The organism is Chryseobacterium kimseyorum (genome assembly GCF_025971945.1).
Lineage (GTDB): Bacteria > Bacteroidota > Bacteroidia > Flavobacteriales > Weeksellaceae > Chryseobacterium > Chryseobacterium kimseyorum.
Map to the genome: position 1 here is coordinate 1 of NZ_JAPDHW010000021.1, position 49371 is coordinate 49371.

The window sequence follows — 49371 nt, forward strand, 5'->3', positions numbered from 1 at the left end:
CCATTACTCCGCTAATAGAATATAACAGCATGTACATCACAAAATTGAGAATATATACATTATTATAGACCAGCGCTTTGTTTTTAAAATATAAAAATATAGTCATTAAGATCATTACTATAAAATAAATCTTATGAAAAGTACTTACTCCATACTCAGTAGATTCTTCATATTGCGTCAATTTATCCGATAAGTTTAGAAATGGAAGATTGATTAAAATAAAAAAAAGCGGAAACATTATTACAGATCCAATCAACACTTTTTTACTCACCTTATCTACACGGAAAAGAGAAAATAAAACAGCCGGTACACTACTAAGATGCGCAAGAAAACTCAAATAACCCAATTTGAAGATTTTTTTCCTATGCAAAAAATAATAAAGAACTCCTACAAGAATATAAGCTGGTGAGTTTCGAACAGTAGTATAGGCAAACAAAAAGTAGTAAAGAGAGAAAAGTAAGACTTTTGAAAAGGTTTGGATATCTTTTAATCTTATTATCCATATAAAAAAAATTGTTGAAATAATAAAATTTATAATATAGTAGAAGTTGAGAGAACCTGCTGTATCACCAACCATATTTTTTATCGATAATACCACAATAAAAAAGTAGGGTTCTGAAAACAAACTCCCAAAAGACAATTCTGATAATTCACCAGTATCAACAAAACGTAGATATGTATTATAATCCGCATTTTCTATCAAAGGTGTGAAAGATCTAATACATATTGACAGAAAAACAAAAATAAAAATTACAATGTAATTAATCTTATTATTTCTCACCGTTATGCAAGATACATAGTATAGTATAAAAAGTAATATCAGTAAAATGATCATTCTTTAATAAATGTATTTCTTTTTATTTTTTACCTTTACAAAATCAACAATAGCATTAAAAATGTTTTTTGCTGTTTTTTTTCTATTAGAAGAATACAAGATGTAGCCAGGTATTCTATAAAATATTTTGAAAAAATGTATTATTCTCCATTTCAATGGAATATAATCCCGGCAAAGGATTATAAGTTGATTTCTGATAATGTGATAGTGTCTTATAACATTATCGTGTATAGGCTTTTTCACACTCAATATACCTACTAAATTATCGCCCAGATTGTGATGTAAAATTGATTGATTAGAAACAAATATCTTATAACCAATACTTTTCGCTCTAAAACACCATTCATAATCGATGTAGTCTATAAAAAAAGTTTCATCCATCATCCCTACTTTCTCAATGGTATTACGCGGAATTAGACAGCCAGAAGTAATTACTACATCCACCTCAGTACTAAAGGATGTTTCTTGATTTCCTGCTTCAACTTTTTTATAATCATGCACAAGTCCACCAATGGCGCCTACACGCTCTACTTGCGACAGATTTTTGTAGCATGCTATGATATTATTGAAGAAATTGTCAGAAGGTAAAGAATCCTGATCGAACAAAACAACTCCCTCGGCATTTCCATTTATCATTTCTTTCAATCCTATATTCAAAGATTTTGAAAGACCAATATTCCTGTTATTATTTATAATTACTACCCTCGGAATTATTGAAATTTTTTTTAATACCAAAGCATCACAAGAGTTCACAATAACGTAGCAACAATTTGTTTTAGAAGATATAATCTCTATATTTTTCATAACAAATTGCTCATCTGGATTGTACAAAACTATTACTGAATCTAAAATCATTATATCTTTCTTATTAGTGAATAATATATTCTTATCAAGTAGTACTTGAAAGTTCCGTGTCCATTGATCGACTTTAAAAACTTAATGTGATTAGCGTAATAATTTAACGATACTTGAAAATTTAAGATTCTATCTACAAAATATTTAAAATTTACATTTCTCGCACCTACTTCATTACTATTGTGTTGTCTGTAATAAATTAAAGGCCTGTTTATATTAATTACTTTCCCTCCATTCATTAAGACATTAAGAGTGATCCACCAATCATGCATTGGTATATTTTCTGGAAAATCAACGCTTATATCTCTCGCTTTTCTGTTGAATCCCATGGTACAGCCGGTAACAAAATTAAATACTTGAATAAACATCTTGTTATTAATTACATTAGGCTTTATCCCAGATGACTTCCAAAAAGATTCGTTTACAACATTCAGATTTTGATCAACAACATACAAATCAGAATGTACAATGAACGGTTTTTTTGTGTCTATTTGACTTTCACGTCTTAAAACAGTCAAGCTAGTTTCCAATTTATCACGCAGCCACACATCATCATGGTCGCAGAAAAAGTAAAAATCAGATTCAATAATTTTCACCAACTGCATAAAGCTTTTAGCAGCTCCTAAATTTTCACAGTCGTCTTTTATTAAAACAATTCTAGAATCTGAAGCTGAATATCCACTAATAATATCGATTGTATCATCTGTGGAGCCATCATCCCTGATGAACAATTTCCAGTCCTGATACGTTTGATTTATTAAAGAGTCCAGCTGATCTTTTAAAAACTTAGAACTATTGTAAGTAGCTAATAAAATTGAAACATTATTATTAAAATCCATAATCTAAAAAATTTCCTTAAAACAACTAAATTATTGTTTATGTTTCAAATTTTTGATAAAATTTGTTTTTGTTGCAATAGATATCAAACCCAAAAAATTATTTTCTTAAATTTTCATAACTTTAAAGAATTCATTCTATAAAATGATAAAGTTTTCGATAAAAAATTAATACGATAGTATTCTGCATTAATAATTCTCCTTTATATTTACTTATTTTTATAATAGAGAGCTAATTTCATTATCTCCTTTGACAAGGGCATACTTGAGATTGTCAGTAAAATTTTATCTTTATAAGATCTTTCAATATCCGGAATGTATCGAGAGGCATTTCGTATTTCTTCTTTATTACCTAAAGCAACTATAATAGGCAAAATTGATGAATAATGTTTTTTTAACACTTTTAATGTAAAATTTTCATCCAATTGATAAAGGTTCACGTAATCTAGTTGAATTTGGAGAACACCTTTTGAAACTTCATACAGTTTTTGTAAAGATTTAGAATGCGAAGCACTTTCATTCAAATATCTGTAAACAGTAGTTGTATCTTCCAACACATGAACTTTAGTTTTTGCAAATATATCTAATAGCCAAGGAAAAGTTCCATCTACATATTTTTCATTGAATTTAGGAAGATATTCACGTCTCAACAACCATGTACAAGGGGCCATGTATCCCGCTGCGAGTAGAAACTGTTCAAAATTAGTATAGATCGGAAACCTATCTGGTTTATTTTTAAAAAGCGACTTTTCAATTTTGTTTGTAGCTTCGTATAAAATATTAAAATCAGTTGCTACCAAACCAATTTCTGTGTTTTTCTCTAAAAAATCAACCTGCTTTTGGAGCTTCAATGAATCAATCCAATAATCGTCGCCTTCACATAAAGCGATATAGTCACCAGAAGCTTTGGACAGTGTATCAAAAAAATTCGGCAGCATACCCCAATTTTTTTCTCTTAAAATATAATTAATTGAAATATTGTCGGGAAATATATTTTTGAGTAAACCTTGTATCTTATCATCAGTTTGATCTGGTGAGTGATCATTAGCTATTAAAATTTCAACATTGAAATTACATTTCTGCAATAAAATTCCATTTATAGCTTGCTCAATAAATTTTTCATGAGCGTAGGTAATCATAACGACACTTACTTTAATTTTATTCATTTTTAATTCTCCTTAACGATTTTAGCAGGTTATTTCTAAAACAATGATCTAATATATATTTTGGTAACCAGATTGAAGAAAATACTAATACCAAACCTATGTATTTATTTAAAATTTTATTTTGCGAGTAAAACTTTATGTTTTTTAAGAAAGGATGAAATCGTTTTTTTTAAATAATGCACAAATTTAAGCATTTTATTACCAAAAGGAATTTTACAGCATGTAAATAAAAATTTATTTTTAAGAGTTCTTTCTGATCGGGGAATATACATTGATGCATTCCTTATCTCTCTTTTATCGTCCAACAGAATAACTATAAATAAAATAGAAGAATAATATTTTTTTAAAACTTTTATTTTGAAACTTTGCGGTAATTCATAATCTTTAATAAAATCCAGTTGAATATCTAAAATTCCCTTTGAAATTTCGTAGAGCTTTTTTAGAGAATTAGAATGAGAAGCACTTTCATCTAGTAATCTGTAAACTGCCGTTGTATCTTTTAAAACATGCACTTTACTTTTCAGAAAAATACCCAATAACCAAGGAAAAGTACCATCAACATATTCTTTTTTGTATCGTGGTAGATATTCTTTTCTCAGCAGCCATGTGCAGGGTGCCATAAAACCAGCAGCTAGTAAAAACTGTTGAAAATCTGTATATATTGGAAATTTATCTGGTTTATTTTTAAAAAGCGACTCTTCTATTTTACCAGTAGACTCGTACAAGATATTAAAATCTGTTGCTACTAAACCAAATTCTAAATTTTTCTCTAAAAAATCTACCTGCTTTTGAAGTTTATAAGGATCAGTCCAATAATCATCTCCTTCACAAAGAGCCATATATTTTCCACTTACCTGATTAGTTGCCCACAAAAGATTAGAATTCATTCCTCTATTTTGTAGATGTCTAGTGTAATTTACAATGTGTTTCTCTGGATGAGTATCGATAATTTTTCTTACTATATTTTCAGTATTATCGAATGAACAATCATCAGCTATGATAAGTTCAATATTAAAATCACACTTTTGAGATAAAACCCCATTTACAGCTTGTTCAATAAATTTTTCATGACCATATGTTATTATTACAATGCTTACTTTAACATCATTCATTTTAGATCTGCTTAATAATTCTTGCTGGTATTCCGACAGCTACACAGTTATCTGGAATATCTTTATTTACTAATGTTCCTGCACCTATGATAACATTTCTTCCTATCTTTATCTTAGGAAAAACTGTAGAATTAGAGCCTATTTGAGTAAAAGCTCCAATATGACATCCTCCCAACAAGGTAACTCCAGGCGATAATTCAACAAAATCTCCGACCACACAATCATGCGTAATCGTCACATTATAGTAGACGATACAGCCTGTACCAACCGAAGTGCTATTTGAAAATACAGCAGAGTCTAGAATATTACTGCCATCCCCAATTTTCACGTCATAAGATCCCAAAATAGCTTTAGCGCTAATAGTTGACTTAAAGTCGCCTCCCCAAGATAAGAATTTCTCATAGAGCATAGATCTAAGTTTTGGGTTACCAATACCAATTGTAAAATCAAAACCATATTGCCCAAAAAAATTCAGAACCTGATCTTTACTTTTTAAAATAGGGAATCGATTATAAAGCAAATCACCTATTTCTGGAGTAACATCATCATAAAATGCAAGTCCTTCTAATGCATTCTGCTGGTGAAATATTTCTAGAATTTCTTTTGCAAAACCTTTTGCTCCGACTATGATCATCCCTAGTTATTTTGAATTCTTAAAAGAAATCTACAAATTAAATCTACTTCTTCAATTGACAAATCAGGATAGAAAGGAAGACACATAACACATTTAGCAATATCATCAGTTATGGGGAAGTATTGTTTTTCTAAGTATGGTAGAGTTGTAGCTAAAGATGGATAAAAATATCGTCTTGTAAAAATTTCGTGACTTTTTAAAAAATTCATTGCTTTAAGCATTGACTCTTCATTTTCAAAAATAATTGGATAGTAAGCATAATTATTTGCAGAATCGTCATGCCATAGTGGCTTTCTAACATTTAAATTTTTTAACTTATCATCGAAACGGTCGTTGATAGCTTTTCTTTTTTCAAGAATTTTATCAATATATTCTAAATTTAACAAGCCCATAGCAGCATGAAATTCTGAATTTTTTCCATTGATACCTAATTCAGCGAATGCTTCTGGACCATCAAACCCAAAGTTACGCATATATGCCAACTTTTTTAAAATTGTCGCATCTTTAGTAATTACCAATCCTCCTTCTATTGAATGGTAAAGTTTAGTCGCGTGTAAACTACATATAGAAATATCCCCATATTCAAAAATTGACTTCCCATTTATTCTTACACCAAAAGCATGAGCACCATCATAGATAACTTTGAGATTGTGCTTACTAGCAATTTTTTCAATTTCTACTACATCACAAGGATTGCCATATACGTGCGTCGCTAAAATCGCAGTTGTTTTCTCGGTAATACTATCTTCAATTTTAGAAGCGTCAATATTGAGGGAATTTTCATCAATATCTACAAAAACCGGCTTACAACCCTCCCAAACGATGCTACTTGTTGTAGCAACAAATGAAAACGGTGTGGTTATTATCTCGCCTTTTAAATCTAACGCCTTAATTGCCATTTGTAAGGCAACTGTTCCATTCGTAACAAAAAGAAGATGGCTGAGACCTAGATATTCTTTAAGTTTAATTTCTAAATCATTAGCCAATGGTCCCATATTGGTCAACCATTGACGTTGCCAGATTCCCGTCAAATATTTTTGATATTCCTCGCTAGGAGGAAGGAAAGGTTTAGTTACTGGTATCATTTTTTTTGTATAAGATTTTTGATATCATTAATTGTTTCAAACTTAAAAAGCCATGCAGATCCAAAGTAAGAGATTGTACCTACTGAACCTCCAACCATGAGTTGAATTAATAGATTGTAGTCAGTGAGAAAGTAATTTGAAAAGTATATGGTTACTCCCATTGGTATAGTGAATAAAAATATTGGAAAAATATCTTTTAACTGTTCGAACGTATTATAATTAAGCATTCGTCCTGCAAAATGTGTATTAATCATAAGCGCCAAAATTGAAAATATTAATTGACCCCATAACAATGCATAAAAACCAAAAAAGAATGAAGTTGCCAATATTAGTGCTAAGAGAATCTTTTTAATTATTTCCAGTGTCAAAAACAAATCACTTCTCCCTTTTACTTGCAAAACTAATAAGTTATATAGGTGAATTGGATATAAAATCCCTGTAAAGCATATAATTTGAAAAATTGGAACCACCGGTAACCAATTATTTCCAAATAGTAATACAATGAGTGGTTCGGCTAAAAATGCCATTATTACAATAACTGGAGTAATAATAAACAAAACCATTTGCATAATTTGTTTATATGCTTTTTTAAATCTAGGAATATCATTTTGTACCTGAGCAAATAAAGGGAAAACTACCCGGTTTAAAGCAGCGGAAACGTTTCCGACAGGAAGCATCATCAGGCTGTTCGCACGAGTATAGTATCCTACCTGAGCTGCAGAATAAAAACGACCAATCACGATTTGATAAATATTAGTAAAAATAATATCCAGTACAGATGAAAGTGTTAGTTTATACCCATAATGAAAATGCGTATGAAATTTTTTACTGCTAAATATAAGCGTAGGGTACCAAGAAGAACTAAACCACAAAAACAAACTCGTCAGTAATGCATTCATAAGTGCCGTACCCACTAAACTCCAAACTCCGTAATCATGATAAGCCATTAACAATCCTAATAGACTGCTCAATATTATTGCAGGAAGAGAAATCATCGCCTGTTTTTTGAATTTCAAATCTCTTGTCAAGATTGTATTTTGCACAGCACCAAAAGCAGCAAATATAAAGGTTATACCATATACTCTTGTCAGATTAGTAAGTGCAGGCTGATGGTAAAAGTTAGCAATCAACGGAGCAGAAAAGAACAGTATTAAGTACATAAGAATACTTCCTGCAAAATTAAAATAGAAAACAGTAGAATAATCATCCTGATTCAGATCTTTTGATCTAATCAAAGAACTCGTCAAGCCTCCGTCAAAAAGAGCTGTCCCAATTCCCATAAAAATAGTAATCATTCCAATCAAACCAAATTCTTCCGGAAGTATCAATCTTGTTAAGACAAGTGACACCATAAATGTAATGAATTGACTACCAAATTGTTGAGAGTAAGTCCAAATCATTCCAGAAACGGCTTGTTTTTTTAGTGACATAAATATATTTTATTAAAGCTTAGCCTTATATTTTTCTATTGGCAAGACGTAAGAGATACTTACCATATTCATTTTTACTCAGAGGCGTTGCTAATTCTATCAATTTATATTTAGAAATATATCCCATTTCAAAAGCGATTTCTTCCAAACAGGCTACCTTTAAGCCCTGTCTTTTTTCAATGGTTTGAATAAAATTCGAAGCTTCAAGAAGAGATTCATGTGTACCGGTGTCTAACCACGCGTAACCACGTCCCATTAACTCAACTTTCAAATTATTCTGCTTAAGATATTCTTGATTTACTGTTGTAATCTCCAATTCGCCCCTTTCGCTAGGCTCGATTCTTTTTGCCACTTCAACCACTGAGTTTGGATAAAAATATAAACCTACAACGGCATAATTGCTTTTAGGGTCAGTAGGCTTTTCTTCAAGAGAAATTACATTCCCTGATTTATCAAATTCTGCAACGCCGTAGCGTTCCGGATCTTGGACGTAATAACCAAAAACTGTTGCTTTATTTTCAATTTCAACATTTTTAACTGCTGTTTTTAATAATTCTGTCAGACCGTGTCCATGAAAGATATTATCACCAAGAATAAGACACGCACTGTCTGATCCAATAAAATCTTCTCCGATAATAAACGCTTGTGCTAGACCATCTGGACTGGGTTGCTCGGCATATTCCAATTTGATACCAAGATCACTTCCATCTCCTAAGAGATTTTTAAAGTTAGGGAGATCATGTGGAGTTGATATGATAAGAATCTCATTGATACCCGCAAGCATTAATGCTGATAGAGGGTAATAAATCATCGGTTTATCATAAACTGCCATCATTTGTTTTGACACTGATTTTGTCAATGGATACAAACGAGTACCTGATCCGCCTGCAAGAATAATTCCTTTCATTTTATTGTAATTTTTGAGTTAAGTAGTAGTTTTTTCCTTGTTCAACATCTCAATTAAGCTGGACTTCCAATCCGGAACTACGACCTCAAATTGTTTTTTGATCTTAGTTTTATCTAAAAGCGAAAATTTAGGCCTTTTCGCAGGTGTTGGATACTGAACAGTTGGTATTGCATTAATGTTACAATCTAGTTTTTTTAATCTCTTTATTTCAACGGCAAAGTCATACCATGAGATTTTTCCTTCATTACTGTAATGATAGATGCCATTTTCCCACTTTTGAGAGTGGATAATATCTAAAATTACCTGTGCTAAATCTCTTGCATATGTGGGAGAACCCACTTGATCACTTATGACATTGATTTCATCGCGTTCACACATCAATCTGATCATCGTTTTAACAAAATTAGCCCCAAAACTGGAATATACCCAAGCAGTACGTATTACAACGGCATCAGCACCTGATTGAGTTATTGCTATTTCTCCTCGCAACTTGCTTAAACCATAAAAATTAACTGGATCTGTTGGCTGCTCCTCTGTAAGAGGTTCTTCCTGATTACCATCAAAAACGTAGTCAGTGGAAATATGTATAAGTTTTGCCTGATTTCTCAAAGTCCATTCAGCCATAACTGCCACGGACAGATGATTAATAGTATCCACTAATTCAACTTCCGACTCGGCTAAATCTACTGCTGTGTATGCACCAGCACTAATGATAACTTGTGGCTTTTCAAAATCTAAAACCTTTCTTACTTCTTCCAAATTATCTAAAGGCATTAAGTCTTTATCAACGAAAATAAAACTATCATTAGGATAAGCATCGCTTAAAACTTTTATTTCAGAACCAAGCTGACCATTTGCCCCTGTTACTAATATCTTCATAACTTTTCAAAAACAGTTTTAAAACTTAAAGCCTCTTCATCTTTCTGAGATAATAAAAGTTTTTCTCTAGATAGGAACCAGTCTATATTTAAAGTTTCATCCAGAGGGTTGACACCACATTCTGACTCTTTGTTGTAAAAGTTGTCACATTTATAAAAGAAAATAGCCGTTTCACTTAAAACTACAAACCCATGTAAAAATCCTCTAGGGATAAATAACTGTAAGTTATTTTCTTCAGACAGTTCAACAGCTATATATTGACCGAAGGTTTCAGATCCAGGACGTACATCCACGGCGACATCCAATACCTTTCCCTCAATTACACGTACCAACTTTGCTTGAGCATGCTCGCCAGCCTGCGCATGTAAACCCCTTAGGACACCAAATGAAGAAAATGACTGATTATCCTGCACAAAATCTACTTTTGCTCCAATAAGGTTATTAAAAGTCTTCGTATTAAAACTTTCAAAGAAATATCCTCTACTATCTCCAAATTTACTAGGTTCTAGAATAAAACATCCTTTTAATTTAGTCTCAGTTGCTTTCATTAGTCTTTATATTGTGTTTCGTAGTATTTCTGATAATTACCTGAAGTAACGTTGTCTAACCATTCTTTATTTTCTAAGAACCAATCAATTGTTTTTGATAATCCCTGTTCAAAAGTTACTGTGGGCTTCCACCCCAATTCCTTATTTATTTTATTCGCATCGATAGCATATCTGAGGTCATGTCCTGGACGATCTTTCACAAATGTGATCAGCTGCTCGGAAGTTCCAACTTCTTTGCCTAACTTCTCATCCATTTGTGTACACAGTTCTTTTACCAAATCGATATTCTGCCATTCATTGAAACCTCCTACATTGTAACAGTCGCCATTTTTTCCTTCATGGAAAACCAAGTCAATCGCTTTCGCATGGTCAATGACAAATAACCAGTCTCTGGTAAATTTTCCATCTCCATAAATTGGCAGGGGTTTATTATTAATAATATTATGAATACATAATGGAATTAATTTTTCCGGAAAATGATTCGGCCCATAATTATTAGAACAATTTGTGATTACCATCGGCAAACCGTAGGTATCAGCATAAGCTCTTACAAAATGATCTGAAGAGGCTTTTGAAGCAGAATATGGTGAGTGAGGATCGTAAGAAGTTTCTTCAGTAAAGAAACCCTCTTCTCCTAATGTACCGAAAACTTCATCCGTGGAAACATGATGAAATCGTTTTCCATCAAAGTTATTCTTCCAAATTTTATTTGCTGCATTCAGGAGATTTACTGTACCTATCACATTGGTCATTACAAATTCTAAAGGATTTGTAATAGAGCGGTCAACATGCGACTCTGCAGCTAAATGAATAACTCCGTCTGGTAAATGTTCTTCAAATATTTCTAGAATTTGTTTCTCATTGACAATATCAGCCTTTATAAAATGATAGTTTGAATGATTTTCAATATCTTTCAAATTCTCTAAATTACCTGCATAGGTAAGTGCATCAAGATTGATTATTTTTATTTCAGGATATTTCAGAACAAATTCTCGGACTACGTGTGAGCCAATAAATCCAGCTCCCCCTGTTATTAAGATAGTTTTCATATTTTTAAAATTCAAATTGAAGATTGATTATTTTTTAATGCAAACAAATTATTTAATAGATGTCACAATTGGATTCTGTCAATGATATTTCTTTCAAAAGTGCAAAAATACTAAGTTTCCTATAGTCCAAATATTAAATATAATTAACTAAAGTCTTTGATCCACTGATTCTTTATCTAAAACACCCTTCACATCATAAATTACACCGTTATCTTTAAGATACTCATTTAGAGTAAAATCAGTGTACTCGTTGTGTGCTACCGTAAGAATGATTGCATCAAATTTGTTTTTGAGAGCCTCAGATAATATTTTATTATTTACACTCGAATAACATGGTATTCCATACTCTTTCAAAACCTCCGGAGAATCAGCACATGGATCATACGTTATTACTTCAGCACCGTAATCCTTCAAATTAGTAATCACATCAATCGCTTTAGAATTTCTAATATCTGGACAATTTTCTTTAAAAGTAATTCCTAAGTTTAAAATTTGGGCCCCTTTAATTTTAATATCATTTTTGATCATTAACTTTACGACCTGTGAGGCCACAAAAGCTCCCATAGAATCATTCAATCTTCTGGCAGCCAATATTAATTCAGAATAATATCCAATCTCCTGTGCTTTTTGAGCTAAATAGAAGGGATCTACGCCAATACAATGACCACCGACCAAGCCCGGCTTAAACTTTAAAAAGTTCCACTTTGTTCCAGCAGCTTCCAAAACATCATGGGTGTCAATGTCCATTAAGGAAAATATTTTTGCCAATTCATTCATAAAGGCAATGTTAAGATCCCGCTGTGAGTTTTCAATGACTTTTGATGCTTCTGCTACCTTTATCGTTGGAGCCAAATGAGTTCCTGCAGTAATTACAGACTTATATAAATTATCAACAATTTTTCCTATTTCAGGAGTAGAACCGGAGGTGACTTTCAAAATTTTTTCTACGGTATGCTCTTTATCTCCTGGATTAATTCTTTCAGGAGAATATCCCACATAAAAATCTATATTAAATTTTAATCCTGACACTTTCTCTAGAACAGGAACACATTCCTCTTCAGTGACTCCCGGATAAACAGTTGATTCATAAATAACAATATCATTTTTCTTTAATACATTGCCGACCGTTTCACTCGATCTATACAGTGGAGTCAAATCAGGTCTGTTATGCTTATCAATAGGCGTAGGAACTGTGACAATAAAAATATTTGCGTTCCTAATATCTTCATCACTTGATGAGCAGTACAACCCCAACTTATCAGCTACTGAAAGTGGATTTTCGTTAATCTGTACTGATTTCAATAAATCCTTAGAAATTTCCTGAGTAGAATCTTTTCCTGCATTCAATTCCTCAATCCGTTTCTGATTGACATCAAAACCGACTACTGCGTATTTAGTCGCAAAAAGTCTGGCCAGCGGTAAACCCACATAACCAAGACCGATGACTGCAATTTTATCTTGTCTACTCATGTATATTTGCACTTCAATTTCAATAATGAAATTTAGTTACACTATTATTTTCTAAAAACTTTTTGCAAAAAGGATTTCTTCTGATCCGCTGCATAACCGTAACCATATTTGTAGCCATACCCATACCCACTGTTCATCTTACTAACATCATTCAGTACCAATCCGACATTTTTAATTTTCTTATCTTTGATTTGCTTATTGATAAATTCAATCAATTCTTTTTCAGTATAACCGGATCTTGTCACATAAACAGTTGCATCAGCAACATCTGAAATTAAGAATGAATCAGTTACCAACATTAGTGGTGCTGTATCTAAAATGATATAATCGTATAATGGTTTTAAACTTTCAATTAATTCCTGGTACCTTCCATTAGACAATAACTCTGTAGGGTTTGGAGTAATGACACCTGAATAAATTACATCACAATAAGGATTGAATGATGTTGGGTGTATAATCTCAGAAGCTGTCATCTCATCGTCATACATAAATTCTGATAGTCCCACCAACCCCCTTCTGCTTTCATTATATCTTTGTAATTGTGGATTACGAATGTCAGAACCAATAATGACTACTTTTTTACGAGGTGTAGCTAATGTCAATGCCAAATTTACAGAGGTGAAAGTTTTACCTTCTCCCTTTACCGTTGATGTTACGAAAATCACATGTCCCTCTTTATTTTTAGGGAGCATGAAATTGATATTGGTAATCAATATTCTAAATGCTTCAGCGAGAGGAGAAAGATCATTTAACTGTACAATTTCAGGATCACCTTTTTCCAACGACGGCAATTCGCCAATAACAGTCGCCCCCTGAGCTAATTTTTCTAGATCTTGCTTTGATTTTATTTTATTATTAAAAAGTTCCAACAGATAAATAATTGCAAAAGGAATTAAAAGACCGATAATCAATGCTGCCAAATAAATAATTAGTTTTTTTGGTGACACTATATCAGTAGTCAATGCGTCATCTACCACCCTTGCTTTTGGAGCAGCAATAGCTAGTGAGATAGCAGCTTCTTCTCTTCTTTGTAATAGCAAAAGATAGAGCTGTTCTTTAATATTCTGCTGTCTTTCTATACTTCTGAACATCTTTTCCTGAACTGGAATCTTAGAAATTCTCCCGGCTAATCTATTTTGTTCATATTGAGTATTATTTTTACTAATCTGCAGCGCAGACCTACTTTTCTGCAAACTTTGCAAGACCGAACTTCTAATACTAGTAATCTGTTTGGTCACATCCTGTACTAAAGGATTCGAGTTGGTAGCATTCTGCAATAGTCTAGCCCTTTCCAATACAAGTTGATTATACATTGCAATATTTGAATTCGAATCCGAATCGGTAAGACCAACATTTAGAGGTAAAACTTCATAACTACCTTGTCTATTGTTAAGATTACCAATTAAACCATTGATCAATTCTAACTGTGATTCAGTAGCAATTTGTTGCTGACGTATATTCGAAGCTGTTTCTAGTGAGAGCCCTGCTTCAGTTTCAATGTCCGCTATATTATTCTGTACTTTAAAGTTTTGTTTCTGTGACTCGACCTTTCCGAGTTCATCACCAATAAGATTGATTCTCTCATCAATGAATGCTGCAGTCTTTTGCGCTTCTGAATTTTTATCTAAAATAGCTTCCCGATTATAATTTACCGCAAGTCTGTTTAAGATATCTTCACTTTTCTCAGCAGAAGGATGATTAAGACTTAACTTTACTACTGTTGAATTTTTTTCTACGAGACTCACCTTCAGTCCTGATAGTAAACTACGCGCTCTATTCATTGACGACATAAATTCTAATCTATACCGAATAGATTTATTATTATCAGAAATAAGTTTGGTATCTTGCTGAAACATTACCACGCCAAAAGGTAAAGACAGTGCCTTGTTGAAAGTAGTTATGATCGGATTTTTGAAACTTTCAGATTCTAATGTAATTAGTTTACCCTTAATGGTTACAAAAACATCTTTAGCAGGATAAATTCCTTTGTGCTTTTCAGTAATTATTCTAACAGTGAAAGGAGATTTCTCTTTATAGAGCTCCGTATCTTTCAATTTTCCATTAGAATATATAGTGGTTTCAAGTCCCAATTCCTTAACAACAGAAATCATTAACTTTTTTGATTTAAAAATTTCGATCTCGTTATCTACAGAATTAGTACCCATACCTCCAACACCACCAATTTCAGAAAGCACCGACATTTCAGGCATTCCTGACGACGACTTTTGCACTTCTTTAATTAATAAAGTAGATTCTGTATTGTAAACAGAACTCGTATAACGAAGGAAAAACCACGCTGCAACTAAAGCTACAATGATCCCCACAATAAACCAATACCATCTGTGCTGGTAAGGTTTTAGTATTTCTCTTACATTGAAACTCTGTTCCAAAGCCTCATCTTGTTTTTGATTATAATCCACTATGAAAAAAGATTATGTCTATTAAATTTAGTTTTTAGTTAATGCTATAACACTGAAGACTAGTGAAGCAACCACTGATGCAACAGAAATATATAGACCTGTATTTGGATCCACTCTAGATGATCGTTCCCTAATGGTATTTGGCTGCACGTATACCATATCATTTTGTTTCAGATAATAATAAGGAGAATTGATAAATTGTGCGCTTGTGATATCTACTCTCTGCTGAGTAAATTTTCCATCAACATTTCTAACAATTAAAATATTATTACGCAGTCCGTATGTTGTCAAATCACCTGCTAATCCTAATGTTTGTAGCAGGGTAGCATTTCCGTCAGGTATTACATAAGTACCCGGTCTTGTCACTTCTCCCAAAACAGAAACTTTAAAGTTGATCAATTTCACATCTACTATAGGGCTCTTTACATAAGAAGAAATTAAATCTGCCAATTTAATTTTAAAGGTCTCAATATTCTCGTCTTTTGTATTAATCATACCAATTTGTGGAAAGTCAATATTTCCATTGGTATCTACCACGTATGTTGGTCCAGATGTAGGAATAGGTTGTAACTGAGAATTACCACTTGGAACAGAATACTGTGCGACCGTAGCAGTCGAAGAATAATTTTGATTAAAGGGTTTTACAACATCTAAATCTTTTGCTGATACTGTGATTACTAACTGATCTCCAGGCTGTAGTGTGCTTCTACTATTTTTCACAGAATTATCTAAAGATAAATTCTCAATATCTTTCAGATAAGTCATCTCTTGTCTAGATGCACACGAAAGCATCGTAAAGCTTAGAGCTCCGTATATATAGTATTTTTTAATATTCATTCTTTATAAATTTTTCACAAAAATAGGACTATTATTCGCTAAACAAAATTTGTTTCTTTTATATTCTTTTTTTTAAAAATTTAATTTTAAAAAATCAGCTTATATATTATTTTCTTTTTCTAAAGTTAAATTTTCGACGCCATTCAATTGTTTTTTATCCAGGCTTTCATACTCAGAATTGTTGCTGATAAATTCAGGAACAATTTTTTTCAGCAAAGTCACCACCTGTACTTTATCACGCTTCACCGCTGACTTAATAATCTGTCGGAATAAAACTTCAATTTCTTCAAAATTAACGGTAGGATCTTTCGAAATCATAATTTTTTCATGGTGAGTAGGAACTGTAGTAGCATCATTGCTTAACAATTCCTCATATAATTTTTCACCAGGACGCAATCCGATAAACTTAATTTTAATATCGACATCCGGCGTAAAACCAGACAATTTAATCATTCTTTTGGCTAAATCTAAAATCTTCACAGGATCTCCCATATCAAAAACATAGATCTCACCTCCAGCTCCCATCGTTCCAGCCTGCAGTACTAATTCACAAGCTTCGGGTATAGTCATGAAATATCTGATGATATCTGGATGGGTGATCGTAATCGGGCCCCCTTTTTCGATTTGTTTTTTGAAATGAGGAATAACCGAGCCATTAGACCCTAATACATTTCCAAAACGTGTGGTTATAAACTTAGTCACGTTGCCTTCAGAATTTTGCAATGACTGTACGAATAATTCGGCGGTTCTTTTCGAAGCTCCCATTACATTGGTAGGATTCACTGCTTTATCAGTAGAAACCATCACAAAACGGTTGACCTTATACTTTTTAGAAAGCAAAGCCACATTCTTTGTTCCCAATACATTAACAAAAATCGCTTCATGCGGATTTTCTTCAATTAAGGGAACATGTTTGTAGGCTGCAGCATGATACACCATTGAAAACTGATAAATCTCGAATATTTTTTCGAGTCTGTAGCTATTGGAAATATCTGCCAAAACAAATTTAAAATTCTGCTCCGGAAACTTTTCTAATAACTCCAGTTCCAATTCATACAGAGGCGATTCTGCCTGATCCAAAACAACGATCAGAGAAGGATTAAATTGCGCTACCTGACGTACAATTTCACTTCCTATTGAGCCAGCACCTCCAGTAACCAAAACGGTTTTTTCTGCATGTCTGACGATAACGTCTTTATTTTCTATTTTAATAGGTCTTCGGTTCAGTAAATCTTCAATCTGTAGCTGACGAATCCCTCCCACCAGGTCAGAATCACGCATTTTACTCAAGGTAGGCGCTTTCAGAACCTTTAATCCATGATCTAACGCTAAAGTCATCCACTCTTCAAGTTCATGCTTGGTCATAATCTCTTTAATGATCAAAACAGCATCAAACCTTCCGACCAGTTCGGTATTTTTGAAGAAACGGTCACTATTGTAAATTTTTTGTCCGAGTAGTAATGCTTTATGAGAATCTGAACGTTTTGTAAGAAAACCTTCCAGACGATAAGGGTAATTTGGATTATGCAGAATTGCTCTCGCTAAAGAAACAGAAGCATCACTGACCCCTACTACTGCAATTCTAATTTTAGAGGCAGAGCCTTTAATATCAATTAAAATATTAAAAAACTGCTTGGTAACCATTCTGAAAAAAAACATAATGGAAACTGATATAAAAAAATACAGAAATAGATTAGGATAAAGATATAAGGACTTGCCTAACCAAAACTCGGTCCCATAATTCAATAAAAGTAAAGACACCAATGTACTACCAGAGGACAGAAGTATCTTGAAGAAATCAAAAAAAGTAGAATGCCTGATAACTCCAGCGTATGTTTTGAATATAAACATAAAAACAATATTGATCGCAATCAATAAAATTCTTTTTTCCGTAAGATATTCAGGAAAATTAACTCTTACGTGAAGTTTTGAAAGTAGAAGATAAGACAGTAATATTGAAAAAAGAATAATAAAGACATCAATAAGAATGACCAACCATCGCGGTATGTATCGTAGCTCCGTGAGTTTCAAAATATTATCGCCATTGTACAGCGCAGTAAAAGCGTCATTCAGCTTTTTCATTCAGCATTGAGTGTTTTATTATATTGGGCAAAGATAATCATATTATTTTGATAAAAAATGACTAAATACATATATTGCATTATTCTGGACACTGTGAATATAAATTAATACTACGTTACCCTCACAATATCTTTAGCTGATTATCATTATACAGCCTGCAAATATACGTTTTTATCCAATAAAATTAAATAGGAATTCCACAATCGTCTAAGATATTTTAAAAAAAAAATTTAAGTCACTGATGTTTAATCATTTTCCCTCAATTATGATAAAATGTTTAGTATGCTAATTACTTCAACAATTTTGATTTTAAATATCTTGATTTTCTTGAAAAACAAACTTACTTGATTAATTAAAACTCTGAACGAAACGATGATAATGAAAGTTATTTTAGGACACTAATTCACATTTTATTTTCCTGTACAAAACTAAAACTTTTGCCACAGATTAACAGTTATAAAAATGTTAACTCTCTATTACCTGTAGGATCACCTCATATTCAAACCCCCTACTCCTAAGATAGGTAATGGTCTTTGATCTTTTCTGATAGTCTTTCAATCCTTTCAGTTTAGATTCATAATTTTCGTATAATCTTTTGACAGTTTTCAGGTAATCATCCTCGTGAATTTCGTCATAACAGCGGTTGATTAACTTTTCTGTAATACCTTTCTGCTTAAGATGTATCTTGATTTTGGTTTTACCCCAATGTTTAATATTAAATTTCCCTCGAATATAACTTCTGGTGAAACGCTCCTCATTCAGATAATTTTCTTTCATCAAATACAGAAGAATCTCCTCCTTTGCCTCAGGAATTAAGACAAACTCTCTCATCTTCTGCTCCACCTCTGCATGGCAACGGTCTTGGTAAACACAGTAGTTAACCAATTTCTGTTTCGTTTCTTCAAAAGTAAAAAGTTTTTTTTCCGGCTGCATTCTTTATGATTGATGATTGATGATTGATGATTGATGACGAAATTAATACTTATTAAAAAGAGGCACAAAATAATTTTGCACCTCTATATATATTTCTATTTTCTTTACTTAAAGCCATTAGCTAGGTGCCAATTGCCAGAAAAATATTAATAATTGAATAAGGCTTTACCTTCCATTAATTCATTTACTTTCTTTTTCACAGAAGAAATAACCTCTTCATTTTTGATATTATCAACTACCTCAGAAACCAATCCTGCGATGGTTTCCATATCGTTTTCTTTTAATCCTCTTGTGGTAATTGCAGCAGTTCCGAATCTGATACCTGAAGTTGTAAATGGAGATTTATCATCAAAAGGAACCATATTCTTGTTACAGGTAATATCTGCTTTTACTAAAGCTTTCTCGGTTTCTTTTCCGTTTACGCCTTTGTTTCTAAGATCAACCAACATCAGGTGATTGTCTGTTCCGCCGCTTACAATATCAAATCCGTTGCTGATCATGGCCTTTGATAAAGCCTGAGCATTTGCCTGTACTTGCTTAGCATACGTTAAAAACTGATCATCAATTGCCTCAGCAAAAGCTACCGCTTTACCTGCAATAACGTGCTCCAATGGACCTCCCTGAATTCCTGGGAATACAGCTCCGTCAAGAACCTGACTCATCTGCTTGATTTCTCCTTTTGGAGTTTTGTGACCATAAGTATTTTCAAAATCTTTACCCATCATGATCATTCCACCTCTTGGACCTCTTAACGTCTTGTGAGTCGTCGTTGTTACAACGTGGCAATGTTCGAATGGATTATTTAAAAGACCTTTTGCCACCAAACCTGCCGGGTGTGCAATATCTGCCCAAAGTGTAGCACCAATTTCGTCTGCAACCTCCCTGAATTTTGCGTAATCTAAATCTCTTGAGTATGCCGAGAAACCTGCAATTAGCATTTTTGGTTTTTCTCTCAATGCCACCTCTCTCATTTGGTCATAATCAATAAGACCGGTTTCCTGCTGAACACCGTAAGAAACAACATCGTACTGAATTCCGGAAAAATTCACTGCAGAACCGTGGGTAAGGTGACCTCCCATTGACAAATCCATCCCCATGATTTTATCTCCGGGTTTTAAAACTGCCAGATAAATTGCCGCATTCGCCTGAGAACCGGAATGTGGCTGAACGTTTACATAATCAACACCAAAAAGCTGCTTTGCTCTTTCGATTGCCAATGTTTCAACCTCATCTACTACTTCACAACCTCCGTAATATCTTTTTCCGGGATATCCTTCTGCATATTTGTTTGTCAACACACTTCCCATCGCTTTCATCACGTTTTCAGAAACAAAGTTTTCTGAAGCAATAAGTTCTAATCCGTGGGATTGTCTTTCTCTTTCTTTTTCGATAAGGTCAAAAATAATGTCCATTTACTTTTAGATTTTTAGATTTTGAATGCCAAAATTACGGAATTTTAGAGAATTATTGGTTATCAATCAAGTCATTAATTTACAATTGATAAATCATCCCTTGTTTCCTCAGTAATATTTCAGATTTTCAGTTCGTTCAATGTAGAGACGCTGTTTTCATAAAATTCGTTAAGATTAGTTACGATGGAGTTTGAGGAATAAATTTTGAATAATTTTAAAAACTATATTAATAAAAATATATATTTGAATAAATCTTATTAAAGGAAAAAACAGTCAGAGTTATGGGAAAGAAAAAATACAAAAAACAATTGCTAAAATCTTTAAAATCTCTTGGTGAATCTGAATATTTAATCCTTAAAAGTATGACCAATCTTATGATACAGCGTGAATTGAAGAAAAACAATATCACATTCAAAGACGGTGACACATTTAGCTTCAAGGATAATATTTTTGATTACAGCGAAGATAAAAATGTAAGATCTTTAGCCAAACTTCGACGTCATATGTTGAAAACAATGAACAAATTGGTAGTAAAGAATAAGTTTAAAGACAAAGAAATTAAGTTTTTGAGTTAATATTTACTGTTCATCATTACACAAAATAAAAGAGTCCTGACATTGGTAAAGTGTACGGACTCTTTTTATGTTTTCAAACAACTTCTAAACATTATTTTCCTTCAGCGACATTCATCAGTTCAAAACAAAGCTGATCAATATTTCCCATTTTGGGATTGAAAGCCGAAACATTTGATAAAATAATAACTGCATTTTTATTTTCAGTATTAAAAGCTAAGGATGAAGAATACCCTCCGGTTCCACCGTTATGCCACAAAAACTCTTCGTTATTTTTGCTTTTTAAAATATGCCATCCCAACCCGATTTTCATCTTTTCATTAATCGTAAAACTTGGTTTTCTTGTTAATGCCAATACTACGTTTTTAGGATTGAACTGAGCCTGTACAAATTTTGACAAGTCTTCCGTGGTCGATAAAATTCCGCCGCCGCCAAATAAAGCATCAAAATCCCAATTAGGAACTTCTTTTCCATCTGTGTTGAGTCCGGAAACCAATTGATCTCTCAGGTTTTGTGAACTCGTATAAGAATTTTTCATTTTATACTGATCGAAGATTCTTTTCTGAAGTAATTTCTGAAATGTCGTTTTCTGACTCAGACCCAATGTGTAACCCAATAAACCTGCACCCAAATTAGAATATTCATATTTTTGAGGATTATTTTCTAATTTCAAATTGTTTTTAAGATAGCTCTCAATATCACTTTTACTGTAATTTTTGTACGGATTTTCTTCGTTTGATGTATTCAAATTATCTGGTAAGCGCGGCAAACCGGAAGTATGATTGGCTAAACTTTCAAATTTGAGTTTTATATTATCTTTCAATGTAAAAGCATAATAAGAATTAATATTATCGTTTAAATTAATCTTTTTATCCTCGACCAATGAAGCCAAAACCGTTGCAGTAAAAGCTTTCGTAAGAGAACCTATTTCAAAAACTTTATTTTGATTTGAAACGCTTTTTACAGAATCATTTCGTTTGATAATTCCATAAAAACTGGTTTTTCCATTTTCAATAAAAGCTATCGAAATCTGAGTATTATTCGGGAAATCTTTAACCTTTAGGAATATATTTTCACTAATTTTTTCAGGAAAGTTTTTTAATGCATTTATCGTTGTGCTATTTGTATCAGCTTTATTTGCTTTTGGCTCTTCAAAAGGTTTTACAAAAAATCCGTTGATTTTATTTTTGTCATCTAAAGAAATATTCACCGACAAAACAGCTCTCTCAAATTTGGTTTTGTAATTAGCATACGTTTGCTGATTATTGACAAATTCTTTACTTTCAATGGCACCAACCTGCTGTTTTAATCCTGATAAAAACTGTTTTGTATCTTCAAGAGGCAATGCTTTTTGCATTTCGGGGGAGAAACTATTAAAAATGTTTTCGTATTTCCCGGAATTAAAATCATTCTGAAAAACGTCGAATGCAGTTTTGTAGTTATTTGACTGAGCAAAACACAAAGTAGCCATCAGACTGAGCATCAAAAAAGACAATATCTTCTTCATATCATTTCGCTGAATTTAAATTAAATTCTTTCTAAATTTATTTCTTCGCTTTTTCTTTCAACTCTTCTTTGTCTTTATCTGAAGGATTCCAAACTTTAACATCTGCGTTATTATCTATTCCTGAAAGAATCTGAACGTTAATTCCGTCGCTTGCGCCCAATTTTACATACGTTTTCTTGAATTTTCCGTCTTTTTGTTTCACCTCAACAAAAGGAACATCCTTACCGTTTTTCTTTTCGTACTGCACTAAAGATTCATCCAAAAGCAATGCATTTTTCTGAGAGCTCATTACAATTTCTCCATTTGCTGAAAATCCGGCTCTGATGTATTCGTTATTTGGATTTTTCACATCACCCTCAACCGGGAATTTAATTGTTCCATTGGTATCTTTTCCTTTTGGAGCAATCATTGTCAATGTACCGGGAAAAGATTTATTCTGTAAAGCTCCGATAACTATTTTCATGTCCATTCCCTGCTTCAGTTTTCCGGCTTGAGCTTCATCAATTTCACCCTGGAAAATTAATGAATTCAAATCTGCAATTGAACAAATAGTTGTTCCGGCGTTGAATGAATTCGCTTCAATTACCTGACTTCCCACTTTTACGGGAACTTCAAGAACTGTTCCTGCAGCTTTTGAACGAATTTGTGTTGTTGCCAAACCCTGCAATTCAGGAATAGCACCGGTTTTCACGATCTGTAAAGATTTTTGTGCAGTTACCAATTGCTGATTGGCATTTTTCAATGTTTGCTGCTGTGTATATAATTGCTGTTGAGCCGTCAAATATTCCTGCTTAGAAATTACACCTTGTTTGTACAGTTTTTCTGACATTGCAAATTGAGTCTGCGCATTGGAAACATTCATTTTTGCATTGCTTATTTGCAGCTGTGAATTCTGAACATTTTGTGTTGCATTATTTACTTCCGCAATGTTTGGTATAATTCTTACCGTCGCAATCAATTGTCCTGCTTCTACTCGGTCACCTTCATCAACCAAAATTTTATCAATAATTCCTGCAATATTGGGCTTAATCTCGATTTCTTCCTTTGGAACAATTTTTCCGGTAGCCATCACTTTATCGTCCATATTCTGAACCGTCGGTTTTCTGGTCAGGAAAGCTTCACTTTCTGTAGAATTTGATTTTACAAGATAACTGATCCCAGAGATCAATGCGATCGCAAATATGAGTCCTAAAACAATGTAAATGGCTTTCTTCCAGGTGAACTTCTTTTTCATATAATAGTTTATTTTTTTTAAATTATAATTAAGAGTGTGAGGTAAAAATAAATTGATTTTTAAATCACTCGCTTCTTAAAGCTTCAATAGGTCTAATCTTTACTGCGCGCTGAGCAGGAATCATCCCGATAATTAATCCCAATAAAATCATGATTCCCATCGCTGCAAAAACTTCAGAGTAATTGACTGTCGGATTATAAAATGGAAATTTGTCCTGATTTTTGGTTAAAATATCAATGATCATCAACAGCATAATTCCGAATATAAACCCAAGTAATCCTGATGCCAGCGTAATTACTACACTTTCCAACAAAATCTGATTTCGCACTTCTGATGGTTTTGCTCCCAATGCTCGTCTGATTCCTATTTCTTTAGTTCGTTCTGTTACCGTGATGAGAAGTATATTTGAAATGGCAATAACTCCGGCAATAATAGTCAGCGTCCCCACAATAATGGTCAGAAGCTGCATTCCCGTTAAAAATCCGGTTACTTTTTCAAACATTTTACCTAAATTAAAGGTTCCGAATGCGTTGGTATCTTCGGGAGAGACATTGTTTTTCTTTTTAAGTTCTGCTTTGGCGAGATCTTCCACAACAGCGAGATCGGCATCGGGCTTACTTACCACTGCAAAGAAATCTACTTTATCACCGTCATTAAACATCTTGGTAAAGGTTGACAGTGGTATAAATGCCGTCGTATCATTATTGTTGGGGCCACCTGCCTGCGCAACCTTATACACACCGATGACATTAAAAAATAATCCTTTAATATTGATCGATTTCCCAATTGGATTTTCATTTTTCTTAGCATCAAAAAAGTTTTTATAAATTGCTTCTCCGATGACTACGACACTTTTATTTGAAGTGACGTCTGCATCATTCAGATATCGCCCAAAAATCAGCTTTTTCTCAGAAATTTTATTTCCAACAGGATAATCTCCTGTAAGGGTATATACCGCAGTTTTTCCGTTTCTGCTCATCTGCTCACCGGCATTTCCAAAGCTTCCTCTAGAGTTCTGAGGCGAGATATAATCGATCTGAGGAATTCTTCTCTGCAATAATTCCATATCAGGTAAATGAAGACTTACTTCTCTACCTTTTGGAAAACCATTATACGGAATAGATGTAGTCTGTGCCCACATAAAGATTGAGTTTGTAGCAAGACCGGAAAACAGTTTGTCAAAACCATTCTCCATTCCTTTTGCAGCTCCGAGAAGACTTACAAATAGAAACATTCCCCAACCTACCCCAATCATGGTAAGAAACGTACGGAGTTTATTATTCTTCAGTGAATAATAAATTTCCTGCCAGGTATCTTTTTTAAATAAAATGTTCATTTTTAAAATGTCAGTTTTTTCCTTTATAAAAGTGAATTTGCTTCGCTGTGAATTTTGCTTTGCAAGTCAATTATTTTTATCCTTTTTCTGAATTTTAATATTAATTATGAAATTCAAATTGAAAAAATTTATAATTAACCATTCACTTTTCGCTATTCTGTTCTCAAAGCTTCGATAGGTCTAATTCTTGAAGCTCTGTATGCCGGAATAAATCCTGCAATCAATCCTGAAATAACAAGACTGATGAATGCTGCCAAGATCAATCCCCATCCTACACTCGGATCTTTAATAAAATATTTTTCTAAGCTGTCTCCTATTAATTCTAAAGTCAAAACTCCTATTCCCACCCCGACAAAACCGGAAATTACGGTAATGACGATACTTTCCTGCATAATCAGCGCAACAATACTTCGGGGCTTGGCTCCAATAGCTTTTCTTACTCCTATTTCCTTAGTACGCTCTTTTACGATGTACACCATGATATTACTGATCCCAATAATTCCGGCGAGCAGTGTACCCATTCCGATAAATCCTACAATAATCGTTATAACAAACAGAAAAGTAAAAGAATCCTGCAATCCTTCTGCGCGGTTATTTACTCCTACTGCATTCTGATCATCAGGAGACACTTTCTTTCTGGCTCTCAGTTCTTTCTCAAGTTCTTTCCCGTATTTAATTGCCTGATCGGGCTGCATTTTTTCGTCATAAGCTATAAATACAGTGCTTATCGTATCAGATCCTTTTTTAACCTGCTGAAGTGTAGAAATCGGCACACTGATCATCCGCTCATCCCAGTCTCCTCCATCATCACTAAATACACCAATCACTTTGAAAATACTGCCGTTGATTTCCAAGTCTTTTCCTATCGGATCACCATTTTTAATCAGATCACGCTGTACCATCCTTCCAATCACGGCAACATAGTGATCATTTTCTATGTCCCTTTTGGAAATAAATCTCCCGTTCATCAGTTTTCTGTTTTCAATAAAAGCCTCCTCATCATTAGCCCCGGAGATCTGATAACTCCCACTTTCTTTACCGTATTTCACTAAAAAATTTGTGGAATATCTTGGAGTTGAATACTGCACTTTTTCCGGCTGAGAGTTGATCAGCGCCTCATAATCGGAGTTGTTGAGCGTTACCTGTCTATCCGCCTGAAGTCCGCCGTATGCAATATTGGTACGACCTGTAAAAATCGTAATTAAGTTTTGTGCATCTCTTGTAAAACCTTCCTGAAAAGCATTTTGCAAACCATTTCCAATACCGAAAAGCACAATAAAAATGTACAGTCCCAGAGCTACCGTAAATCCCGAAAGCACCGTCCGCAATACATTACTGCGAATAGAACTGAATATTTCCTGCCAACGATCTAGATCAAACATATATTTGTTTTTTACTTTGTAAAAAAAGTGAATTTGCTTCGCAGTGAATTTTTGCTTGCAAGTCAATTATTTTCAATGTCAATTTTATTTTTTTGAGTCTAATATAAATTTAAATTCTTTCAAATTCAATGCGGAGCAAAATTGACCACTCACCATTGACTACTTTAACATTCCACTTAAAAGAATAAATGTCGTTTTTAATTTGTTACCTGCTTTTTGTAAATCTTCTAAAATAAGATATTCTGATTCTAAAATAAGATCAAAACAAGAATCTAACTCTATAACAGAGCCTCTTGCGATTTCAAAATATCTCTTTCTTTCGTTTTCAGATTTTCTTGAGCAACCTTCGGTAATATTTAAAACGACTGACGTAGAAGCTCTTCGGATCTGATCCGTTAAATTATATTTTTCTTCTATCGGAAGTATTTTCAATATTGCGTAGCATTCAAATCGTAATTCTCTTGCTGACTTATAAACGTCAAGTTTATAGTGATTAAGATTTAAAAACATTTTTTCTCTTTTTAAACATCATTTCTGTTCATTTTTAAAAATATTTCACATCAAAAATTCACTTGCGAAGCAAAATTCACGATTCACAGCTCACCTTTAAAGCACAATCTGCTTTATAAACTCATCACTTTCAATAATTCCGTCGCGGAGGATGACGTTTCTTTTGGTTTGTGCAGCAACGTCTGGCTCGTGAGTTACCACAATGATGGTTTTTCCTTCGTTGTTGATATCCTGAAGGAGCTTCATAATATCATGAGTGGTTTTAGAATCCAATGCTCCTGTCGGCTCATCAGCTAAAACTACTTTAGGGTCGGTAATTAATGCTCTTGCAATGGCAACTCTTTGTTTTTGTCCACCCGAAAGTTCGTTGGGAAGGTGGGTTGCCCACTGTGCCAAACCTACTTTCTCAAGGTATTCCATTGCTCTTTGGTTACGCTCTTTTCGCGGTACATTTTGATAGTATAAAGGAAGCGCAACGTTATCTAAAGCTGTTTTATAGCCAATCAAATTAAAAGACTGAAAAACAAAACCCAGAAATTTAGAGCGGTATTCGGCAGCTTTTACTTCATTCAGGTGTTCAATGGGAATTCCGTCGAGGTCGTAGATACCGCTGTCTTTTTCGTCCAAAATCCCGATAATGTTTAACAAAGTAGATTTCCCAGAGCCCGAACTTCCCATAATGGAGACAAATTCACCCTCTTCAATATTTAGGTTAATACCTTTGAGAACGTGCAGTTTACTCTTGCCCGTATCGTATGATTTATGTAGATCCTGAATTACTAACATTAAGTGATTGCTGTTTTTATTTCCAATGAGTAGATTATATTTTCTTTTTGTTACAAATTTTATAAAATCTTTACAAAAATCATTGTTTAAGATTTAAATATTTGATAATCATTAATTTATGAAAAAGTGTTTAATGCAATTTCTTACAGGACTTAAGTTTATAGCTGTTAAGTAACTCTAAACCAATATCAGAAGGTGTTTCATGTAATTGTGGAAAACTTTTAAGGTTAAAAGACAGCCAATTAGTCTTTACCCCTTTTTAAATCAGTTCTTTTTTTCGAACTTTGTGCTTCGCACGGTACGAGAGATGAGCGAACAAAACGGCTGATAAGTTGTGAATATAAACATCAACCAATCAGAAAGTTATACATCTCCTGAGTTTTATACACGGTGATCATTTTTTTTAAATTTTAAAGACATTACAATTCGATATGGGAATTTTTGATAAAAGAGTAAGCTATAAGCCATTTGAGTATCCTGAAGTTCTTCAGTTTACAGAAGCGATCAACAAATCTTTCTGGGTACACTCGGAAGTAGATTTCACGGCAGATGTTCAGGATTTTCAGTCGCAGCTGGAGCCACACGAAAAAAATGCGGTAAAAAATGCACTTTTGGCGATTGCTCAGATCGAAGTTTCGGTAAAGTCGTTTTGGGGTAATCTTTACAACCACCTTCCAAAGCCTGAATTGAACGGTTTGGGAGCGACGTTTGCAGAATGTGAATTCCGTCATTCAGAAGCGTACTCGCGTTTGCTTGAGGTGTTGGGTTACAATGAAGAGTTTCTTCATGTAGTGGAAGTTCCTGCCCTGAAAAAGAGAATTCAGTTTTTATCTAATGTTCTGAAACATGCCAACTCTGCAACTCCGAAAGAGTATGTTTCATCTCTGCTTCTATTCAGTATTCTGATTGAGAATGTGTCTTTATTCTCGCAGTTTGCGATTATTTTATCGTTCACAAGATTTAAAGGTTTCATGAAAAATGTTTCCAATATTATTGCGTGGACGTCGATTGATGAGCAGATTCATGCAAACGGCGGAATTTACCTGATCAACAAAATCCGTGAAGAGCAGCCGGATCTTTTAACTGATTCTGATATTGAAGATATTTATACTTTGGTAGACCAGTCGATCGAGTTAGAAGGAGAAATTCTTGACTGGATCTTTGAAATGGGCGAACTGGATAAATTCTCTAAACAGGATTTGATTAACTTTATGAAATACCGTGTTGACGAAAGTTTAACCAAAATCAACATGGAAAAACGTTATAATACTACTGCAGAACAGTACAGCCCGATGAAATGGTTTGAAGAGGAAGTTTTCGCCAATTCAATGGATGATTTCTTCGCAAAAAGACCGGTGGATTATACGAAGCATGATAAGAGTATTACTGCGAATGATCTTTTCTAGATTTAAGGTTTAAAATTTAAGATTTAAGATTATTTGGGCGCCAATTTCCGCCTTCCACTCCCGCTTTTTGTTTTTTTACCCTCTAACTCCCTAAAGGGAGAACCAAAAAAAACAAAAGAGCTCCGTTCAAGTCGGGCTGCAAAAGACGTGAGTGGTGAAAAGATAGTATTAGCGATGTCATGCTGAGCCTGTCGAAGCATCTTCGTAAACATGAAATTGCTTTGTTCCTTGCAATGACAAAATAAAATAAATGAGGATAAAAACCTAACGGGTTTTGAAAACCCGTTAGGTTTGGTTGGGATTGCTTAACGGATTTTCGGAAAAGGCTGTTCCTCGCAATGACAAAAAAATGAAAATATGATTAATGTAATCGTAACTTATACTGTAAAACCTGAATTTGTTTCTGAAAACAAAAGCAATATTCAGAAGTTTTTGAATGACTTTAAAACTTTGGATCAGGCAAAATTTGAGTATAAAGTTTTTGTGAAAGAAGACGGTGTTACATTTGTTCATTTTTCAAATTATGAAAACGAAGAAGTGCAGAATGAGGTTTTAAACATTCCGTCCTTCAAAGAATTTTAAAGATTAAGAGACGAAAGCGGACTGAATGATTCTCATAAAGTAGAATTTTTGAAGCCGGTTTAATATCAATAGGAACGGGCTTTAGCCCGTTTGCAAAAAGAAAAACTTCATTTGGCTTTAGCCAAAACTTAGAGAAGTACTTTGCGCAAAGAACCTTGTCAAGGTTGATAAAGAGCGAGAAGATCAATTTGACTGAAAGATATTGCTTCATTCCTCGCAATGACAAAGTAGTCAAAAAAATGGGATTCAGTGGTAAGGAAAAACGAAACGTCGTCTTAGCCCTGATTGCAGCGGCATCCTTTTTTGTGATTGCGGTGGCAGAAAAGTGAAATGATAAAATAATGTTGTCCGCAATCACAAAAAAGATATAGCGGAAAGCAGGTAGAAAAGTGAGGAGACAGACAAAATTTTCTGCTCCTAAAAAATAATAACATAACAATGTACCTCGTACATTTTACAATATAAAAGATGGAAGAACAAAACAACAATATCTGGTGGCTCAACGAAGAATCTGAGCAAATGCTGAACAGAGGTTACCTTCTGAAAGGGGAAACCGTAGACGGTGCAATCGACAGAATCACGACTGCCGCAGCAAAAAAATTATACAAACCTGAACTGCAGCCGGCTTTCAAGGAGATGATCATGAAAGGATGGATCAGTTTTTCTTCTCCGGTGTGGGCGAATATGGGAACGCAGAGAGGTCTTCCAATCTCTTGTTTCAACGTGCATATTCCGGACAGCATTGAAGGAATTACCCACAAAATGGGTGAAGTAATTATGCAGACGAAAATCGGGGGCGGAACTTCGGGATATTTCGGGGAGCTTCGTAACAGAGGAACTGCGGTAACTGATAACGGAAAATCTTCGGGTGCGGTTTCGTTTATGAAACTGTTTGACACTTCAATGGATGTCGTTTCCCAAGGCGGTGTAAGAAGAGGTGCTTTTGCAGCTTATCTTGATGTTGACCACGGTGATATAGAAGAATTTTTATCAATTAAAGACATCGGAAGTCCGATTCAGAACCTGTTTACAGGAATTTGTGTGCCGGATTACTGGATGCAGGATATGATCGACGGTGATGCCGACAAACGTAAAATCTGGGCGAGAGTCTTGGAAAGCCGTCAACAAAAAGGTCTTCCTTACATTTTCTTTACAGATAATGTGAACAGAAACAAACCTCAGGTGTACAAAGATCTTGGACTGACCGTAAATGCGAGTAATCTCTGTTCGGAAATTATGCTTCCTTCAACCAGAGAGGAATCTTTCATCTGCTGTCTTTCTTCTATGAACTTAGAATTATATGACGAGTGGAAAGATACGAACGCTGTACAGTTGGCGATTTATTTCCTTGACGCTGTTTTGTCTGAGTTTATCGAAAAAACGGAAGGAAATTATTATCTGAAAGGAGCGAGAGATTTCGCAATGCGTCACAGAGCGCTTGGTTTGGGAGTTTTGGGTTACCACTCGTATCTTCAGAAAAACATGATTCCTTTTGAGAGTTTTGAGGCGACGCAATTTAACGCGAGAGCTTTCAAACATATCAGAGCTCAGGCGGATATTGCATCGAAAGAACTTGCAAACATCTACGGTGAGCCTGAACTTCTGAAAGGTTACGGAATGAGAAATACTACGGTAATGGCGATCGCTCCTACCACTTCAAGTTCTGCGATTTTAGGTCAGACTTCTCCGGGAATCGAGCCTTTTGCGTCAAATTACTACAAAGCGGGTCTTGCGAAAGGAAACTTTATGCGTAAGAATAAATATCTGGCCAAATTGCTTGAAGACAAAGGTCTTGACAACGAAGAGACATGGAGAACGATTATGTTAAACCACGGTTCTGTACAGCACTTAACTGAACTGACTGACGAAGAAAAAGCAGTATTCAAAACCTTCAAAGAAATTTCTCCGATGGAGATTATTTCTCAGGCTGCACAAAGACAGCAGTACATCGATCAGGCGCAGTCTCTGAATTTACAGATTCCATCTACGATGCCTGTGAAAGATGTAAACTATCTTTATATTGAGGCTTGGAAGAAAGGTGTGAAAACTTTGTATTACCAAAGAAGTTCGTCTGTTTCTAAGGAAATGATGGTGAATTTTGTGAGCTGTTCGGCTTGTGAAGCTTAATAGAAGAGCCAAGTAAAAAGTAAAAAGAGCCAAGTTGGCTGTGAATATTAACCGTGGAATTTTTTCTGCGGTTTTTTTGTTTTCAGAAACAATAAAATTTAAGTATTTTTTATACATTTGAGTACGATGAAAAAACTACTAACAGCCATAATTCTGCTTACTTTAAATCAAATTTTGTTTTCACAGAAAAAAGAGATTTACATTAATGATCATCTGGAAATCATTTCCAAAGAAGATTACAAAAAGCGTGGAGTAAATTACCGTCTTCAAAACATTGAAACTGATTCTGTTCTGTATAGAGTTCGTGTGGAGCATGAAGGTAAAGGAAAACTTACAACCACAGAATTCAGTGAATTAAAAAAATCACTTAATGTTTCAGAAACTGATACTAAAAATATCGTAATTCATTACTATCAAGGCTTGGATGCGTGTAATCAACATGCCGATAAAAATCAGTTTGTAATTGATGACATCAGGAACTATAACAGAAAATTTAAAAGATCAAATTCTAATCTGTATTTTGTTTACAAAGAAACAAAGGGTTTAAAAAACAGCCTTGATATGACAACCTGGATAGATGATACTTCAGGTGCAATAGAAAATCTATTTTTTAAGATGGAATATCCCTGCGATTCTGCAGTTGTTATTTTTCCGGATGGAAATTATATTATCTTTAGAGGAGAACATAATTGGGAAAAAGTGTTTAATACTGCAACAGAAAAGTATACTATGTAGATATTAACTGAAACCACGGGAATTTGCCGTGGTTTTTATTTTTAAAAAAAAGTAAAGTAAACTTTACATATTGTAAAATATTCTTTACATTTGTTTCAATAAAATTTTACAACATGAATAGATTACAACTTTTACCAAACCGTTTTAAGATGATTGGATGGTTTATTTTTCTTCCCTCATTAATTTTGGGATTGATTTCTCTTTCGCGAGTGATGAATTTTGAGATCTCCTTGCCTGTGATTTACAATTCAGGGTTTTTTAGCGATGAAAATCAGGGCTTTTTTAAAACTGCTGAGATCGATTTATTTCCGAATTTGTTTGGTATTTTGATTATCATCGGCGGAATTTTGGTCGGGTTTTCCAAAGAAAAAATTGAGGATGAATATATTTCAAGTCTGCGTTTGAAATCCGTTTTCTGGAGTCTGATTGTCTCCTACTCTATCGTTTTTATTTTATTCATTACCGTTTTTGGAAGCCTGTTTCTCACCGTGATGATTCTCATTATGTTTCTGCCTCTGGTTTTGTATGTTTTCAGATTTAATTATTTACTGCTTAAAAAATGAAAAATACAATAAAAATTGAGAGAGCTTTAAAAAGTATAACTCAGGAAGATTTAGCAAAAATAATAAGCGTTTCGAGGCAGACCATCAATGCCATGGAAGCGGGAAAATACGTTCCGTCTACGGTTTTGGCTTTGAAGATTGCGAAGTATTTTGGGAAAAAGGTGGAGGATATTTTTGAGCTGGAGGATGGGGATTGAGTTTGAATATGTTTCAAACAAGATTTCGCTATGAAATTTGTTTCCCCGACCCTAAAGGGTGCAAATTTCAATTCATGGGAACTTCTGTTATCAAAAATCCCCTTTAGAGTTGGAGTAAAAGATTTTTGATTTGCTTAAATCTAATTTATCGCGTTTGAAATTTGTTTCCCCGGCCCTAAAGGGTACAAATTTCAATACACGGGAACTTCTGTTATCAAAAATCCTCCCTTTAGGGTTGGGGTAAAGATTTTTGATTTCGATAAAATTTATTAGCTTTAATAAAAATCACAGATGAAAAAATTTAAGCCAAATTACGATGAAGGGATGTGGAAGGGAGCGCCAGAAAGTTCATTCGTAAAAGCCAAAGCTCTAAGAAAAGATGAAACCCAGGCAGAGAAGATTTTATGGGCGAAACTCAGAAATAATCAGCTTAAAGGATACAAATTCAGAAGACAACATCCGATTGGTTTATATATTGTTGATTTTTATTGCCATCAATTAAAGTTAGTCATAGAAATTGATGGTGATTATCACAATATTCAGGAACAAATTGAAAAAGATAAAGAACGAACTCAAAATTTAGAAACTGATGGATTGCAATTAATCAGATTTACCAACAAAGATGTCATGGAAAATTTAGAAAAAATCATTTCAGAAATAATGATAAAAACAGATGAGATATTCCATTCTCATAATTCAAATCAATCGCTGTAATTTATTTATATTTGTTTCAAGCTAAGAACTAAATCAACAATTTCTAAAACCCAAGACAATGAAATTCGGACAAGTAGAAGACCCGTCAAAAATAGATTTTACATTACCAAAGGACCATTCGAGAACCAAAGAAATTTTAAAGCAAAATAAAAAAGGACTTGAAAATATCTCTATCGGCTGTGCAAAATGGAATAAAACAGATCTAAAAGGTTTCTACCCAAAAGGTACGAAAGACGAACTGGAATATTACTCCACACAATTTAATTCGATTGAATTGAACGCAACTTTCTACGGAATGCCGACTTCAGAACAGGTTTTAACGTGGAAAGAAAAAACGCCGGCTGACTTTAAATTTTTCCCAAAAATTACCAATACCGTTTCCCACTTCAGAAGACTTTTGAATATTGATGATGTTGTGACTCAGTTTGCAACAGCCGTTTTAAATTTTGATGAAAAACTGGGAATGGTTTTCCTTCAGCTTCACGATAATTTCAAGCCGAAAGACTACGAAAGACTCGAACAGTTTGTGACGAAGTGGCCCAAAGAAGTGCCTTTAGCAATCGAACTGAGAAATACTGAATGGTTTACTGATGAAGAGATTTTTGATAAAACCTGCCAGCTCTTTGAGGATAATAATATTACCAATATCATTGTTGATACTGCCGGAAGACGAGATATGCTTCACATGAGACTTACGACTCCAAACGCGTTCATCAGATACGTGGGAGCCAATCATGAGAGCGATTACGAGCGATTGGACGACTGGTTGAAACATTTGACGAAGTGGAAAAAAGAAGGTTTACAGAATCTCTATTTTTTCGTTCACCAAAACCTTGAAAAAGCTTCACCGCTGCTTTCTGCTCACTTCATTGAAGAGATGAATAAAGAATGGAAAACAGATATGCACATTCCTAAACTTGCTCAGGAAAACCCGCCGAGTTTGTTTTAAAATATTTGTACTTCAAAAAGATAGCGCCCCACTGGAGCGCTATTTTTTTTAAGCTTTTTTATAGCTCCTATTGAGCAAAAATGAAAATTATTTTATTATTGAAATGATAGTTTTGCGATATCTGTAATTTGCCATGATTAGAAAAAGCTTTGTATTTCTTTGATAATTTTACGCTTTTTTATAACTTAAACACAGTTAGATTTTAAGATTCTCTGTTGACCTTGCGTTAATTTAAGTTACAGGTTACTTAGATAGATAATCAATAAAGTTTTGGATGTAAAATCACTTCTTCCTCAACATCAGAGAAACATTTAAAAATATCAAGAGAAAACAAAGTGTGACCCAAATTCCCGTTTGCATATTTTCAAAATTATAGGTTTCAACGTGCTTCTTAGCCTGTTCAGAAAGCTTTTCACTTTGAATGATATAATTTTGCACTTCTACAATCTGATCCATATTTTTATTGGGAACAGCGTGTTGTGAGAAGTACACCAAGTTTTTCTTACCAAGATAACCAACAATCCAATATTGATCGGATTTTGTAAGCTTTAGATGCTCAATTCTATAGTATTCCGGACGTACTTTTCCTATGTGACTCGTTTCAAAAGTCCCGCTTTTATCGAGATTATTGACATTGATAACATAAAAATCCAGTGGTTGCGGAAGTTTATTAATGACTTGTAATGAAACCGAATTACTTACAATTCCGATAGAGCTTTTCTTAATAAACCAATATGTAAACAGAGAAATGGAAAGCACCAAAGTAAAAACCCTGAAAATTTTCGCCCACTTGGCAAAGTCTCCGGATTTCACTTTGTAGAGAAACAGCGAAAGAATCAGTGAAAAAAAAATGATTGAAATAATGAATCCCATACCGCAAAGATAATCATTACATATGTTTTTATGGATGTCTTAATCAACATTCCACTCTTTATAAAACTGGTCAAGGAAATTCAGCATAAAATCGTGTCTTTCCTTGGCTATTTTTTTTCCTTCTTCCGTATTCATCAGATCTTTCAGTAAGAGTAGTTTTTCGTAGAAATGATTAATTGTTGTTCCGTTTGATTTCTTGTACTCCTCTTTCGACATGTTTAATTGAGGTTTCAGATCTGGGTGGTACATCAAATTATTTTTAAAACCTCCAAAATTGAATGTTCTTGCAACACCGATGGCTCCGATAGCATCAATACGGTCTGCATCCTGTACAATTTTCAGCTCGATCGGTAAAACTTTAGGCGCTTCTCCTCTGTTTTTAAACGAAATATTCTGAATCACAAACAGAACCTGCTGTATCATAACTTCATCTACATTCTGACCTTCAAGAAACTCTCTTGAAATTTTTAAAGCTAAAGTTTCGTCACCATTATGGAATTTTGGGTCGGCTATATCATGAAGCAATGCAGAAAGTTCTACCACTTCAAGATTACAGTTTTCAGTTTTTGCAATTTTCTTGGAGAGTTTCCAGACTCTTTCAATGTGAAACCAGTCGTGTCCCGCTTCTGCGCCTTCCAGCTTTTGCTTTACAAATTCTATTGTTTTTTGGATTGTATTGTTCATTCTTACATTTTAAATTAAATAATTCGTGAAATCACCCCATCAAAATTTCTTGCGAATTTTCGCTACCCCTCCATAGAAGAGAAATTTTTACTACTTCATTCAGATTTCATTTAAAATAATCTTCCAAAGATTTTCATTGTAGCTTCTGAAAAAATTGATATGTCCTATTTCTCCTTTTTCAGATTCTGACGTTTTGATCAGTCTGTATGTCGGTTTTAGATTAGGATATGTATCGTTTAATAAAGATTTCACTCCTCTTTCCGTTAACCATACATCATCTTCAGCCTGAATGACAAAAACTTTTTGCTTTAAATTTTTTGAAAAATCATCAGTTTTAAGTAATAATTTGTTGGTCGATTTCCTGTTCAAAATTAAGATTCTCCAGTCATAAGCACAATTTTTTGGCAGACTTTCTCCAAGTCTAAACCATTGCGCTGGAAAATAGCCAAATAGCTCAGTGAATAATGGCTGTACAATCCCAAAACCCAAAAATGCTTCTATTTTTGTCTGCCACTTCAAATGTCCGATGAAGGCATTTTGGGTTCCTACAAATACAAATTCGTCAAACATTTCAGAATCTTTATTCATTCCCAGGATTAGTGCGCCCACTGAATGTCCAAGACAAAATTTCTTGTAATTTGGAAAATTCTTTACAATAAACTGTGTAACAGTGTTATAATCGTGGCTACCCCAAACTCTCATAGAAGCTTTGAAATTTCTCATCTTTTGCGGTTTCGACAGACCTATTCCACGATAATCATAGGTGATGACAGTGAATCCTTTTTCGGTAAAAAACTTTGCAAATGAAAAATAAATCTGCTGCTTCACACCTGTTGCCGAATTGATCAGTAAAAGTTTCTGGTTGCTTTGATCAGGCTTAAAAAGATGCGCTGTGATCTGAATTTCGTCATCTGTTTGGAGAAGCAGTTTTTCCATAGGATTTAAATAAAATATCCACCGTCAAAAGTGGATATTTTTATAATGGTATTGTCTGTATTTGTGAAATTTCGATATGCGGTAAATAATTTACTTTAGGAATTCTGAAAGCCTCGGAAGAGCCGTCTGAGCACCTTTGCCGAGCGAAACTTTTGATGAAACTTCATTTCCAAACTTCACGCAGTCCTCAATAGAATTCCCATGGCATAAAGCAATCGCAAAACCGGAAGTAAAAGCATCGCCCATTCCCATTTTGTAGACCATACTTTCATGCTCATTTCTGAAATATTTCATTTCTGTTCCGTCAAAATAAATCGTTGAATTGGTTTCATCTCTAATGAAAACTTTATTATAGTATTTCTTCAGAACTTTCTCTCTCTGATCTTCCCCAAAAATAATTTCTAATTCAGTGCTTTTGGCTATAATAAAATCAAGATTCTCAATCACCTCATTGCTTAGAGGCTGACCGGGAGAAGCATACAAACCGACTTTTTTACCGTAGTTCTTTGCTTTCTTTGCGGTATATTCTACTACATTCATTGGAATTTCTAACTGCAGAAGAATCAGATCTGACGAGTTGATATATCGGTCGGCTTCGTCGACATCCTGAACTTTAAGATATTTATTGGCAGCCGGAACTACCACAATTGCTGCATCGCCCGCTGAGCTCGTTACATAGGCAGTTCCTGTAGCATCCTGATCTGTTTCAGTAACGAAACCTACATTCACATTTTCTTCAACCAGATTTCTCATAATCTGCTGTCCCAGAGGATCTACACCTACACAGCCGATGAAATAAACACTGGCACCCAGTCTTGCTGTTCCCACAGCCTGATTAGCGCCTTTTCCGCCAAAATAATTATCGCAGTAACTCGCCATAACTGTTTCATTGGAAGACGGAATTTTATCGGTATATAAAATCAAATCTAAGGAGCAGCTGCCAACCACGATGATCTTGGGTTGTGTCGAAGAAAAATTCATAATCTGTATTTTTAGCTTTCAGTAAATTTAAACAACTTAATCTTACAAAAATTAAATATTTTTAATTTACTAAAATCTCTATAAATTCAGTTACAATTTTCACGGGTTGCCCCACCTTATCATAACCTACATAACTGGCGTAAAAACCTTCACCATATCCCGTTTCAAAACCGAAAATAGTTCCGGGAAGTTCTTCTGCCGGTTTTAAAAATGCATACTGATCAATCGCTCCGTTTTCATCAAAAAAATGCTCATGGAAAAACTCTTCATAAATTCCCATAAAATCATCTCCTTTTCTCTGATATAGTTTTTGCTCAAGATCGTTGAGACTTTTCTGTGTTTCCACATCCATAAAACAGCCCATTCCGCTTTCTACAGGATAACCGAATACTTCACCTTCAGCCAGATCCTTAATGTTCTGACTTTCAGTTGTTGCTAATTTCCATGAAGTAATTTCAGCATCACTGAAAATAATTTCAGCATAAGCAACGCAATTGCTTTCTCTTTCTTTATGCAGTAAAACAGCAAAGTCTCCTTTCGGAAAAACATCAGTAAAAGCCTGCATATCATTTGTAATCAACGGGTCGCAAGCAACAAGTTTGCCCGTTGAAAGGTATATTTTTCCCACATCAAAACTCTCAAGAAGAGGACTCTCTACAAAGTTTTTTGAGAATAGTTTTTTTATATTTTCTAGGTGTGTCATTATATTGATGGTGTTTGATGACAGAAGCTGGATGTTGGGTGCAGATTTACTTACAGCCAACATCCAGCTTTCTGCATCCTACAATGTTTTTAACTTTTCTTCCAAGATCGCAATCTTGTCCTGCGCATCTTTTTGTTTCTTGCGCTCCACTTCTACCACTTCAGGTTTAGCGTTGGCAACAAATTTTTCATTGGAAAGTTTTTTATCAACAGAAATCAGGAAGCCTTTCAGATATTTTACTTCTTCTTCTGTTTTCTTTTTTTCTTCTTCTAAATCTAATTTTTCACTTAAAGGAATTGAAACTTCAGTAGAACCAACCAGGAAGGTAAAGCTTGGTTTATCTGTTTTTTCGTTAAAATGAATTTCAGAAATACTTGCTAGTTTTTTAATGACTGCTTCGTTTTCAAAGCTCACAGCATTTGTATACACTTCAACAGCTTCTCTTGGCGAAATTCCTTTTGTCTGACGGTAATTTCTTACTCCTGAGATAATTTCTTCTGCAGTTTCAAAATTCTTAATAATCTCGTCATTAAAACCTTCTGCTTTCTTCTGCTGAGCAATGACCAAAGCTTCTTTAGGCGTTCTTTCTGAAATCAGCTGCCACAATTCTTCTGATAAAAATGGCATAAACGGATGCAGAAGTTTCATTAATTCTTCAAAGAAAACAATTGTCTGATTATACACTTCTCTGGAAATTCCTTCTCCATAATTTGGCTTAATCGCTTCAAGATACCATCCACAGAAATCATCTTTCACCAATTTTTGAATCAGATGTAATGCATCAGAAATTCTGAATTTGTCGAATTGATCGTTAATTTCAGCAATAGATTTGTTTAATTGATTTTCAAACCATTCAATCGCCTGATGATCTGAAGCAATAAGAGGCTTATCTTCTTTGTTCCAGTTTTGGGTCAGACGGAAAGCATTCCAGATTTTTGTCATGAAATTTCTTCCCTGAACCATCAAATCTTCATCAAACAACAGATCGTTTCCTGCAGCAGAGCTTAACAGGCTTCCAACACGAACGCCATCAGCACCATACTGAGAAATCAAATCTAAAGGATCTGGTGAATTCCCCAATTGCTTAGACATTTTTCTTCTCTGCTTATCTCTTACAATTCCTGTAAAATAAACGTTTTTAAAAGGAACTTCTCCTCTGAATTCTAAACCTGCCATAATCATTCTGGCAACCCAGAAGAAAATAATATCCGGACCAGTTACCAAATCCGAAGTTGGGTAATAGTAATTGATATCTTTATTATCGGGATCAAGCAGTCCGTCGAAAACCGACATTGGCCACAACCAAGATGAAAACCAGGTATCAAGCGCGTCTTCGTCTTGTCTTAGGCTGCTGGTTGTAAGCTGTTGGTTATTGGTTTTATCTTTAGCTAATGTTAATGCTTCTTCGATGTTTTCTGCAACTACGAAATCATTTTCGCCATCGCCATAGTAGAACGCAGGAATCTGCTGTCCCCACCAAAGCTGACGGGAAATGTTCCAGTCGCGGATGTTGTCCATCCAGTGTTTGTAGGTATTTTTAAATTTCTCCGGATAGAATTTTACTTCGTCATCCATCACAACATCCAACGCAGGTTTTGCAATTTCAGACATCTTTAAAAACCACTGAACAGAAACTTTAGGCTCAATCACGGCACCTGTTCTTTCTGAAGTTCCCACTTTATTTACGTAATCTTCTGCTTTCAACAAAAGATCGTTTTCTTCCAGTTCTTTTGCGATCTGCTTTCGTACGTCGAATCTGTTTTTTCCGGCATAATGCAAACCGTGATCATTCAGATTTCCATCATCATCCAAAGCATCAATCATTGGCAGATTGTGTTTTTGTCCGATTTCGTAGTCGTTAATATCGTGAGCCGGAGTAATTTTTAAAGCTCCTGTTCCGAATTCAATATCAACATACTCATCTTCAATAATCGGAATCACTCTGTTAACAATCGGTACAATTACATTTTCACCTCTTAAATGAGCATATCTCTCATCGTTTGGGTTGATGCAGACAGCAGTATCACCAAAAATAGTTTCAGGACGCGTTGTTGCAACTGAGAGGAACTCTTCTGTACCTTCAATTTTATATTTCAGGAAATATAATTTCCCATTCTGTTCTTTAAAGATTACTTCTTCATCAGAAATATTGGTTTTTGCTTCCGGATCCCAGTTTACCATTCTGTATCCTCTGTAGATAAGACCTTTGTTGTACAAATCAACAAAAGATTTGATAACCTGCTGAGACATTTTATCTTCGAGAGTAAAACGGGTTCTGTCCCAATCGCATGAGCAACCTAATTTTTTCAGCTGTTCCAGAATGGTTCCACCGTATTTATCAGTCCAGTCCCAGGCATGTTTCAAAAATTCTTCACGCGTGATGTCAGATTTATTAATTCCTTCAGACTTCAGTTTGGCCACAACCTTCGCTTCAGTAGCAATAGAAGCGTGATCTGTTCCCGGAACCCAGCAGGCATTAAAGCCCTGCATTCTTGCACGACGGACCAAAACATCCTGAATGGTATTGTTCAACATATGACCCATGTGAAGAATTCCTGTGACATTTGGCGGCGGAATTACGACCGTATAAGGTGGCTTCTCATTGGGTTCTGAGTGGAAATATTTGTTCTCCAGCCAGTAGTTGTACCATTTTTGTTCTGTTTCTTGTGGATTATACTTTTCTGAAATCTGCATAAATTCTGGTTTCTTTATCTTATAATCTGCAAAAATAGTTTAAAGTAAAAAAATGTGAGCATTAATTAAAATAATTTTTAACTTTGTTTCTCAAAATTTATCTAACAAACATACTAACATTCAAGAATATGAATCGCCAAAGGTCGACCTGTAAATCAGGCACCATAAAGATAAGCGGTATCATATAATCTTAAAAATTTAATAAATATCTACTTATGAAAACATTATTTGCAGGAATTGCATTATTCGGAACGATTGCTTTAGCATCTGCACAGACAATTACATTTGACAAAACAACTTACGAATATGGTGTAATTAAACCAAATTCTGACGGTACAAGATTTTTTAGCGTAACAAACACAGGTGACAAGCCTCTAATTGTTTCTAATGTAAAAGCATCTTGTGGATGTACAGTACCAGAATGGAGTACAGATCCTATCGCTCCGGGAAAATCTGCTAAAATCAAAGTAGGATATGCTACAGCAAACCCTGGAGCTTTCAACAAAATGATTGAAGTATTTTCTAATGACCCGGTAAACAGCAGAAGTGTAATCTACATTAAAGGTGATGTGAACGCTAACGCTCCTGAGCCTAAAGTTTTAACACCTGCAGAACAGAAAGCTGCTGATAAAGCTGAAAAGAAAGCTGCTAAAAAAGTAGCTGCTAAAAACTAATATTATTTCAAAATATTATATGACCGTCTCAATAGAGGCGGTTTTTTTGTTATATTTAGGTAAGATTAAAATCCTTTAAAAATAAACCGGGATTCAAATAAAATACATTCATCATAACATTTATAATATGGCAGATAATTTTTCAGACGACTTTCTAATAAAAAATAAATTCTCAATAAAGAAAGCCGCTACAGAATACAAAGGAAAACTCACCAAGGACGAAGGCACACAAATACTGATTCAAGAAAAAGAAAAACTTCGTGAACTGCAGGAGAAACTATACGCAGACGGAAGCAAATCTCTTTTGGTGGTACTGCAGGCAATGGATGCTGCAGGAAAAGACAGCTTAATAGAACACGTTTTTGGAGGTGTAAATCCTCAAGGCTGCAATGTGACAAGTTTTAAAACTCCGAGTTCTAAAGAGTATGCTCACGACTTTCTGTGGAGACATTATTTAGCATTACCTCAAAAAGGTATGATTGGAATTTTCAACCGTTCGCATTACGAAAGTGTTCTGGTATGTAAAGTACATCCTGAATATAATTTAAGCGAAAAAACCTGGGATTCTGTGAAAGATTTTGACAAAGAATTCTGGAAAAACCGATACGAAAGTATTAGAAATTTTGAAAAACATCTGGCTCAAAACGGAACAACCATCGTTAAAATATTTCTACATGTTTCAAAAGATGAACAGAAGAAAAGACTTTTAGACAGAATCAACGAACAGGAAAAAAACTGGAAATTTTCCGCAGCAGATCTTCCCGAGAGAGCTTTGTTTGATGAATACATGAACTGCTATGAAACTGCAATTAATGAAACGTCAAAAGATGAGGCACCTTGGTACGTCATCCCGGCTGACAATAAATGGTTTGCAAGATTGTCTGCCATCCAGATCATCATTGACACTTTGGAAAAAATGGATTTAAAATTCCCTCAACTTTCAAAAGAAGACAAAGCTGGATTGGACGAGGCTAAAAAGCAGTTGGAGAGTGAATAAGTAATATAATGAAATTCAGTACAAATTTTAATGTGTTTTTTAAACAAAAAAAAGTGATTTATTAAACAATAATTAATTATATTTGTGAATAACATTTTTTAAACACCAAAAATTAAATTTTAATTATGAAAAAACTCTTATTATTGACAGTATTCGCAACTGTTGTCTTAACTTCCTGTAGTGTCGAGGATAATATGATAACAACTTCAGAGAATATGAAAAGTACTGAAATGATAAATTTCAGAAAGGCAATCAAAACACTTGGTGATTCAGGGAATCGTATCACAGAAGAAGAAAAACAAAGCAATCAACTTAGTGACAAAAGAAAGGAGGCTCTCGTTCCAGCTTCTAAAGATCTGATCTTATCCACCGGTATCACAGAATCAGAGTTGATGTCAAGAACAAGAGGAAATTCGGGGTCAATCATAGTTTGGGCTTATAAGATTTACATGAACAAAACCGAGGAAATAAAAAAATCTCTACAATCACAAAACTAAATTACCATGAAAAAAACATTAATTTCAATCACATTATTTTCTTGTTTTATTGCTTATTCACAAATTCATGAGATAGCGATTTTTAACAATTCCAACACTTATAATTTAAAAGGAATAATCTCAGCAGGTGACACTTCTGGAACTAATTGCGGTTTAATCGTTAGCAATCAGGCTCCTTCAGGAATTGAGGTACCAATGGGAGGGGATGTAAGGTATACTGATTATAGAGGGCAGCGGTATTCTTCAACTTTTCCCGTTAGCGAATGGGTAGTGAACGATGGTACTAACCCACCTAAAGTACTGTATTTTGATGATCCTAATCTTACACACGATTTATCACCTATTACAGATTGGTCTACTCTTGAGTTTGATATGAAAGATAGTAACGGTACTAGCACATTTACCAGCTTTATTCAAAATCCAAATTATCCATGCGCTTCAAATCCCAGTTACGTGAACAGTACAGGTACAGGATTATCTCAAAACGTTGAAGCGTTTTGGTCATCAATGGTTGATCCTATTACAGGCAATACCATTTTATTAATAATTATAAACGATATTTAAAATATCTTTTTTAGGAATTGCTTATAGTATAGTATTGAATGCTAATAAAAAGACAGAGAAATTCTCTGTCTTTATTTTTGAACGTAAGGTCGTTTAAAATCACGAGAAAATCTGTAAGCCGGATTTTGTATCCCAAACAAGTCGGGATGCCTGTTATTTATCTGCGTTCTGCATTGCTGCAAAACTTGAGCTGATTACCCCTCGGCTTTCAGGACGAGCCGCCCCTATTCTCATTGCTGAGAAGAACCGATATACTTATCATTGCACCGCAAAGAGTTTACCTGGTTTCACTACAGCCGAACTGTACCTGCTTTCTGTTGCACTTGTCCTATCCTCACGGATGACGGATGTTATCCGCTTTGCTGCTCTATGGTGTCCGGACTTTCCTACCCTTACCGAAGTAAGAATCAACAAGCCGACTTTCTCGTGGCTGCAAAGATACGTGTTAATTTGAAAATTTGGTAATGAGATAATTTGAAAATTTTTATCTGCATGATAATCCGTCATATTGTTTACAAATAGGCTTTTATCATTCATTTTCAAATTACTAAATTTTTAAGTTTTCAAATTATATCATATCTTCGTGCCAATTATTTATTACTTTGATTTCTAAAGAGAAAGAATTTGCCCAGCTTATAAAAGATAATCAAGGTTTGATTATCAAAGTTTCACGGCTGTATACCAATTCTCTCGAAGATGAGGAAGATCTTTTCCAGGAGATTGTTTTGCAGTTGTGGAGAAGCTATGATTCATTTAAAGGAAATTCAAAAATTTCTACCTGGATGTACCGTGTTGCTCTTAACACGGCCATCACACTTTTCAGAAAGAAAAGTAAGAGTTTACCTACAAACGAACTGGATATCAATCACAGAGATTTTATAGAAGATGACGACGATAAGCAGCAACAGATTTCACTGCTTTATACTGTGATTAAAACGCTTCCGAATGTTGAGCGTGCGATTGTAATGATGTATCTGGATGATCTTCCCTATAAAGATATAGCTGAAAACTTGGGGATTACCGAAGTGAATGCACGTGTGAAAATGAATCGATTAAAGAAAGTCCTTAAAGAAAAAATGGAAAAAAATGCCTGAATTTGATTTAGATAGCTTTAAGAAAACCTGGCAGGAACAAGCTGTTGTACCAAAATATGACAACGAAGAGATTCTTCAGATGCTGAATAAAAAGTCACGCAATTACGTGAAATATATATTTTGGATCAGTGTGATAGAGTTTGTGCTTTTTACAGCTTTTGGATTATTTTACTTATTGCAGGATCAGGAAACGAACACTTTTCTCTCCTCTCTTCAAAAATTAGGAGTTGAGAAGAACAATCATATGCAGGATATTTTCGATAACGTTTACCTTGTAATAAAAATATTTACTTTATTTGTAACCGGATATTTTGTAGTTAAATTTTACCAGAACTACCGTAAAATAAAGGTAGAGGAAGATCTAAAAGAATTTATCTCGCGCATTATCAGATTCAAAAAAACAGTTAATGCATTTATTTTGATCAATATCTTAATCGTCGTTATTGTCACAGCTGCGCTTATCATTTTTGGGATCTATGCAATTCAACATGAAAACAATGAGCATTCGGGTTCATCAATCGTTGCATTTACCGTGAGTTTTATAATCAGTGCTGTACTCTGCGTTTTGATGATCTGGGCTTACTACCGACTTGTCTACGGAATACTAATCAAAAGACTTGATAAAAACCTTCAGCAGCTGAAGGAAATAGATTCCCAGGAAAAATAGAATCTAAAAAATAAGCATAAAAAAAGCATTTCAAATTTGAAATGCTTTTTTCGTTTATAATTCTTTCCTTAATCTGGCGACCGGAATATTTAACTGTTCTCGGTATTTTGCAATCGTTCTTCTTGCAATATTATAGCCTTGTTCTTTTAAAATAACCACTAAAGCATCGTCGGTTAGCGGCTTTCTTTTATTTTCTTTGCTGATGACTTCCTGCAGATGCATTTTGATTTCTTTGGTAGAAACTTCTTCACCGTCATCATTCGTTAAACTGTCAGAGAATAAATCTTTCAGATACAAAATTCCGTTTGGTGTATCTGCATATTTACTTTTTACAACTCTTGATATGGTTGAAATATCAAATCCGGTAATATCAGCAATATCTTTAAGAATCATCGGTCTCAAAGATTTTTCATCTCCGGTAATAAAATAATTATGCTGGAATTTTACAATGGCGTTAATGGTCTGCAGCAAAGTATTTTGACGTTGATTGATAGCATCAATATACCATTTTGCAGCATCCAGTTTTTGCTTAATAAATAAGGCGGCTTGTTTGTGCTCGGAAGAATTTTTATCGTGAGAATAAGTTGTTAAGATATCCTTATACTCTTCAGAAACCCGTAAAGTAGGTGCATTCTTGCTGTTAAGCATTGGGATTACCACTCCATCTTTTACAGAAATAACGAAATCCGGAATAATTTCCTGGTTGATCGTAATCGTTTGGGTATCAAAATTCCCTCCAACCTTCGGAGAAAGCTTGGCAATTTCCTCTAAAGCATCTTTCAAGTCTTCTTCTTCAATATCATATTTCTGGATGATCTTATTATAATGCTTATTGGTCAAGGCATCAAACTGATACCTCAATATACTTGCAGCAAGTGAGACAGCCTTATCAGAACTTATTTTCTTCTCGATCTGTAATAAAAGACATTCCTGCAGACCTCTCGCTCCAACACCGGAAGGATCCAATTTCTGAATATAATTTTCTAAAATATCTTCAACCTTTTCAATAGTCGTATAAATTCCCTGAGAGAATGCCAGGTCATCAACTATAGACTTCACTTCACGTCTCAGATATCCGTCTGTATCTAGATTACCGATGATATATTCTGCAATTTTCAAATCTTCCTGATTGATATTAATCAAATTGATCTGTTCCATCAGATAATCATACAGCGACTGCCCTTCTGTTAAAAGGCTTTCATTATCAAAATCTTCATCATCCGCCGAATAATTACTTGATGCAGTTTTATAATTGGGCTCATCATCATAAATATAATCATTGACATCGAAATCAGTTTCAATGCTTTCTGTACCTTCAGTTTCATAAGATTCCTCCAGTGACGAATATTCATCTTCTTTTGATTCTTCTTTCGCAACCTCTAAAGCAGGATTTTCTTCCAATTCTCTTTCCAATTCCTCTTCAAACTCTAAGGTATGAAGCTGAATTAACTTCATCAGTTGGATCTGCTGAGGAGCAAGTTTCTGTCCTAATTTAAGTTGTAAATGTTGTTTTAGCATATCTACTGTGATTTAACATAACGTATTCTACGAATTTAGTAAATATTTTTTGATAAAAATAACTTTTAGCACGATTTTTGTAGTAAGTTATATATATAAATATTATCCTTTAATATCTCATGCATTTTGTATGAGATATTTTTTTTAAAACAACATTAATCTGCTCTGAATTAGAAACCTGAGATCATAAGGTACACTTTTACTAATATTAATTTTCAGGAGCTTTATCCAGCTCTCCACTATATCTTTTTTGTGCCCTTGCTTTTGGCCAAACAACAAAAAAGGATGCCGTTGCGATCTGGGCTAGGGAGGAGTGGCGGACAAAGAGAATCTGTCGGTACTAACTTCTTTTACGTTTGATGTTCGATGTTCGATGTTCGATGTTCGATGTTTATACAAAATTAAGTTTTGTGAAGCAATTAAATATTTTCATAGATTTGTTTCTTTATTTTTAACTTCAGATACTCAAAACCTTTTAAGTATTAGATAAGATCATCTCAGTTAACAAATGTGATTTTAATAACCGCAGAGCGGTGCACTGTTCATAGAACAACAATTATCATCAATGCTAATCTGAGCTCCGAAGGAGCGGCCTGTTCTAAGATGAGTATTCGTGAAGGTACAATCGAAGTGATAACATCATTACAGAATGCACATAGCAGAACCACCAAAATTCCTGTCAGGTCTATACATTACCACCTAGCTTGGACGTACCTCTAAGTATATGTGTACTCAAATTCTTACTACTGTCGTTCAATCTAATTTCAATCATCGCTTGCGTAAACACTGTTTTAATAATCATATTAACAAGCTAATTTATCAAGGAATTTTTTGTTGAAATTATATTTTACGAAATAATAGCCGCAGAGCGGTGAACTGTTCATAGAACAACAATTATCATTAATGTTAATATGAGCTCCATAGGAGCGACTTGTTCCAAGATGAGTGTTTGTAAAAGTACAATCGAAAGTAATAGAATTATTCATAGAACACGCATCGCAGAACTATTAAATTCTTGAATAGGTTTATACCTTACCAATCGAAAGGAGACAGAGTTAGCACGCTTACCTGAAAAATTAAAAAATAATCTCGGCTCCTGAACTTACCTTTCTTTAAACGTAATATAATATTGAGATTCCTTTACCAAAAAGCTCGAACATTAAACACAAAACTCTAAACCCGAAACATCAATCTCACACCACGTACTAGGCTATTTTTACTTTTTACATTTACCTTTTGCCTTTTTCCTTGCCTTTTACTTTTTACTTTTCACCTGCCTTTTACTTTTTACATTTACCTTTTTCCTTGCCTTCTTCCTTTTTCACAGAAGTATATCACAAAAAAAATCCTCAATCAAGTAAATGATTGAGGATTTAAAAAAACTGGCGGCGACCTACTC

The 49371-nt window shown here is 34.2% G+C and carries 46 protein-coding genes and 1 other RNA gene; 15 read left to right on the plus strand and 32 right to left on the minus strand.

The window, feature by feature from the left end:
- The 18 genes from OMO38_RS18440 to glyA form a co-directional block, all read right to left on the minus strand.
- Window positions 1-703, minus strand: a 703-nt coding sequence (locus OMO38_RS18440) for an EpsG family protein (RefSeq protein ID WP_264751648.1), incomplete at its 3' end; no start/stop codon positions are given.
- A gap of 135 nt (window positions 704-838) precedes the next feature.
- Window positions 839-1690 carry a glycosyltransferase family protein gene (locus OMO38_RS18445; RefSeq protein WP_264751649.1) on the minus strand — a complete coding sequence of 284 codons (852 nt, stop codon included), beginning with the start codon at window positions 1688-1690 and terminating at the stop codon, window positions 839-841.
- Window positions 1690-2529 carry a glycosyltransferase family 2 protein gene (locus tag OMO38_RS18450; protein ID WP_264751650.1) on the minus strand — a complete coding sequence of 280 codons (840 nt, stop codon included), beginning with the start codon at window positions 2527-2529 and terminating at the stop codon, window positions 1690-1692. The genes OMO38_RS18445 and OMO38_RS18450 overlap by 1 nt, the downstream gene beginning before the upstream one ends.
- Before the next feature lie 206 nt (window positions 2530-2735).
- Window positions 2736-3692, minus strand: a complete 957-nt coding sequence (locus tag OMO38_RS18455) for a glycosyltransferase (RefSeq protein ID WP_264751651.1) — start codon at window positions 3690-3692, stop codon at window positions 2736-2738.
- 116 nt (window positions 3693-3808) lie between these two features.
- Window positions 3809-4804: a glycosyltransferase gene (locus OMO38_RS18460; RefSeq protein WP_264751652.1), complete on the minus strand. Its 996-nt coding sequence runs from the start codon at window positions 4802-4804 to the stop codon at window positions 3809-3811.
- A gap of 1 nt (window position 4805) precedes the next feature.
- On the minus strand, window positions 4806-5438 hold the full coding sequence (locus OMO38_RS18465; RefSeq protein WP_264751653.1) for an acetyltransferase: 633 nt from the start codon (window positions 5436-5438) through the stop codon (window positions 4806-4808).
- Between the two features lie 2 nt (window positions 5439-5440).
- Window positions 5441-6523, minus strand: coding sequence for a DegT/DnrJ/EryC1/StrS family aminotransferase (locus tag OMO38_RS18470; RefSeq protein WP_264751654.1), 1083 nt, complete (start codon window positions 6521-6523; stop codon window positions 5441-5443).
- The gene (locus OMO38_RS18475; protein WP_264751655.1) at window positions 6520-7953 is read right to left on the minus strand and encodes a lipopolysaccharide biosynthesis protein; all 1434 of its coding nucleotides are present in this window, start codon (window positions 7951-7953) and stop codon (window positions 6520-6522) included. Before OMO38_RS18475 ends, OMO38_RS18470 begins: the two co-directional genes overlap by 4 nt.
- 25 nt (window positions 7954-7978) lie before the next feature.
- Window positions 7979-8860 (minus strand): glucose-1-phosphate thymidylyltransferase RfbA, encoded by an 882-nt coding sequence (gene rfbA / locus OMO38_RS18480; RefSeq protein ID WP_264751656.1) that lies wholly within the window; start codon window positions 8858-8860, stop codon window positions 7979-7981.
- 18 nt (window positions 8861-8878) lie between these two features.
- Window positions 8879-9739: a dTDP-4-dehydrorhamnose reductase gene (rfbD, locus tag OMO38_RS18485; RefSeq protein WP_264751657.1), complete on the minus strand. Its 861-nt coding sequence runs from the start codon at window positions 9737-9739 to the stop codon at window positions 8879-8881.
- Window positions 9736-10287 carry a dTDP-4-dehydrorhamnose 3,5-epimerase gene (gene rfbC / locus OMO38_RS18490; RefSeq protein WP_264751658.1) on the minus strand — a complete coding sequence of 184 codons (552 nt, stop codon included), beginning with the start codon at window positions 10285-10287 and terminating at the stop codon, window positions 9736-9738. The genes rfbD and rfbC overlap by 4 nt, the downstream gene beginning before the upstream one ends.
- The gene (gene rfbB, locus OMO38_RS18495; RefSeq protein WP_264751659.1) at window positions 10287-11336 is read right to left on the minus strand and encodes a dTDP-glucose 4,6-dehydratase; all 1050 of its coding nucleotides are present in this window, start codon (window positions 11334-11336) and stop codon (window positions 10287-10289) included. Before rfbB ends, rfbC begins: the two co-directional genes overlap by 1 nt.
- A gap of 147 nt (window positions 11337-11483) precedes the next feature.
- A complete protein-coding gene (locus OMO38_RS18500) occupies window positions 11484-12806 on the minus strand; it encodes a nucleotide sugar dehydrogenase (RefSeq protein ID WP_319804257.1) in 1323 nt (440 codons plus the stop codon).
- A 44-nt stretch (window positions 12807-12850) separates the two neighbouring features.
- The gene (locus tag OMO38_RS18505; RefSeq protein ID WP_264751660.1) at window positions 12851-15196 is read right to left on the minus strand and encodes a GumC family protein; all 2346 of its coding nucleotides are present in this window, start codon (window positions 15194-15196) and stop codon (window positions 12851-12853) included.
- 57 nt (window positions 15197-15253) lie between these two features.
- Window positions 15254-16018, minus strand: a complete 765-nt coding sequence (locus tag OMO38_RS18510; RefSeq protein WP_264751661.1) for a polysaccharide biosynthesis/export family protein — start codon at window positions 16016-16018, stop codon at window positions 15254-15256.
- 144 nt (window positions 16019-16162) lie between these two features.
- Complete coding sequence (locus OMO38_RS18515; protein ID WP_264751662.1) at window positions 16163-18145, minus strand: polysaccharide biosynthesis protein; 1983 nt, start codon at window positions 18143-18145, stop codon at window positions 16163-16165.
- A 465-nt stretch (window positions 18146-18610) separates the two neighbouring features.
- Complete coding sequence (locus OMO38_RS18520; RefSeq protein ID WP_264751663.1) at window positions 18611-19078, minus strand: regulatory protein RecX; 468 nt, start codon at window positions 19076-19078, stop codon at window positions 18611-18613.
- Window positions 19079-19224: 146 nt separating this feature from the next.
- The gene (gene glyA, locus OMO38_RS18525; RefSeq protein ID WP_264751664.1) at window positions 19225-20490 is read right to left on the minus strand and encodes a serine hydroxymethyltransferase; all 1266 of its coding nucleotides are present in this window, start codon (window positions 20488-20490) and stop codon (window positions 19225-19227) included.
- 281 nt (window positions 20491-20771) lie between these two features.
- Here glyA and OMO38_RS18530 point away from each other — a divergent pair, with 281 nt between their 5' ends.
- Window positions 20772-21065 carry a hypothetical protein gene (locus tag OMO38_RS18530; protein WP_264751665.1) on the plus strand — a complete coding sequence of 98 codons (294 nt, stop codon included), beginning with the start codon at window positions 20772-20774 and terminating at the stop codon, window positions 21063-21065.
- 91 nt (window positions 21066-21156) lie between these two features.
- On the opposite strand, the gene OMO38_RS18535 is transcribed toward OMO38_RS18530, so the two are convergent.
- The 6 genes from OMO38_RS18535 to OMO38_RS18560 form a co-directional block, all read right to left on the minus strand.
- Window positions 21157-22569 (minus strand): beta-lactamase family protein, encoded by a 1413-nt coding sequence (locus OMO38_RS18535; RefSeq protein WP_264751666.1) that lies wholly within the window; start codon window positions 22567-22569, stop codon window positions 21157-21159.
- 37 nt (window positions 22570-22606) lie between these two features.
- Complete coding sequence (locus tag OMO38_RS18540; protein WP_264751667.1) at window positions 22607-23803, minus strand: efflux RND transporter periplasmic adaptor subunit; 1197 nt, start codon at window positions 23801-23803, stop codon at window positions 22607-22609.
- Window positions 23804-23867: 64 nt separating this feature from the next.
- Window positions 23868-25139, minus strand: coding sequence for an ABC transporter permease (locus OMO38_RS18545; RefSeq protein WP_264751668.1), 1272 nt, complete (start codon window positions 25137-25139; stop codon window positions 23868-23870).
- 152 nt (window positions 25140-25291) lie between these two features.
- Window positions 25292-26521 (minus strand): ABC transporter permease, encoded by a 1230-nt coding sequence (locus OMO38_RS18550; RefSeq protein ID WP_264751669.1) that lies wholly within the window; start codon window positions 26519-26521, stop codon window positions 25292-25294.
- Window positions 26522-26680: 159 nt separating this feature from the next.
- On the minus strand, window positions 26681-27031 hold the full coding sequence (locus OMO38_RS18555) for a four helix bundle protein (RefSeq protein ID WP_264751670.1): 351 nt from the start codon (window positions 27029-27031) through the stop codon (window positions 26681-26683).
- A 96-nt stretch (window positions 27032-27127) separates the two neighbouring features.
- Window positions 27128-27817: an ABC transporter ATP-binding protein gene (locus OMO38_RS18560; RefSeq protein ID WP_264751671.1), complete on the minus strand. Its 690-nt coding sequence runs from the start codon at window positions 27815-27817 to the stop codon at window positions 27128-27130.
- 431 nt (window positions 27818-28248) lie between these two features.
- On the opposite strand from OMO38_RS18560, the gene OMO38_RS18565 reads away from it, so the two are divergent.
- The 8 genes from OMO38_RS18565 to OMO38_RS18600 all read left to right on the plus strand — a co-directional run bounded on the left by OMO38_RS18565 (window position 28249) and on the right by OMO38_RS18600 (window position 35090).
- Window positions 28249-29223, plus strand: coding sequence for a ribonucleotide-diphosphate reductase subunit beta (locus tag OMO38_RS18565; RefSeq protein ID WP_056077054.1), 975 nt, complete (start codon window positions 28249-28251; stop codon window positions 29221-29223).
- 357 nt (window positions 29224-29580) lie between these two features.
- Window positions 29581-29805, plus strand: a complete 225-nt coding sequence (locus tag OMO38_RS18570; RefSeq protein ID WP_264751672.1) for a hypothetical protein — start codon at window positions 29581-29583, stop codon at window positions 29803-29805.
- Window positions 29806-30273: 468 nt separating this feature from the next.
- A complete protein-coding gene (locus OMO38_RS18575) occupies window positions 30274-31932 on the plus strand; it encodes a ribonucleoside-diphosphate reductase subunit alpha (protein WP_056077045.1) in 1659 nt (552 codons plus the stop codon).
- Window positions 31933-32058: 126 nt separating this feature from the next.
- Complete coding sequence (locus tag OMO38_RS18580; RefSeq protein ID WP_264751674.1) at window positions 32059-32667, plus strand: hypothetical protein; 609 nt, start codon at window positions 32059-32061, stop codon at window positions 32665-32667.
- Window positions 32668-32780: 113 nt separating this feature from the next.
- Window positions 32781-33230 carry a hypothetical protein gene (locus OMO38_RS18585; RefSeq protein WP_264751675.1) on the plus strand — a complete coding sequence of 150 codons (450 nt, stop codon included), beginning with the start codon at window positions 32781-32783 and terminating at the stop codon, window positions 33228-33230.
- Window positions 33227-33427, plus strand: a complete 201-nt coding sequence (locus OMO38_RS18590) for a helix-turn-helix transcriptional regulator (RefSeq protein WP_050379578.1) — start codon at window positions 33227-33229, stop codon at window positions 33425-33427. Before OMO38_RS18585 ends, OMO38_RS18590 begins: the two co-directional genes overlap by 4 nt.
- A 291-nt stretch (window positions 33428-33718) precedes the next feature.
- Window positions 33719-34141: an endonuclease domain-containing protein gene (locus tag OMO38_RS18595; RefSeq protein WP_264751676.1), complete on the plus strand. Its 423-nt coding sequence runs from the start codon at window positions 33719-33721 to the stop codon at window positions 34139-34141.
- A gap of 58 nt (window positions 34142-34199) precedes the next feature.
- Window positions 34200-35090, plus strand: a complete 891-nt coding sequence (locus OMO38_RS18600) for a DUF72 domain-containing protein (RefSeq protein WP_264751677.1) — start codon at window positions 34200-34202, stop codon at window positions 35088-35090.
- A gap of 282 nt (window positions 35091-35372) precedes the next feature.
- Here the strand turns inward: OMO38_RS18600 and OMO38_RS18605 are convergent, their stop codons facing one another.
- The 6 genes from OMO38_RS18605 to OMO38_RS18630 all read right to left on the minus strand — a co-directional run bounded on the left by OMO38_RS18605 (window position 35373) and on the right by OMO38_RS18630 (window position 41961).
- Window positions 35373-35963, minus strand: a complete 591-nt coding sequence (locus OMO38_RS18605; protein WP_264751678.1) for a hypothetical protein — start codon at window positions 35961-35963, stop codon at window positions 35373-35375.
- Between the two features lie 39 nt (window positions 35964-36002).
- Window positions 36003-36647, minus strand: coding sequence for an HD domain-containing protein (locus tag OMO38_RS18610; RefSeq protein ID WP_264751679.1), 645 nt, complete (start codon window positions 36645-36647; stop codon window positions 36003-36005).
- A 99-nt stretch (window positions 36648-36746) separates the two neighbouring features.
- Window positions 36747-37583, minus strand: coding sequence for an alpha/beta hydrolase family protein (locus OMO38_RS18615; RefSeq protein WP_264751680.1), 837 nt, complete (start codon window positions 37581-37583; stop codon window positions 36747-36749).
- A 90-nt stretch (window positions 37584-37673) separates the two neighbouring features.
- Window positions 37674-38564: a ribokinase gene (locus OMO38_RS18620; RefSeq protein WP_264751681.1), complete on the minus strand. Its 891-nt coding sequence runs from the start codon at window positions 38562-38564 to the stop codon at window positions 37674-37676.
- A 61-nt stretch (window positions 38565-38625) separates the two neighbouring features.
- Window positions 38626-39267 (minus strand): DUF4241 domain-containing protein, encoded by a 642-nt coding sequence (locus tag OMO38_RS18625; protein ID WP_264751682.1) that lies wholly within the window; start codon window positions 39265-39267, stop codon window positions 38626-38628.
- 78 nt (window positions 39268-39345) lie between these two features.
- The gene (locus tag OMO38_RS18630) at window positions 39346-41961 is read right to left on the minus strand and encodes a valine--tRNA ligase (protein ID WP_264751683.1); all 2616 of its coding nucleotides are present in this window, start codon (window positions 41959-41961) and stop codon (window positions 39346-39348) included.
- Window positions 41962-42176: 215 nt separating this feature from the next.
- Between OMO38_RS18630 and OMO38_RS18635 the strand changes: the two genes are divergently transcribed.
- From OMO38_RS18635 to OMO38_RS18650, 4 genes are all read left to right on the plus strand, one after another.
- Window positions 42177-42635 (plus strand): DUF1573 domain-containing protein, encoded by a 459-nt coding sequence (locus OMO38_RS18635; RefSeq protein ID WP_264751684.1) that lies wholly within the window; start codon window positions 42177-42179, stop codon window positions 42633-42635.
- 127 nt (window positions 42636-42762) lie between these two features.
- Window positions 42763-43632, plus strand: a complete 870-nt coding sequence (locus tag OMO38_RS18640; protein WP_264751685.1) for a polyphosphate kinase 2 family protein — start codon at window positions 42763-42765, stop codon at window positions 43630-43632.
- A gap of 125 nt (window positions 43633-43757) precedes the next feature.
- Entirely contained in the window at window positions 43758-44129 is a 372-nt protein-coding gene (locus tag OMO38_RS18645; protein WP_264751686.1) for a hypothetical protein, read from the plus strand.
- Window positions 44130-44135: 6 nt separating this feature from the next.
- Window positions 44136-44693, plus strand: a complete 558-nt coding sequence (locus OMO38_RS18650) for a hypothetical protein (protein WP_264751687.1) — start codon at window positions 44136-44138, stop codon at window positions 44691-44693.
- Window positions 44694-44791: 98 nt separating this feature from the next.
- Here the strand turns inward: OMO38_RS18650 and rnpB are convergent.
- An RNA gene (gene rnpB / locus OMO38_RS18655) (RNase P RNA component class A) lies at window positions 44792-45120 on the minus strand.
- A gap of 175 nt (window positions 45121-45295) precedes the next feature.
- On the opposite strand from rnpB, the gene OMO38_RS18660 reads away from it, so the two are divergent.
- Both OMO38_RS18660 and OMO38_RS18665 read left to right on the plus strand, forming a co-directional pair.
- Window positions 45296-45787, plus strand: a complete 492-nt coding sequence (locus tag OMO38_RS18660) for an RNA polymerase sigma factor (RefSeq protein ID WP_047442405.1) — start codon at window positions 45296-45298, stop codon at window positions 45785-45787.
- Window positions 45780-46454, plus strand: coding sequence for a beta-carotene 15,15'-monooxygenase (locus OMO38_RS18665; RefSeq protein ID WP_264751688.1), 675 nt, complete (start codon window positions 45780-45782; stop codon window positions 46452-46454). The genes OMO38_RS18660 and OMO38_RS18665 overlap by 8 nt, the downstream gene beginning before the upstream one ends.
- Window positions 46455-46508: 54 nt before the next feature.
- On the opposite strand, the gene rpoN is transcribed toward OMO38_RS18665, so the two are convergent.
- Entirely contained in the window at window positions 46509-47972 is a 1464-nt protein-coding gene (rpoN, locus tag OMO38_RS18670) for an RNA polymerase factor sigma-54 (protein WP_264751689.1), read from the minus strand.
- Window positions 47973-49371 lie beyond the last annotated feature (1399 nt).

Excerpts from the sequence above, each read along its gene's own strand:
- OMO38_RS18445 (WP_264751649.1), bottom strand. The coding sequence starts at position 1,690 with ATGATTTTAGATTCAGTAATAGTTTTGTACAATCCAGATGAGCAATTT.
- OMO38_RS18450 (WP_264751650.1), bottom strand. The coding sequence starts at position 2,529 with ATGGATTTTAATAATAATGTTTCAATTTTATTAGCTACTTACAATAGT.
- OMO38_RS18455 (WP_264751651.1), bottom strand. The coding sequence starts at position 3,692 with ATGAATAAAATTAAAGTAAGTGTCGTTATGATTACCTACGCTCATGAA.
- OMO38_RS18460 (WP_264751652.1), bottom strand. The coding sequence starts at position 4,804 with ATGAATGATGTTAAAGTAAGCATTGTAATAATAACATATGGTCATGAA.
- OMO38_RS18465 (WP_264751653.1), bottom strand. The coding sequence starts at position 5,438 with ATGATCATAGTCGGAGCAAAAGGTTTTGCAAAAGAAATTCTAGAAATA.
- OMO38_RS18470 (WP_264751654.1), bottom strand. The coding sequence starts at position 6,523 with ATGATACCAGTAACTAAACCTTTCCTTCCTCCTAGCGAGGAATATCAA.
- OMO38_RS18475 (WP_264751655.1), bottom strand. The coding sequence starts at position 7,953 with ATGTCACTAAAAAAACAAGCCGTTTCTGGAATGATTTGGACTTACTCT.
- rfbA (WP_264751656.1), bottom strand. The coding sequence starts at position 8,860 with ATGAAAGGAATTATTCTTGCAGGCGGATCAGGTACTCGTTTGTATCCA.
- rfbD (WP_264751657.1), bottom strand. The coding sequence starts at position 9,739 with ATGAAGATATTAGTAACAGGGGCAAATGGTCAGCTTGGTTCTGAAATA.
- rfbC (WP_264751658.1), bottom strand. The coding sequence starts at position 10,287 with ATGAAAGCAACTGAGACTAAATTAAAAGGATGTTTTATTCTAGAACCT.
- rfbB (WP_264751659.1), bottom strand. The coding sequence starts at position 11,336 with ATGAAAACTATCTTAATAACAGGGGGAGCTGGATTTATTGGCTCACAC.
- OMO38_RS18500 (WP_319804257.1), bottom strand. The coding sequence starts at position 12,806 with ATGAGTAGACAAGATAAAATTGCAGTCATCGGTCTTGGTTATGTGGGT.
- OMO38_RS18510 (WP_264751661.1), bottom strand. The coding sequence starts at position 16,018 with ATGCTTTCGTGTGCATCTAGACAAGAGATGACTTATCTGAAAGATATT.
- OMO38_RS18515 (WP_264751662.1), bottom strand. The coding sequence starts at position 18,145 with ATGAAAAAGCTGAATGACGCTTTTACTGCGCTGTACAATGGCGATAAT.
- OMO38_RS18520 (WP_264751663.1), bottom strand. The coding sequence starts at position 19,078 with ATGCAGCCGGAAAAAAAACTTTTTACTTTTGAAGAAACGAAACAGAAA.
- glyA (WP_264751664.1), bottom strand. The coding sequence starts at position 20,490 with ATGGACATTATTTTTGACCTTATCGAAAAAGAAAGAGAAAGACAATCC.
- OMO38_RS18530 (WP_264751665.1), top strand. The coding sequence starts at position 20,772 with ATGGGAAAGAAAAAATACAAAAAACAATTGCTAAAATCTTTAAAATCT.
- OMO38_RS18535 (WP_264751666.1), bottom strand. The coding sequence starts at position 22,569 with ATGAAGAAGATATTGTCTTTTTTGATGCTCAGTCTGATGGCTACTTTG.
- OMO38_RS18540 (WP_264751667.1), bottom strand. The coding sequence starts at position 23,803 with ATGAAAAAGAAGTTCACCTGGAAGAAAGCCATTTACATTGTTTTAGGA.
- OMO38_RS18545 (WP_264751668.1), bottom strand. The coding sequence starts at position 25,139 with ATGAACATTTTATTTAAAAAAGATACCTGGCAGGAAATTTATTATTCA.
- OMO38_RS18550 (WP_264751669.1), bottom strand. The coding sequence starts at position 26,521 with ATGTTTGATCTAGATCGTTGGCAGGAAATATTCAGTTCTATTCGCAGT.
- OMO38_RS18555 (WP_264751670.1), bottom strand. The coding sequence starts at position 27,031 with ATGTTTTTAAATCTTAATCACTATAAACTTGACGTTTATAAGTCAGCA.
- OMO38_RS18560 (WP_264751671.1), bottom strand. The coding sequence starts at position 27,817 with ATGTTAGTAATTCAGGATCTACATAAATCATACGATACGGGCAAGAGT.
- OMO38_RS18565 (WP_056077054.1), top strand. The coding sequence starts at position 28,249 with ATGGGAATTTTTGATAAAAGAGTAAGCTATAAGCCATTTGAGTATCCT.
- OMO38_RS18570 (WP_264751672.1), top strand. The coding sequence starts at position 29,581 with ATGATTAATGTAATCGTAACTTATACTGTAAAACCTGAATTTGTTTCT.
- OMO38_RS18575 (WP_056077045.1), top strand. The coding sequence starts at position 30,274 with ATGGAAGAACAAAACAACAATATCTGGTGGCTCAACGAAGAATCTGAG.
- OMO38_RS18580 (WP_264751674.1), top strand. The coding sequence starts at position 32,059 with ATGAAAAAACTACTAACAGCCATAATTCTGCTTACTTTAAATCAAATT.
- OMO38_RS18585 (WP_264751675.1), top strand. The coding sequence starts at position 32,781 with ATGAATAGATTACAACTTTTACCAAACCGTTTTAAGATGATTGGATGG.
- OMO38_RS18590 (WP_050379578.1), top strand. The coding sequence starts at position 33,227 with ATGAAAAATACAATAAAAATTGAGAGAGCTTTAAAAAGTATAACTCAG.
- OMO38_RS18595 (WP_264751676.1), top strand. The coding sequence starts at position 33,719 with ATGAAAAAATTTAAGCCAAATTACGATGAAGGGATGTGGAAGGGAGCG.
- OMO38_RS18600 (WP_264751677.1), top strand. The coding sequence starts at position 34,200 with ATGAAATTCGGACAAGTAGAAGACCCGTCAAAAATAGATTTTACATTA.
- OMO38_RS18605 (WP_264751678.1), bottom strand. The coding sequence starts at position 35,963 with ATGGGATTCATTATTTCAATCATTTTTTTTTCACTGATTCTTTCGCTG.
- OMO38_RS18610 (WP_264751679.1), bottom strand. The coding sequence starts at position 36,647 with ATGAACAATACAATCCAAAAAACAATAGAATTTGTAAAGCAAAAGCTG.
- OMO38_RS18615 (WP_264751680.1), bottom strand. The coding sequence starts at position 37,583 with ATGGAAAAACTGCTTCTCCAAACAGATGACGAAATTCAGATCACAGCG.
- OMO38_RS18620 (WP_264751681.1), bottom strand. The coding sequence starts at position 38,564 with ATGAATTTTTCTTCGACACAACCCAAGATCATCGTGGTTGGCAGCTGC.
- OMO38_RS18625 (WP_264751682.1), bottom strand. The coding sequence starts at position 39,267 with ATGACACACCTAGAAAATATAAAAAAACTATTCTCAAAAAACTTTGTA.
- OMO38_RS18630 (WP_264751683.1), bottom strand. The coding sequence starts at position 41,961 with ATGCAGATTTCAGAAAAGTATAATCCACAAGAAACAGAACAAAAATGG.
- OMO38_RS18635 (WP_264751684.1), top strand. The coding sequence starts at position 42,177 with ATGAAAACATTATTTGCAGGAATTGCATTATTCGGAACGATTGCTTTA.
- OMO38_RS18640 (WP_264751685.1), top strand. The coding sequence starts at position 42,763 with ATGGCAGATAATTTTTCAGACGACTTTCTAATAAAAAATAAATTCTCA.
- OMO38_RS18645 (WP_264751686.1), top strand. The coding sequence starts at position 43,758 with ATGAAAAAACTCTTATTATTGACAGTATTCGCAACTGTTGTCTTAACT.
- OMO38_RS18650 (WP_264751687.1), top strand. The coding sequence starts at position 44,136 with ATGAAAAAAACATTAATTTCAATCACATTATTTTCTTGTTTTATTGCT.
- OMO38_RS18665 (WP_264751688.1), top strand. The coding sequence starts at position 45,780 with ATGCCTGAATTTGATTTAGATAGCTTTAAGAAAACCTGGCAGGAACAA.
- rpoN (WP_264751689.1), bottom strand. The coding sequence starts at position 47,972 with ATGCTAAAACAACATTTACAACTTAAATTAGGACAGAAACTTGCTCCT.